49 protein-coding genes (1 of these 49 running past the window's edge) are annotated in these 57,288 nt (G+C 63.9%); 29 read left to right on the top strand and 20 right to left on the bottom strand.

Annotated features, from left to right (window positions below; translation table 11 throughout):
• Positions 1-85: 85 nt before the first annotated feature.
• Genes FQ755_RS07135 through FQ755_RS07145 form a run of 3 tightly spaced genes read left to right on the top strand, consistent with a single transcriptional unit; the run spans position 86 to position 2,791 of the window.
• Positions 86-829 carry a (Fe-S)-binding protein gene (locus FQ755_RS07135; protein ID WP_144152553.1) on the top strand — a complete coding sequence of 248 codons (744 nt, stop codon included), beginning with the start codon at positions 86-88 and terminating at the stop codon, positions 827-829.
• Complete coding sequence (locus FQ755_RS07140) at positions 826-2,217, top strand: lactate utilization protein B (RefSeq protein WP_144152555.1); 1,392 nt, start codon at positions 826-828, stop codon at positions 2,215-2,217. Before FQ755_RS07135 ends, FQ755_RS07140 begins: the two co-directional genes overlap by 4 nt.
• The gene (locus FQ755_RS07145; protein ID WP_144152557.1) at positions 2,204-2,791 is read left to right on the top strand and encodes a lactate utilization protein C; all 588 of its coding nucleotides are present in this window, start codon (positions 2,204-2,206) and stop codon (positions 2,789-2,791) included. Before FQ755_RS07140 ends, FQ755_RS07145 begins: the two co-directional genes overlap by 14 nt.
• 62 nt (positions 2,792-2,853) lie before the next feature.
• Here FQ755_RS07145 and FQ755_RS07150 read toward each other — a convergent pair whose 3' ends face one another.
• Positions 2,854-4,311, bottom strand: a complete 1,458-nt coding sequence (locus tag FQ755_RS07150) for an MFS transporter (RefSeq protein WP_260858375.1) — start codon at positions 4,309-4,311, stop codon at positions 2,854-2,856.
• 316 nt (positions 4,312-4,627) lie between these two features.
• On the opposite strand from FQ755_RS07150, the gene FQ755_RS07155 reads away from it, so the two are divergent.
• From FQ755_RS07155 to FQ755_RS07185, 7 genes are all read left to right on the top strand, one after another.
• Positions 4,628-6,139 carry a sugar ABC transporter ATP-binding protein gene (locus FQ755_RS07155; protein WP_144152558.1) on the top strand — a complete coding sequence of 504 codons (1,512 nt, stop codon included), beginning with the start codon at positions 4,628-4,630 and terminating at the stop codon, positions 6,137-6,139.
• 19 nt (positions 6,140-6,158) lie between these two features.
• Complete coding sequence (locus tag FQ755_RS07160) at positions 6,159-7,184, top strand: ABC transporter permease (protein WP_144152560.1); 1,026 nt, start codon at positions 6,159-6,161, stop codon at positions 7,182-7,184.
• A gap of 126 nt (positions 7,185-7,310) precedes the next feature.
• Positions 7,311-8,252: an ABC transporter substrate-binding protein gene (locus tag FQ755_RS07165; RefSeq protein WP_144152562.1), complete on the top strand. Its 942-nt coding sequence runs from the start codon at positions 7,311-7,313 to the stop codon at positions 8,250-8,252.
• 115 nt (positions 8,253-8,367) lie between these two features.
• Positions 8,368-9,666: an L-fuconate dehydratase gene (locus FQ755_RS07170; protein ID WP_144152564.1), complete on the top strand. Its 1,299-nt coding sequence runs from the start codon at positions 8,368-8,370 to the stop codon at positions 9,664-9,666.
• A gap of 419 nt (positions 9,667-10,085) precedes the next feature.
• Positions 10,086-11,339 carry a porin gene (locus tag FQ755_RS07175; RefSeq protein WP_313957427.1) on the top strand — a complete coding sequence of 418 codons (1,254 nt, stop codon included), beginning with the start codon at positions 10,086-10,088 and terminating at the stop codon, positions 11,337-11,339.
• Positions 11,340-11,573: 234 nt separating this feature from the next.
• Entirely contained in the window at positions 11,574-13,289 is a 1,716-nt protein-coding gene (locus FQ755_RS07180; protein WP_409937227.1) for a VRR-NUC domain-containing protein, read from the top strand.
• A complete protein-coding gene (locus tag FQ755_RS07185) occupies positions 13,286-15,637 on the top strand; it encodes an ATP-dependent DNA helicase (protein ID WP_144152568.1) in 2,352 nt (783 codons plus the stop codon). The genes FQ755_RS07180 and FQ755_RS07185 overlap by 4 nt, the downstream gene beginning before the upstream one ends.
• Here FQ755_RS07185 and FQ755_RS07190 read toward each other — a convergent pair.
• The 3 genes from FQ755_RS07190 to FQ755_RS37210 all read right to left on the bottom strand — a co-directional run bounded on the left by FQ755_RS07190 (position 15,608) and on the right by FQ755_RS37210 (position 20,400).
• Complete coding sequence (locus tag FQ755_RS07190; RefSeq protein WP_144152570.1) at positions 15,608-18,265, bottom strand: mechanosensitive ion channel family protein; 2,658 nt, start codon at positions 18,263-18,265, stop codon at positions 15,608-15,610. The genes FQ755_RS07185 and FQ755_RS07190 overlap by 30 nt on opposite strands.
• Positions 18,266-18,520: 255 nt before the next feature.
• A complete protein-coding gene (locus FQ755_RS07195) occupies positions 18,521-20,191 on the bottom strand; it encodes an MFS transporter (RefSeq protein WP_260858377.1) in 1,671 nt (556 codons plus the stop codon).
• 68 nt (positions 20,192-20,259) lie between these two features.
• Complete coding sequence (locus tag FQ755_RS37210) at positions 20,260-20,400, bottom strand: hypothetical protein (RefSeq protein WP_186308439.1); 141 nt, start codon at positions 20,398-20,400, stop codon at positions 20,260-20,262.
• Positions 20,401-20,458: 58 nt separating this feature from the next.
• On the opposite strand from FQ755_RS37210, the gene FQ755_RS07200 reads away from it, so the two are divergent.
• Entirely contained in the window at positions 20,459-21,628 is a 1,170-nt protein-coding gene (locus tag FQ755_RS07200; protein ID WP_260858378.1) for a patatin-like phospholipase family protein, read from the top strand.
• 30 nt (positions 21,629-21,658) lie between these two features.
• Here the strand turns inward: FQ755_RS07200 and FQ755_RS07205 are convergent, their stop codons facing one another.
• The gene (locus FQ755_RS07205; protein ID WP_144152576.1) at positions 21,659-23,104 is read right to left on the bottom strand and encodes a sigma-54-dependent transcriptional regulator; all 1,446 of its coding nucleotides are present in this window, start codon (positions 23,102-23,104) and stop codon (positions 21,659-21,661) included.
• Between the two features lie 1,061 nt (positions 23,105-24,165).
• A complete protein-coding gene (locus FQ755_RS07210) occupies positions 24,166-24,642 on the bottom strand; it encodes a hypothetical protein (RefSeq protein WP_144152578.1) in 477 nt (158 codons plus the stop codon).
• A gap of 69 nt (positions 24,643-24,711) precedes the next feature.
• Between FQ755_RS07210 and FQ755_RS07215 the strand changes: the two genes are divergently transcribed.
• Both FQ755_RS07215 and FQ755_RS07220 read left to right on the top strand, forming a co-directional pair.
• Complete coding sequence (locus tag FQ755_RS07215; protein WP_144152580.1) at positions 24,712-25,146, top strand: SAF domain-containing protein; 435 nt, start codon at positions 24,712-24,714, stop codon at positions 25,144-25,146.
• Positions 25,147-25,739: 593 nt separating this feature from the next.
• Complete coding sequence (locus tag FQ755_RS07220; protein ID WP_186308440.1) at positions 25,740-26,987, top strand: beta-propeller fold lactonase family protein; 1,248 nt, start codon at positions 25,740-25,742, stop codon at positions 26,985-26,987.
• A 116-nt stretch (positions 26,988-27,103) separates the two neighbouring features.
• On the opposite strand, the gene FQ755_RS07225 is transcribed toward FQ755_RS07220, so the two are convergent.
• The gene (locus FQ755_RS07225) at positions 27,104-28,951 is read right to left on the bottom strand and encodes an ATP-binding cassette domain-containing protein (protein ID WP_144152584.1); all 1,848 of its coding nucleotides are present in this window, start codon (positions 28,949-28,951) and stop codon (positions 27,104-27,106) included.
• Positions 28,952-28,955: 4 nt separating this feature from the next.
• Complete coding sequence (locus FQ755_RS07230) at positions 28,956-29,831, bottom strand: extracellular solute-binding protein (protein ID WP_144152586.1); 876 nt, start codon at positions 29,829-29,831, stop codon at positions 28,956-28,958.
• A 295-nt stretch (positions 29,832-30,126) separates the two neighbouring features.
• On the opposite strand from FQ755_RS07230, the gene FQ755_RS07235 reads away from it, so the two are divergent.
• From FQ755_RS07235 to FQ755_RS07245, 3 genes are all read left to right on the top strand, one after another.
• A complete protein-coding gene (locus tag FQ755_RS07235) occupies positions 30,127-30,660 on the top strand; it encodes a molybdopterin-dependent oxidoreductase (RefSeq protein ID WP_144152713.1) in 534 nt (177 codons plus the stop codon).
• A gap of 102 nt (positions 30,661-30,762) precedes the next feature.
• Positions 30,763-31,392, top strand: coding sequence for a nitrogen fixation protein NifQ (locus FQ755_RS07240; protein WP_313957428.1), 630 nt, complete (start codon positions 30,763-30,765; stop codon positions 31,390-31,392).
• A 327-nt stretch (positions 31,393-31,719) separates the two neighbouring features.
• On the top strand, positions 31,720-32,043 hold the full coding sequence (locus tag FQ755_RS07245; protein WP_144152717.1) for a winged helix-turn-helix domain-containing protein: 324 nt from the start codon (positions 31,720-31,722) through the stop codon (positions 32,041-32,043).
• A gap of 96 nt (positions 32,044-32,139) precedes the next feature.
• Here the strand turns inward: FQ755_RS07245 and FQ755_RS07250 are convergent, their stop codons facing one another.
• The 3 genes from FQ755_RS07250 to FQ755_RS07260 all read right to left on the bottom strand — a co-directional run bounded on the left by FQ755_RS07250 (position 32,140) and on the right by FQ755_RS07260 (position 35,293).
• Positions 32,140-33,495 carry a DUF2325 domain-containing protein gene (locus FQ755_RS07250; RefSeq protein ID WP_144152588.1) on the bottom strand — a complete coding sequence of 452 codons (1,356 nt, stop codon included), beginning with the start codon at positions 33,493-33,495 and terminating at the stop codon, positions 32,140-32,142.
• Between the two features lie 188 nt (positions 33,496-33,683).
• Entirely contained in the window at positions 33,684-34,208 is a 525-nt protein-coding gene (locus tag FQ755_RS07255) for a hypothetical protein (RefSeq protein ID WP_260858381.1), read from the bottom strand.
• Between the two features lie 209 nt (positions 34,209-34,417).
• Positions 34,418-35,293: a LysR family transcriptional regulator gene (locus FQ755_RS07260; protein ID WP_144152590.1), complete on the bottom strand. Its 876-nt coding sequence runs from the start codon at positions 35,291-35,293 to the stop codon at positions 34,418-34,420.
• Positions 35,294-35,414: 121 nt separating this feature from the next.
• On the opposite strand from FQ755_RS07260, the gene FQ755_RS07265 reads away from it, so the two are divergent.
• From FQ755_RS07265 to FQ755_RS07275, 3 genes are all read left to right on the top strand, one after another.
• A complete protein-coding gene (locus FQ755_RS07265) occupies positions 35,415-37,031 on the top strand; it encodes an MFS transporter (RefSeq protein WP_144152592.1) in 1,617 nt (538 codons plus the stop codon).
• A gap of 244 nt (positions 37,032-37,275) precedes the next feature.
• Positions 37,276-37,749 (top strand): nuclear transport factor 2 family protein, encoded by a 474-nt coding sequence (locus tag FQ755_RS07270; protein WP_144152594.1) that lies wholly within the window; start codon positions 37,276-37,278, stop codon positions 37,747-37,749.
• A 231-nt stretch (positions 37,750-37,980) separates the two neighbouring features.
• Positions 37,981-38,892: a 2OG-Fe(II) oxygenase gene (locus tag FQ755_RS07275; protein WP_144152595.1), complete on the top strand. Its 912-nt coding sequence runs from the start codon at positions 37,981-37,983 to the stop codon at positions 38,890-38,892.
• A gap of 179 nt (positions 38,893-39,071) precedes the next feature.
• Here FQ755_RS07275 and leuA read toward each other — a convergent pair whose 3' ends face one another.
• Positions 39,072-40,811 carry a 2-isopropylmalate synthase gene (gene leuA / locus FQ755_RS07280; protein WP_144152597.1) on the bottom strand — a complete coding sequence of 580 codons (1,740 nt, stop codon included), beginning with the start codon at positions 40,809-40,811 and terminating at the stop codon, positions 39,072-39,074.
• On the opposite strand from leuA, the gene FQ755_RS37215 reads away from it, so the two are divergent.
• Positions 40,705-40,989, top strand: a complete 285-nt coding sequence (locus FQ755_RS37215) for a hypothetical protein (protein WP_186308442.1) — start codon at positions 40,705-40,707, stop codon at positions 40,987-40,989. The genes leuA and FQ755_RS37215 overlap by 107 nt on opposite strands.
• Before the next feature lie 344 nt (positions 40,990-41,333).
• On the opposite strand, the gene FQ755_RS07290 is transcribed toward FQ755_RS37215, so the two are convergent.
• Together FQ755_RS07290 and FQ755_RS07295 are read right to left on the bottom strand one after the other, a co-directional pair.
• Positions 41,334-42,011, bottom strand: a complete 678-nt coding sequence (locus FQ755_RS07290; protein WP_144152601.1) for a cation diffusion facilitator family transporter — start codon at positions 42,009-42,011, stop codon at positions 41,334-41,336.
• 73 nt (positions 42,012-42,084) lie between these two features.
• Positions 42,085-43,515 carry an MFS transporter gene (locus FQ755_RS07295; RefSeq protein ID WP_144152603.1) on the bottom strand — a complete coding sequence of 477 codons (1,431 nt, stop codon included), beginning with the start codon at positions 43,513-43,515 and terminating at the stop codon, positions 42,085-42,087.
• Positions 43,516-43,937: 422 nt separating this feature from the next.
• Between FQ755_RS07295 and ahpC the strand changes: the two genes are divergently transcribed.
• Together ahpC and ahpF are read left to right on the top strand one after the other, a co-directional pair.
• The gene (gene ahpC / locus FQ755_RS07300) at positions 43,938-44,501 is read left to right on the top strand and encodes an alkyl hydroperoxide reductase subunit C (RefSeq protein ID WP_144152605.1); all 564 of its coding nucleotides are present in this window, start codon (positions 43,938-43,940) and stop codon (positions 44,499-44,501) included.
• A 169-nt stretch (positions 44,502-44,670) separates the two neighbouring features.
• Positions 44,671-46,269 carry an alkyl hydroperoxide reductase subunit F gene (ahpF, locus tag FQ755_RS07305; protein WP_144152607.1) on the top strand — a complete coding sequence of 533 codons (1,599 nt, stop codon included), beginning with the start codon at positions 44,671-44,673 and terminating at the stop codon, positions 46,267-46,269.
• A 172-nt stretch (positions 46,270-46,441) separates the two neighbouring features.
• Here ahpF and FQ755_RS07310 read toward each other — a convergent pair whose 3' ends face one another.
• Positions 46,442-46,714, bottom strand: coding sequence for a hypothetical protein (locus FQ755_RS07310; protein WP_144152609.1), 273 nt, complete (start codon positions 46,712-46,714; stop codon positions 46,442-46,444).
• Positions 46,715-46,821: 107 nt separating this feature from the next.
• On the opposite strand from FQ755_RS07310, the gene motA reads away from it, so the two are divergent.
• On the top strand, positions 46,822-47,691 hold the full coding sequence (gene motA / locus FQ755_RS07315) for a flagellar motor stator protein MotA (protein ID WP_144152611.1): 870 nt from the start codon (positions 46,822-46,824) through the stop codon (positions 47,689-47,691).
• A gap of 12 nt (positions 47,692-47,703) precedes the next feature.
• Positions 47,704-48,675, top strand: coding sequence for a flagellar motor protein MotB (gene motB / locus FQ755_RS07320; protein ID WP_144152613.1), 972 nt, complete (start codon positions 47,704-47,706; stop codon positions 48,673-48,675).
• 86 nt (positions 48,676-48,761) lie between these two features.
• Here motB and FQ755_RS07325 read toward each other — a convergent pair whose 3' ends face one another.
• Both FQ755_RS07325 and FQ755_RS07330 read right to left on the bottom strand, forming a co-directional pair.
• Positions 48,762-48,941: a hypothetical protein gene (locus FQ755_RS07325; RefSeq protein ID WP_313957432.1), complete on the bottom strand. Its 180-nt coding sequence runs from the start codon at positions 48,939-48,941 to the stop codon at positions 48,762-48,764.
• A gap of 274 nt (positions 48,942-49,215) precedes the next feature.
• Positions 49,216-49,941, bottom strand: coding sequence for a pirin family protein (locus FQ755_RS07330; RefSeq protein ID WP_144152617.1), 726 nt, complete (start codon positions 49,939-49,941; stop codon positions 49,216-49,218).
• A 194-nt stretch (positions 49,942-50,135) separates the two neighbouring features.
• Between FQ755_RS07330 and FQ755_RS07335 the strand changes: the two genes are divergently transcribed.
• Both FQ755_RS07335 and FQ755_RS07340 read left to right on the top strand, forming a co-directional pair.
• Positions 50,136-51,062 (top strand): LysR family transcriptional regulator, encoded by a 927-nt coding sequence (locus FQ755_RS07335; protein WP_144152619.1) that lies wholly within the window; start codon positions 50,136-50,138, stop codon positions 51,060-51,062.
• 322 nt (positions 51,063-51,384) lie between these two features.
• Entirely contained in the window at positions 51,385-52,257 is an 873-nt protein-coding gene (locus FQ755_RS07340; protein ID WP_144152621.1) for a MipA/OmpV family protein, read from the top strand.
• Between the two features lie 168 nt (positions 52,258-52,425).
• Here the strand turns inward: FQ755_RS07340 and FQ755_RS07345 are convergent, their stop codons facing one another.
• The gene (locus FQ755_RS07345) at positions 52,426-52,908 is read right to left on the bottom strand and encodes a hypothetical protein (protein ID WP_144152623.1); all 483 of its coding nucleotides are present in this window, start codon (positions 52,906-52,908) and stop codon (positions 52,426-52,428) included.
• Positions 52,909-53,921: 1,013 nt separating this feature from the next.
• On the opposite strand from FQ755_RS07345, the gene FQ755_RS07350 reads away from it, so the two are divergent.
• Both FQ755_RS07350 and FQ755_RS07355 read left to right on the top strand, forming a co-directional pair.
• Positions 53,922-54,191: a hypothetical protein gene (locus FQ755_RS07350; RefSeq protein WP_144152625.1), complete on the top strand. Its 270-nt coding sequence runs from the start codon at positions 53,922-53,924 to the stop codon at positions 54,189-54,191.
• Positions 54,192-54,457: 266 nt separating this feature from the next.
• Positions 54,458-54,661, top strand: coding sequence for a hypothetical protein (locus FQ755_RS07355; protein WP_144152626.1), 204 nt, complete (start codon positions 54,458-54,460; stop codon positions 54,659-54,661).
• A 248-nt stretch (positions 54,662-54,909) separates the two neighbouring features.
• Here the strand turns inward: FQ755_RS07355 and FQ755_RS07360 are convergent, their stop codons facing one another.
• Together FQ755_RS07360 and FQ755_RS07365 are read right to left on the bottom strand one after the other, a co-directional pair.
• The gene (locus FQ755_RS07360; RefSeq protein ID WP_144152628.1) at positions 54,910-55,110 is read right to left on the bottom strand and encodes a hypothetical protein; all 201 of its coding nucleotides are present in this window, start codon (positions 55,108-55,110) and stop codon (positions 54,910-54,912) included.
• Between the two features lie 83 nt (positions 55,111-55,193).
• Positions 55,194-55,574 (bottom strand): hypothetical protein, encoded by a 381-nt coding sequence (locus tag FQ755_RS07365; RefSeq protein ID WP_144152630.1) that lies wholly within the window; start codon positions 55,572-55,574, stop codon positions 55,194-55,196.
• A gap of 247 nt (positions 55,575-55,821) precedes the next feature.
• On the opposite strand from FQ755_RS07365, the gene katE reads away from it, so the two are divergent.
• Positions 55,822-57,288: the 5' portion of a catalase HPII gene (katE, locus tag FQ755_RS07370; RefSeq protein ID WP_144152632.1), read on the top strand. It continues 654 nt past the right edge of the window; only the first 1,467 of its 2,121 coding nucleotides appear in the window; the start codon lies at positions 55,822-55,824; the stop codon falls past the right edge of the window.

The raw sequence follows: 57,288 nt of genomic DNA on the forward strand, positions 1-57,288 counted from the left end.
CGCAGTAGAGTAGGCAGACGTGTCTGCCGTCGTGCCGCAGCGCGTAGCCCTCGCTTCGCCCCTCAATACGCCGGCCCATGAATCCATGAAAGTCGCACTCTTCATACCCTGCTTTATCGACGCGTTCTATCCGGAAGTAGGGATCGCGACCCTCGAACTGCTCGAACGCTTCGGTATCGAGGTCGACTATCCGCTGGAGCAAACCTGCTGCGGACAGCCCATGGCCAATAGCGGCGCGCAATCGGAAGCGGCTGGCGCGGAGAAGGTGTTCGCGCGCAATTTCGCGGGCTATGACTACATCGTCGGACCGTCGGCCAGTTGCATTCATCACGTGCGCGCGCATCTGAGCGCCATCGAGCAGACCGACGAAGTGAAGCAGGTGCGGGCGCGCGCATACGAACTGGTCGAGTTCCTGCACGACGTAGTGGGCGCACGTGAATTTCCCTGGGCCGAGTTTCCGCATCGGGTAGGACTCCATAACAGTTGCAGCGCGCTGCGGCATCTGAAAGAAGCCTCGGTTTCGGAAATCAGCGCCACGCCGTTCTCGAAGCCGTTGACCTTGCTGCAAGGCGTCAAGGGCATCGAATTCGTCAAGCCGGCGCGTCCCGACGAATGCTGCGGCTTTGGCGGCACCTTCTCGGTGACCGAGGAACCCGTGTCGGTGCGCATGGGGCAGGACAAGGTCCGCGATCATCTGCAGGCGGGCGCGCAATACATCGTATCGGGCGACATGTCGTGCCTGATGCACCAGCAGGGCTGCGCCGAGCGGATGAAAGCGGACGCGCGCTTCATCCACATTGCACAGGTCCTGAACGGAGCACGCGAATGAGCCGGATCGATCACGCGAAAGCGGCGGGTGCTTTCATCGCCAAGACCGAGCACGTGGCGTTTCACGACAAACGCCTGTGGGATCTGCGCGAGAAGCGCGACGCCCAGGCGCACGGCATCGCCGAATGGGAAACCCTGCGGGAGCTGGCGTCGGGTATCAAGGAACACACGCTGTCGCATCTGTCCGAATATCTCGAACAGTTTGCCTCCGCGGCGGAAGCGAACGGCGTGACGGTGCATTGGGCGGCCACCGCCGAAGAGCACAACGAACTCGTCTATCAGATCATGTCCAAGCGCGGCATGACGACGCTCGTCAAGAGCAAGTCGATGCTGACCGACGAATGCGCCATGCGCGAATATCTCGAACCGCGCGGCATCACGGTGATGGAAACGGACCTCGGCGAGCGCATCCAGCAGCTCGATCACCAGGACCCGAGCCATATGGTGGTGCCCGCGGTGCACAAGCTGCGTGGCGACGTCGCGAAGCTGTTCGGCCGCACTATCGGCACGGATCCCGAGAACAGCGATATTCATTACCTCGCCGAAAGCCAGCGCATGAACACGCGGCCGTATTTCGTGCGTGAGAAAACGGCCGGCATGACCGGCTGCAATTTCGCGGTGGCGGAAACCGGTACGGTGGTGGTGTGCACCAACGAAGGCAATGCGGATCTGTCGGCGAACGTGCCGCCTTTGCATATTGCTTCCATCGGCATCGAAAAGCTGATTCCCAGGGTCGCGGATCTGGGCGTGTTTATCCGCATGCTGTCGCGCAGCGCGCTCGGTTCGCCGGTGACGCAATACACCTCGCACTTTCGCGCGCCGCGTCCCAACACCGAGATGCACTTTATCCTCGTGGATCATGGCCGTTCCGAGCGGCTCGCCATGCAGGACTTCTGGTACTCGCTCAAATGCATCCGCTGCGGCGCGTGCATGAATACCTGTCCGGTGTACCGGCGCAGCGGCGGGCTGTCGTATGGCGGCACGTATTCGGGGCCGATCGGCGCAATCATCAACCCGACCTTCGACCTCAAACGCTATAGCGCGCTGCCGTTTGCGTCGACGCTCAACGGCAGCTGCACCAATGTATGTCCGGTGAAGATCAATATCCACGAGCAGATCTACAAGTGGCGCGAAGTGATCACCGCGCGCCACGAGGTGCCGTTCGTCAAGACCGAGGTGTTGAAGATGGCCGGACGCCTGCTGGCGAGCCCGACGCTGTACCGCGCGACGGTTTCGACGATGGGCGGCGCGCTGCGGGGTCTGCCGAATTTCGTGCTGTATAACCCGCTCAATATCTGGGGACGTCAGCGCGAATTGCCTGAAGCGCCCAAGCTGACGTTTCACGCGTGGTACCGCAAGAATCGCGGAGGCGGCGATGGCAACGCGTGAGGCTTTTCTCGCCAAGGTGCGGGCCGCGCAACCGGAAGCGCGCGAGCGTCCTGAGGTGCCGTTATTCGCCTCGGCGGGCGGCGATTTGCGCGCGCGCTTCACGGCGGCTTTGGCCGGGATGGGCGGCACCTGCGTCGAGGCGGCTTCGGCGGCGGATGTGCTCGCGCTCATCCACGAACGCTTCGGGGCGCAGGCGTCGGTGTGTTCGGCGGCGGCCGAGGTACCCGGCACGCGGCCGTTACACGCCGACACGCCGCCGGCTTCGCTGCAGGATGTGGACGTCGGCGTGGTGCGGGCCCGCTTCGGGGTCGCGGAAACCGGTTCGGTGTGGTTCAGCGAGCGCGAATACGTGGTGAACGCGCTTGGCTATATCGTCCAGCATCTGATCGTGCTGCTCGACCCGGCGCAGATGATCGATGGATTGCAGGACCTGTACCGGCGGCCGGATTTCCGCGAGGCCCGCTATGCGGCGCTGGTGACCGGGCCGTCTGCTACGGCGGATATCGAAGGCGTGCTGATTCGTGGCGCGCAGGGGGTGAGGTCGCTGACGGTGGTGTGGCTCGCAGCGGGCTGACCTGGTGAACGAAGCCGTAAGCGAGTGACAATGCGGCCTGCTGTCCAGCAGGCCGGCCGGCTTCAGCGCGCCACCCTCGGTGCACTCCGCAAACTCCTGAGCGTCAACACCGCAAGCGTGCCGGTCACGATCGCCGTGAACAGATACAGACCGCCCGGACCTGCCAGCGCCATCAATGCCGACGCCAGCGTCGGCCCGCCGCTCGCGCCAAGCGAGAAGATCAGCAGCAGACCGGCACTGACGGCGATGCGCTGATCCGCGGGAATGCAGTCGTTGACATACGACGTCACCACGCCGTACAGCGAAAACACCACGCTGACATACACGTAGCCGAGCACTTCCACCACTAACCCGCCGTGCAGCAGGAACAGCAGCGCGCTACAGGCGGTCGCCAGCGCCGTGATCGCCACGACGATGACGCGCCGGTCGAACAGATCGGCCAGCCGCGCCACCGGCCATTGCGGCAGCAGCGCCGCCAGCAGCGCGAAGCCCATGAAGTGCGAGACGTCGCTCACCGAATAGTCGAGCTTGCGCATGAATACCGGCTGCATCGAATAGAAGCCGCTATTGAGCAGACCGGCGGCAAGGCAGCCATAGATGCCAAGCGGCGCCCATCGATACACCGTGCTCAAACCGGAGAGCCCGCGCGCCAGACGCGAGGCGCCGTGTGCGCCGCCTGTTTCGACGGGTGCCGTCGGCATGGGCGCGTGGCCGGCCAGCGCCACCGGAATCAGCGAGGCCGAAAACAGCGCGCTGACGACGCTGAAGAGCGCAAATCCGGACGGATCGGCGAGCCCGATGAGGAACTGGCCGGTGCCCACGCCCAGATAATTGGTGATCATATAGGCGGAAAACACCCGCCCGCGCTGCGCATTGCTCGCCACCTGATGCAGCCAGCTCTCAACCACCGTAAAAATGCCGATGAGGCAAAACCCCATCACGAAGCGCAGCGCGGCCCACACGGCGGCCGAACCCCACGCCGCATAGCCGAGCGCGCAGCACGCCGAGACGGCGGCAAAGGTGACGAAGGCGCGGTGATGGCCGACCCTCCCGATCAACCCGCCGCCCCACAGCGCGCCTATCATGAAGCCGATGTAATACGCCGATTGCACCGCCCCGACCACCAGCGACGGCGCCGCCTGCTGGATCAGCCGCAACGAGATGAGTGTGCCGAGCAGGCCGTTGCCGGTGATGAGGATGGCATAGCCGAGCAGCAGGATTGCGGTGGCCTGCAGGCTGCCTGGCGGCGCGCCGCTACCGGCGGTGGGGTTTGGCGGGACGGGCGGTTGCAGCGTGCCGCCCGGCAGCGGCGCGACCGGCCGGTTGATGGAGTGGTTGAGCGCGGGGGCCGCGAGGGCCGCGGGCGGCGCGGGCTGCGCCTGATCCGCCGGCGCGGGCGGCAGGCCAACCGCGTCGCGGAGCCGGGATTCGTCGGCCGGTGTCATCGTGTGCGTGGGGTGCCGTGCATGGTGCGGTTTCTGGACTGGAGTGGCGGCGCCGCGTCCGCGCCCGGCAGCCATACGGCGCGGCCTGGCGCGGAAACGAACCGCGCTTGCGCGGCCAGCATGGCCGGCGCAACCGGCGACCACACATGTTGGCTTAACTGGGGCTGTCGAAGCAATTACGGCAATGCACAGAATTGACGCGATCGACGCCGATATTAGGGAATGCCTAATTGAGTCGCCGCCGTCCAGCGTCGTAGAATCGTGGCACATCGATTGGGGGGGGGCTCCAAGGCATGTGTCTGGCTTCTCGTTGCGATTTTCCCTGTGCCTGTCGACCCGCTACTCGTGATGAGGCCAGCGGCCGCCGCAGCATTCCCGTCAAAGCCGCGCCGTGACCGCGCTCATTTCCGTCAAGCGGCTCTGCAAGAGCTTTCCCGGCGTGCGGGCGCTGCATGAAGTCCAGTTCGACCTCGTGGCGGGCGAAGTCCATGCGCTGATGGGCGAAAACGGCGCCGGCAAGTCGACCCTCATGAAAATCCTCGCCGGCGTGTACACGCGCGATTCCGGCGAATTCCTCTGCGACGGCCAGCCGGTCGAGTTCACCAGTCCGCGCGATGCGCAGGCGATGGGCGTGTGCATCATTCATCAGGAACTGCAACTGATGAATCATCTGAGCGTCGCGCAGAATATGTTCATTGGCCGCGAACCGCGTGGCCGCCTCGGCGTGTTTCTCGACGAAGACCGGCTCAATGCCCAGGCGGGCGAGATCCTGACGCGCATGCATGTGAATCTCGACCCGCGCGCCATGGTCGGCAACCTGACGGTGGCGAGCCAGCAGATGGTGGAAATCGCCAAAGCCCTGTCGTTCGATTCGCGCGTCCTGATCATGGACGAACCCACCTCGGCGCTCAACGACGCCGAAATCGCCGAGCTGTTTCGCATCATCCGCGAGCTGAAAAGCCACGGCGTGGGGATCGTCTACATTTCCCACAAGATGGACGAGCTCAAGCAGCTCGCCGACCGTGTCACCGTGATGCGCGACGGCGAATATGTGGCCACGGTCGCCGCCAGGGACACCAGCGTCGAAGCGATCATCGGCATGATGGTGGGGCGCACGCTCGCCGATCTCGAACCGTCGCAGAGCGTGGCGGGCGAGGGCGAAGTCGCGCTCGAAGTCAGGCACCTCAACGCCGGGCCGCTGGTGCGCGACGTCAGCTTTACGTTGCGCAAAGGCGAAATCCTCGGTTTTGCCGGGCTGATGGGCGCGGGCCGCACGGAGGTCGCGCGGGCGGTGTTCGGCGCCGATCCGGTGGAGTCGGGCGAAATCGTCGTGAAAGGCGCGAAGGCGGTCATCAAAACACCTGCCGATGCGGTCAGGCGCGGCATCGGCTATCTCTCGGAAGACCGCAAGCGCTTTGGCCTCGCCACCGGCATGGACGTCGAATCGAACATCGTCATGTCGAATCTGCGCAAATTTCTCTCGTTCAATTTTTTCCTGCGCCGCCGGCAGATGCGCCGCACTGCGACGCATTTCATCAAGTTGCTGGCAATTCGCACGCCGAGCGCGACGCAGGAGGTGCGGCTTTTGTCGGGCGGCAATCAGCAGAAGATCGTGATCGCCAAATGGCTGGAGCGCGACTGCGACGTGCTGTTCTTCGACGAGCCGACGCGCGGCATCGACGTCGGCGCCAAAAGCGAAATCTACAGGCTGCTGCGCGCGCTGGCCGCGCAAGGCAAGGCAATTGTGATGATCTCGTCGGAACTGCCGGAAATCCTGCGCATGAGCGACCGTGTGATCGTGATGTGCGAGGGCCGCATCACCGGCGAGCTCACTGCGGCCGAGGCGACCCAGGAGCGCATCATGCATCTCGCGACACAGCGCGAAACCCTACAAGCGGCATGAGCCTAAAGAGGCCAATTTCATGACACAGCCATCGGATACGTCGGCGCTCGGCAGCAAGGACAGAACTTCGGGTCTGCGCGCGAGGTTCTTTGCTCCGGCCACGCTGCAAAAACTGCTGGCCTTCGGCAGCCTGATCCTGCTGCTGGTGTTTTTCAGCTTCGCCTCGCCCTCGTTCATGCAGATGGACAACATGCTGGGCATTCTGCAGGCCACCGCCGTCAACGGCGTGCTGGCCATCGCCTGCACCTTCGTGATCATTACCGGCGGCATCGACCTGTCCGTTGGCACCTTGATGACTTTTACCGCCGTGATCTGCGGCGTATTTCTGACCAACTGGCATCTGCCGATGTGGACCGGCGTGCTCGCTGCCATCGGCACGGGCGCGGCATGCGGCAGCATTTCCGGCACGCTGACGGCGAAAATGAAGATCCCGCCGTTCATCGCCACGCTCGGCATGATGATGCTGTTAAAAGGGCTTTCGCTCGTGGTTTCCGCCGACAAGCCGATCTATTTCACCGACACCGAAAACTTCTACATGATTTCGCAGGACTCGCTGATCGGTTATGTCCTGCCGAGCGTGCCGATTCCGAACGCCGTGCTGATCCTGTTTTTCCTCGCGGTGGCAAGTTCGATCACGCTGAATCGCACGGCGCTCGGCCGCTATACCTTCGCGCTCGGCAGCAACGAAGAGGCGGTGCGGCTGTCCGGCGTCAATGTCGACCGCTGGAAGATTGCCATTTACAGCCTGGGCGGGGCGATTTGCGGCGTCGCCGGCTTGCTGATCGCCTCGCGCCTGAATTCGGCCCAGCCGGCGCTGGGCCAGGGTTATGAACTTGAAGCGATCGCGGCGGTGGTGATCGGCGGCACTTCGTTGAGCGGCGGCTCGGGCACCATTCTCGGCACCATCATCGGCGCTTTCATCATGAGCGTGCTGACCAATGGCCTGCGGATTCTGTCGGTGGCGCAGGAGTGGCAGATCGTGGTGACCGGGCTCATCATCATCCTCGCGGTGTATGCGGATATTTTGCGGCGCAGGAAAAGCTGATCACGCGGTATAGCGCGGCGTAGCGCGTTATAGCTTCAAAGAGCATCAGAAGAGTGTTCGACAAACGGGGCGCCACAGGCTCCCCCAAACGGCTGAAGGTAGGCCTACTTTAGGAGGAGATGGTTCATGTTTAAAAGAAAATTCATCGGCGTCGTGGTCGGGGTCGGCGCGCTCGTTGGCGGCACCAGCGTTTCGTTTGCGGACGAGACCTACATCCCGCTCATTTCCAAAGGCTTCCAGCATCAGTTCTGGCAGGCGGTCAAGGCCGGCGCGGAACAGTCGGCGAAGGAGCACAACGTCAGGATCACCTTCGAAGGTCCGGAAACCGAGGCGATGGTCGACAAGCAGATTGACATGCTGTCTGCGGCGCTCGCCAAGAAGCCGCAGGCGCTCGGCATTGCCGCGCTCGACAGCAAGGCCGCCATTCCGCTCCTGCGCCGCGCCCAGTCGCAGAAGATTCCTGTCATCGCCTTCGACTCGGGCGTCGACAGCACGATTCCGCTGACGACCTGCGCAACCGACAACCTCGCCGCCGCCGCGCTCGCCGCCGACAAGATGGCCGAAGCCATCGGCGATTCGGGCGAGGTCGGTCTGATCGTGCACGATCAGACCAGCCGCACCGGCGTCGACCGTCGCGATGGCTTTCTCAACGAGATGAAGGCCAAGCACCCGAACATCAAGATTGTGTCCGTCCAGTATGGCGGCGGCGACCATCTGAAATCGGCGGAAATCGCCAAGACGATGATCCAGGCCAATCCGAATCTGAAGGGCATCTTCGGTTCGAATGAAGGCTCGGCGGAAGGCGCGGCGATCGGCGTCAAGGAATCGGGCAAGAAGCTCGTCCTGATCGGCTACGACTCGGGCAAGGAGCAAAAGGACGACATCAGCTCCGGCCTGATGTACGGCGCGATTACGCAGAACCCGATCGGCATCGGCAAGTGCGTGGTCGACTCGGCGGTGAAGGCGTTGAAGGGCGAGACGCTGCCGAAGAAAGTCGACACAGGCTTTTACTGGTACGACAAGAGCAACATGACCGATCCGAAGATCGCGGCCGTGCTCTACGATTGAGCGCCGCTGCCGGCGCGATGTGAAAGGTGAAGGGTCGCGGTGCCGCTGGGCGCCACGACCCTCGTTGTTTCAGCCCGTCATTGGAATTGACCGCTATCCGGGAGGAGGGATTCAGATGCCCACGATCACCAGGCTGTCCGTCCGCGACATCCGTTTTCCGACCTCGCGGTCGCTCGACGGCTCCGACGCCATGAACGCCGCGCCGGATTATTCCGCCACCTACGTGACGCTCGAAACCGATGCGCCCGGCGCGCTGAGCGGGCATGGGCTCACCTTCACCATCGGACGCGGCAACGAAATTTGCGTGGCGGCGGTGCAGGCGCTGGCGCCGCTCGTAGTCGGCAAAAAGCTCGAGGACATCGCCGCGGACATGGGCGGCTTCTGGCGCGCGCTGACCTCGGACAGCCAGTTGCGCTGGATTGGCCCGGACAAGGGCGCGATCCATCTGGCCACCGCGGCGGTGGTGAACGCCGCGTGGGATTTGTGGGCCAAGGCCGAGGGCAAGCCGGTGTGGAAGCTGCTGGTCGACATGAGCCCGGAGGAACTCGTGCGTTGCCTCGATTTCCGTTACGTGACCGATGCGATTACGCCGCAGGAAGCGATCGCCATGCTGCACCGTCATGCCGCAACCCGGGCGCAGCGTGAGCAGGAGATGCTGACGCACGGTTTTCCCGCCTATACCACGTCCGCCGGCTGGCTCGGTTACGACGACGAAAAGATCCGCCGCCTCGCGCGGGAAGGCGTCGCGCAGGGCTGGACGCATTTCAAGCAGAAGGTAGGCGGCAATATCGACGAGGACATGCGCCGCGCCCGTATCCTGCGCGAGGAGATCGGCGCGGATCGCAAGCTGATGATGGACGCGAACCAGGTGTGGGAGGTCGACGAGGCGGTCACGAACATGCGGCGTCTCGCGCAATTCGATCCGTGGTGGATCGAGGAGCCCACCAGCCCCGACGACGTGCTCGGTCACGCGGCGATTCGACGGCGGCTGCGGCCAATCGGCGTGGCGACGGGCGAGCACTGCCAGAACCGGGTGATGTTCAAGCAGTTGCTGCAGGCAGAAGCAATCGACTTTTGCCAGATCGATAGCTGCCGTCTGGGCGGTCTGAACGAGGTAATCGTCGTGCTGCTGATGGCGGCGAAGTTCGGCGTGCCGGTGTGTCCGCATGCGGGTGGGGTCGGCTTGTGCGAGTACGTCCAGCATATTTCGCTGTTCGACTACGTCTGCGTGTCGGCGTCGCTGGAGAACCGGGTGCTCGAGTACGTGGATCATCTGCACGAGCATTTCGTCGATCCGGTGGTGATCCGCAATGGCCGTTATATGCCGCCGCAGCGCGCCGGTTACAGCATTGAGGTGCATGCGGCCTCGCTGGATCAATATCACTTTCCCGACGGACCGGCGTGGCGGCCTTAGAAAGGTGTGCCGCGATGGCCGATTATTTAATTCTGTGCATTTTTGAAATGGACGGCGGCTGATTTAAAATTCATGACGCTGCCGCCGTAAATATTAAAATTACATTTCCGATCTCGAAGCAAACTGAAACTGATAATTTCAGTTTGCTGAAGAGACGATCCGGCACGCCGGGAAAACGATTATTTTCACTGTCGCGGATTCGCGACATGCTGGCGGCGGTTGGGCTGCTTCGATGCCTGCTGCGAGCGGCCTTCGCCTGAATTTATCCGTATGCCACCTTCTGTAACACCCGGCACCAGGCGCTGCTTTCAGGTTTATTAAAATTTCGTGAAGGATTTTAATGAAACCTGGAAGTCTGACTTTCTGACTATCTCGTTTAGCGCAATTAAACCCGCTCCTATACTTCGAGCGTTTTTTTCATGGCGATCGCCGATCGCTGGTCGAGAAAAAACGAACTTGAAACGGGGTGTGGATTGATCAAGATGCGATATCTGGCCGCAGCGTCGGCCATGCTGGTAGCGGGAGCGGCACACGCTCAAAGCAGCGTGACGCTTTTTGGGCTCATCGATACGGGCGTGGTGTATCAGAACAACGCCCGCGTGTCGCCCGGTAGCGCGACTTCGCCGGGCGCCAGCGCCTGGTCGATGCAAAGCGGCAACGTGTTCACGTCGCGCTGGGGTCTGCGCGGCTCGGAAGATCTGGGCGGCGGCCTCTCGGCGGTGTTCTGGCTGGAAAACGGTTTCAACGTCGACAGCGGCGCGCTGAAGAACGGTGGCGACCTGTTCGGCCGGCAGGCGTGGGTGGGTCTGCGTTCGAGCGAGTACGGCACGGTTTCGCTCGGCCGTCAGTACGACTTCATGGTCGACTACGTCGCGCCGTTGAGCGCGACCGGTTCGGGCTTCGGCGGCAATCTGGCTGCTCACGTCTACGACAACGACAACCTGAACAACGACCTGCGCCTCGACAATTCGGTCAAGTTCAGCAGCGCGTCGTTCGGTGGCTTCAAGGCCGGCGCGATGTACGCGTTCTCCGGCGAGGCAGGCGGTTTTGCCAACAACAGCGCGTACAGCGTGGGCACGAGCTACACGTATGGGCCGTTCAACGTGGCGGCTGCGTATCTGCAGATCAACCGCACGTCGCAACCGGCGCTGGCGAATGCCTCGGGCGCGGTCAGCACGGGCGACGGCGACCAGCTCACGACAGGCGGCAGCCAGCAGATCTACGGCGCGGGCGCGCAGTACAAGTTCGGCAAGTCGTCGGTGGGCGTGGTCTGGACCCACTCGGTGACGGACAACGTGACGGGCATCTGGCAGGGCGGCAGCACGTCGACGGGCGCGATCGGCGGCAGCTACATCAAGTTCGACAACTTCGAAATCAACGGCCGCTATTTCGTGCGACCGGACTTTAGCCTGGGCGCGGCCTACACGTACACGACGGGCGGTTTCGGCGGCGCATCGAAGGGCTTTACGTCGGCCACGCCGCACTGGAACCAGATCATGGCGCAGGCCGATTATCTGCTTTCGCCGCGCACCGATATCTACCTGGAGGGCGTGTACCAGCGCGTCGGCGGCGGCAATGGCAATGCGGCGTTCGACGCCAGCGTGTACAGCCTCGACCCGTCCGCGGGCAACGAGCAGGTGGTGGTCGCGGTTGGCCTGAAGCACCGGTTCTGATAAGCCGTTATAGGCGTTGATGAAGCCTGTGACCTGCGATGCGCCGCGAGGCACGTTGCAGGGCCACAGGCTTTGTCATGACGGCAGGTGCCGAAGCCACGCGGGGTTTGCTATCATGCACTGTATAAACATACAGGTTTGCTGGGCCTTGCTCCGTGGTGACAGATGCTTTCTGACGCGCTTTCCGTGGCGCCTTCTGAGATTTTGGCTGAGCCTTCGCGCGCGCCTACGCCGGTGCCTACGCCGGAGCGCTCGCGGGTGCTCTATTACCTGCTGAATTTCGAGCGCGCGCTGGCCTGGCTCGCCGAGCGTTACGACGACGTTTTCGGCGTGGAGGAGCGGCGCTTTCTCGAGGCGTTCGCACGTCTGCCGCAGGCGTCGCGGGCGCTGCTCGTGCGCATGCTGATGCGCCAGGGCACGCTGTTCAGGGCGAGCCGCCTGAATTACGACGAGATCGGCTGTCCGCTGCAAGCGGCCGCGCCGCTGGTCGAACTGGGCTGGCTCGATGCCGCGCCCAGGCTGAGCCTCGACGAATTGTTCCACCTTTCCACACGACCCGAACTCACGCGGATGTTCGCCGAAGTCGTCGCCGGCAAAGGCCTCCGCAAAGCGGATCTGCTCGACGTCCTGCGCGCCACTCACGAGGACGTCCGGCCATACGGCGCGTGGAATCCGCACGGCAGTGAGCGCGTCTTTCACGTCGCGATCGCGCCGTTGTGCGAGCGTCTGCGTTTGATGTTCTTCGGCAATCTGCAGCAGGACTGGTCGGAATTCGTGCTCGCCGACCTCGGCGTATTCCAGTACGAGACGGTGGCGTTCGAACCGTCGTCGCGGGCCTTTCAGCGGCGCGCGGATGTGGATGCTTACCTGGCGTTGCACGCCTGCCGTGAAGCGCTCGATGCCCTCGCGGATGGCGAGTCTGTCGAACCGCTGCTGGCCGAAATCGCCGCCATCGAGAGGGGCAACGCGTGGCTCGACATGCGCCGCGCGAAGCTGCTGTTTCGCATCGGCCAGCATTGCGAGCGGCAACAGGACTGGGATGCCGCACTGTCGGTGTACAGCGATTGTGCGTGTCCGGGCGCGCGTCATCGGCGCATTCGGGTGCTCGAACGCAGCGCCCGCTTCGAGCCCGCGCTGACGCTGGCGCTACAGGCCGTCGATGCCCCGGAAAGCGAGGAAGAGTGCCAGCGCGTCGCGCGCATGTTGCCGCGCCTGCGGCGCAGGCTCGGTCAGCCGTTCAGGCGGACGGCGCCCGCGCGGCCCATCGAGCGCAGCATGTTGGTTCTGGCGCGACCCGACGCGCCGTTCGCCGTCGAATACGCCGCACGCGATCATCTGAGCCGTCCGCACGCGCCCGTGCATTACGTCGAGAATGCGCTGATCAACTCGCTTTTCGGTTTGCTGTGCTGGGAACCGGTATTTGCCGCGCTGCCGGGCGCCTTCTTCCACACGTTCCAGCGCGGCCCCGCGGATCTGCATGCGCCCGATTTCCATGCGCGCCGCGCCGCACCGTTCGACGCGTGTCTCGCGCAACTGGACAGCGGGGCGTATCGTGCAACGATTCTTCGGCACATGGAGAGCAAGGCGGGGCTGCAATCGCCATTTGTATTCTGGGGGGCTTTAACGCCTGAACTGCTGACGCAGGCGCTCGACTGCCTGCCCGCGGAACATCTGAAACTTTGCTTCGCACGGCTGCTGCGCGATATCCGCGGCAACCGTTCCGGGCTGCCGGATCTGGTGCGTTTCTGGCCGGCCGAGCGGCGCTACGAACTGATCGAAGTGAAAGGACCCGGCGACCGTCTGCAGGACAACCAGATTCGCTGGCTCGAATACTGCGCGCAGCACGGCATGCCGGTGCGCGTGCTCGACGTGCGTTGGGCCGATGAAACATTTGCGGTCGAGCCGCTTGCCGCAGGCTCGGCAGCCGGCGATACCGGGGGCGCGATATGACTTACGTCGTAGCGGTGCGGGCTTTGTGCGAGTTCAGCGCGCGGCGCGGCGACCTCGACTTGCGCTTTACGCCTGCGCCGAGCGCGTCTGAAGGTATCGCCGGACACGCCACCGTCGCGGCGCGCCGTGGCAGCGGCTACGAAGCCGAAATTACGCTGACCGGCGCGCATCGCAGCCTCAGTGTGCGTGGCCGGGCGGATGGTTACGACGCGAATCTCAATCGCCTGGAAGAGGTCAAGACCTATCGCGGCAATCTTGAGACGATGCCGGGCAATCATCGCGCGCTGCATTGGGCGCAGGCGCTGGTCTACGGCCATCTGTTATGCCAGGCGCGCGGTTTGAGCGAGTTGCAGGTGGCGCTGGTGTATTTCGACATCGCGAGCCAGAAAGAGACCGTGCTGACGCAGTCGCATGACGCGGCTTCGTTGCAGGCGTTTTTTGTCGAGCAGTGCGAACGATTTATCGGCTGGGCGATGCAGGAGGAAGCGCATCGCAACGCGCGCAATGCCGCGCTCGGCGCGCTGGCATTTCCCTATGGCGAGTTTCGCAGCGGCCAGCGCGAACTGGCGGTGTCGGTGTATCGCGCGGCTCGTGACGGGCAGAATTTGATGGCGCAAGCGCCGACGGGAATCGGCAAAACGCTTGCGACGATCTTTCCGTTGCTGAAGGCTTGCGCGGCGGATCAGATCGAGCGGATTTTCTTTCTGACCGCGAAGACACCGGGCCGAGCTCTGGCGCTGGATGCGGTCGAGATGCTGCATGCGAGCGCCAATGCTGATACGCGTGTTGATACCTCCACGAACGCGCTGCCGCTGCGCACACTCGAACTGGTGGCGCGTGACAAAGCCTGCGAGCATCCCGACAAAGCCTGCCACGGCGATTCCTGTCCGCTTGCGCGCGGCTTCTACGACCGCCTCGACGACGCGCGCAGCACGGCATTGTCCGCGCGCCGTCTCGACCGTGCGGCGGTGCGCGAGGCCGCACTGGCGCACGACGTGTGTCCGTACTACCTCTCGCAGGAACTGGCGCGCTGGAGCGACATCGTGGTGGGCGACTACAACTACTACTACGACAGCAGCGCGCTGCTCTACGCGCTTACGCAAGTCAACCAGTGGCGCGTGGCGGTGCTGGTGGACGAAGCGCACAATCTGCTCGACCGGGCGCGACGCATGTACACGGCCTCACTGGAGCAAAGCGCCTTGCGGGCCGCTCGTAAGAGCGCGCCGGCCGTGCTGGGCAGGCCGCTCGAACGCCTGAACCGTGAGTGGAATGCGCTGAATCGCACGCAGACCGAGGCCTACCAGGTCCATACCGACGTGCCTCCGCGATTTCTTGGCGCGTTGCAGAATCTGATCGGCGCGGTGTCGGATCAGCTTGCCGAAGCGCCGCTATCGATCGACGAAGCGCAACTGCGTTTCTACTTCGATGCCATGCACTTCGTGTCGCTTGCCGAGCAGTTCGGCGAACATTCGGTGTTCGATGCAACGTTGACGCCGGATCGTTATCTCACGCGTCAACCTGTGACCGGCCCGGACGTGGACAGCCCGAAAACCGCAGCTGCCACGAGCCGCACCAAAGCGTCATCCACACTGTGCGTGCGCAACGTGATTCCCGCGCCGTTTCTCGCTCCGCGTTATGCCGCTGCGCGCACCACGGTGCTGTTCTCCGGCACGCTCAGCCCGCATCATTTCTATCGCGATACGCTCGGGCTCGCGGAAGCAACGCCCTGGCTGGACGTCGAAGGGCCGTTCCGCGCGGAGCAGTTGCAGGTGCATGTGGCGAGCCATGTGTCGACGCGCTGGCGCGATCGCGAACGCTCGCTCGTGCCGATTGTCGAGCTGATCGCGCAGCAGTATGCCGCGCAGCCCGGCAATTACCTGGGTTTCCTGAGCAGTTTCGATTATCTGCAGCGGGTGCAGACGCTGATGCGCGAGCGTTATCCGCTGGTGCCGGTGTGGGCGCAGGAGCCCGGCATGGACGAAGCCGGGCGCGAGGCTTTTCTGGCGCGCTTCCGGGCGCGGGGATGCGGCGTCGGATTCGCCGTGCTGGGCGGCGCGTTTTCGGAAGGCGTGGATCTCGTGGGCGAGCAGTTGATCGGCGCGTTTATCGCCACGCTCGGCCTGCCGCAGATGAACGACGTCAACGAGCAGATGCGCCGCACCATGGAGGCAAAGTTCGGCAGCGGCTACGACTACATGTATCTCTATCCGGGGCTGCAGAAGGTCGTCCAGGCCGCCGGGCGGGTAATTCGCACCGAACAGGACGTCGGTGTCGTGCATCTGATCGATGACCGCTACCGGCGTCCGGAGGTGCGTCGATTATTGCCGAGATGGTGGCGAGTTCCGTGAGGTGGGGGCGTTAGCCGCATCGGCGGCTTTGGCGTCGGTGGGGGCGGCCGGGGCGGCCGGGTCGGCTTGCGGCCCGTGTGAGGCATCGGGCGAATCGGCTGCGTCAGAAGAAGCGCGGGCTTCGCTTGCGTCCGGCTGGGGGGCGTCCGCTTTCCCGTCTTCAGCTTTAGCATCATCCACTGGCGCGCCCTCACGAACCACCACAGTCCGCTGCGGGTTCGCAATCTGGATCCCGCGTGCCTGGAACAGATCGGCCACGCGCCGGTTGAACTCGCGCTGCACGCCCCAGCGTCCGCTATCGCGGCACTGGATTTGTCCGCTCATCGTGATGGCCGAGCCGTCGACCGAATCGATACCCCAGAAGGCGAAGTCGGACAGGATGCCGTCCTTGAACTGCGGATCTTCGCGCAGGGACGTGCCGATTTCCTTCAGCGTGGCGATCGCGAGGTCGATATCCTGGCCGTAGAGAATGCTGACCTTGACCGCCGCGTTGCCGAGGCCGCGGTTGGTGTTGTTGACCGTCGACACCGAACTGAACGGCACCGTGTACAACGAACCGTCGCCGCCGCGCAGACGCACCGTGCGGATCGACAGATACTCGACGGTGCCCGACACGCCCGCGAGCGTTACCCAGTCGCCCACCTGCATGGCGTTTTCCATTAGCAGGAAAATGCCGGTGATGAAATCCTGCACCAGTTTTTGCGAACCGAAACCGAGCGCCACACCGAAGATGCTGGCGCCCGCCAGCAACGGCCCGATGTTCACACCGAGCTCGCTCAGGCCGGTCAGGACCACTACCAGCGCGATCACGACGAACAGCAGGCTGCGCAGCATCGGCAACAGGGTACGCAAGCGCGCGGCGCGCACGAGGTCGCCCGAGTTGGTCCATTGATGCAGGCGCCGTTCGACGGTCACGTTGGCCGCTTCCCAGACGAACAGCGCGACCGCCGCCGCCACCGCAATCGTGACGAGCGCGGAGGCGAGCCGGTGGCCGATGGTGCCGCTTTCGAACAGCATGCTGACGTTGGCGCCCCATACCTGCAGCAGCACGAGCGCGGTGATCACGCCCACCAGCCAGGAGATGACACGCCGCAGCATGGGGTAATAACGATATGCATGCTGATGGACGAGCGAGTTGTTCGCCTGCGCGTCCTGGCCGTCGAAGAGCCGCGCGAGTGCGCCGAAGATGACGATGGAAACGACGCGCGCGCCCACCAGCACCGCAATCGAAATGCCGCCGAGATGCACGAGCGTGTGATAACCGTTGCGCACGTCGAGCGCCCACACGAACCACAGCGCCATCACGACGAATACGCCGATGGTGGCCCATGAATCGGCAAGCGCATTACCGATTACCGAGAGCGACGGATTCGCGGCGCAGCGCGCGCGGATGCGCGCGGCGACCGGCTTGCGGCATTGCAGAATCAGCAGCGAGATCATCACGTGCGCGACCAGCGCGACCACTTTCATTAGCGCGAGATGAGCGGCTTCGTTCAGACCGAGCACCTCGGCAGTGTCCGCCACGGCCGAGCCGGCGCCGATCACGCTGACGAAAATCACCACCCAGCGCTGCGTGAACGCGGCCCAGGTCGAGCCCATCTGCAATAGACGCAGACGCGGCGCGTCGGGTTGCAGAAAGAAGCCGCTGACGATGACGGCCACGCGGCACAGCACGTAAATATCGATGATCGAATCGAGCGCGCGGTCTTGCGGCGTGCCTTCGTCGGTGAGAATCGACATCAGCAGGCTCGACGCGCCGATAAAGACACCGAGCGGCACGAACCGGACCGCCATGCGCAATGCCGCGCGCGGCAGGCGGCGCAGCAGCGAGTAATGGCGAAAAGCGTGCTGCGCGCCCGAATCGCCCGGCGGCGGACTAACGGCCGCAGGCGGAGAACCGGCGGCGGCCAGGGCGTGATTCGTGGCATCCGCTGCATCCGCTGCGGCGCTGGCTGCGGTTTCGTTGCTGGCTGCGGATGCGCCGCCGTCCGTCGCGGCAGAGGCGGCTTGCGCCTGTGCGGCCAGCGTCGCCTCCGAGGGCTCGTCGAGGAACAGTTCGCGCGGATCGATATTGCGACGCACTGCCAGCGCGGTAATCGCGCGGCGCAGCAGACGGCGCGCGAGCCACTCGAGCGCCAGCGCCGGCAGCAGGGTGCCCAGCAGCGACAGCAGGATGTTGCCCAGCACCGCGCGTTGCTGCGGGCTGTTCATCAGATCGGTCCACCAGCCGCGCACGGACGACACGTCGAGCAGGGCGACCAGCGAGTGGCGCAACGCAACGGCCACCTGGACGGCGCCATGCGCGCCCTGACGGGCCAATTGGGACGCCAGACCGTTCGATTCGAACGCCGCATGCACGGTCGCCGCCGCGCCGCTTGCCGGAGCCGAGGCGGCGGCTGGCGCCGAAGCCGGCGGCGCGCTAAGCGCGCCCGCCGCGGCGATGGCGTGCAGGGTCACTTCGATCTGCGTGCGCCGTTGCGGATCGTTGAGGACCGCCAGCGCCTGGCGAGCCTGATCGGGCGTCAGCGTGACGGCCGGAGTGGCGGAGGCGGCGGCCGACGGGGCGGTTGCGGCGAACGTCGGCGCGGCAAACAGGAGCAGTAAGCAGACGAAAAGTAGTTTGCGCATAGGGAATAGGCGGGACGGCTGCGATGAACGGCGCCGTCCGGATATAGGTCGATTCGACCGAAAAAGTCTGAACTATGAAACGACAGCGGTCTTGCTGTGCAAGTTCCGCACGATGAGGACCGATTTGAGTGCCGATCGGAGATAAACCAGTTTTGCCGGGCGTGCTTCGGGGAGCCGAAAGCACCGGCGCAGCGTAGATTATGCACGCTCGACGCGGATCGACGCCGCGAATCGGGCGTAACGTGGCCTTGACCGTCATCGCTGGCTGTCATCTTGCTTGCGCCGCTGAATCGTTACTGCGGCGACTGCCGCCCCCGCCAGCGCGCACGCCGCCGAGGCCAGCGCAACCGCGCGCAGCGCCGCGCCGAGCGCATCGGCCTGGGCGCTGGCCAGCACCGCTTGCGAGGCCGCCGGGGCCGGCGCCTGAGTTTGCGTTCGAGTTTGCGTTTGCGTGGGCGCCTGCGCTGCCATCCCGGCCGCCTGCGGTTGCAGCAATTGCCCCTTGCGCGCCGCTTCTGCCGACACGTGCAACTGGTCGAGCCGCGCAACCAGGGCCGCGTTATGCGACCACACGAACACAATGCCCAGCACGGCAACGGCGAGCAGACTCGCAATTCTCGCGACCGCGTTGTTGATGCCGGAGGCCACGCCGGTGCGTTCGGCGGTAACGGCAGCCATGACAGTGGTGGTCAGGGGCGCGACGGTGATCGTCAAACCCAGTCCCAGCACGGCCATGGCGGGAAATACCCCACTCCAGTAGACGCCGCCTGCCCAGGGCGCGGCGAGCAGCGCGAAGCCGGCCGCCGCGACCACCGGACCAACCGTCAGCAATGCCCGCGCGCCGAAGCGACGGGTGAGGCCGCCGGTGAAGCGCGACAGCAGCCCGATCGTAACCGGCAACGGCAACACGGCGGCTCCCGCCGCGGTGGCGCTATAGCCATAAGCGCGAATCAATGTGAACGGCAGGAAAAACAGCGCGCCGCCGAGGCCGAAGTAAAGCAGCAAGGTCACCAGATTGGCGCCGACGAAATCGCGCGAATGAAACACGTCGAGCGGCACCATTGGGCTGCGGCTTCTTGCTTCTATGACAACGAAGCCGGCCAGCACGGCCATGCCCGCGCCGATCAGGCCTAGCACCCGCGCATCCGCGAAACCGCGCGTCGAAGCGATCGTCAGACCATAGGTGAGGGCGGCGAGGCCCACGGCGGCTGTTGCTGCGCCGAGCCAGTCGAGTTGCTCCGGCGTGCCGGACTTGCGGCTGTCCGGCACCGAGGCGAGCGCGAGCGCCACGGTCGCGCAGGCAATTGGCACATTGAGAAAGAAGATGGCCCGCCAGGAAAACGTATCGACGAGCCAGCCGCCCGCCACCGGCCCAACGGCGGAGGTAATGGCGCCGACGCCCGCCCAGGTGCCGATCGCCTTGCCGCGCTCCTGTTCGTCGAACACGGCGCCGATGATCGCCAGGCTGCTCGGCACCAGCAGCGCCGCACCGACTCCCTGCGCGGCCCGCGCGGCAATCAGCGCAGCCGCATTCGGCGCTAAACCGCAGCCGATCGACGCCAGCGTGAAGAGGCCGATGCCGCTGACGAAAATCGTGCGCCGCCCGAGCTTGTCGCCGAGCGAGCCGCCTACCAGCACCAGCGCGCCGAGCAGCAGCAGATACGCGTTGACGACCCATTGCATGGCGGCGACGCTGGCGCCGAGTTCGCTCTGGATCGACGGCAGCGCGACGTTGACGACCGAGCCGTCGATAAACGCCATGCTCGAACCGAGGATGGTCGCCGCCAGCGCGAGCCGTTTGTGACGGCAGGCGCGTTCGGACGCGACCGGCTGTGCGCCGATGACGAGTTCGTCGCACGGGCTCGCCTGCGAGGCGACGGCGTGCGACGCCCGTGCGGGTACCTTGGTAAGTTGCGGACCGGCCACACCCACTCCTTGCTCGAACGATCTGTGCGCAGCATAGCAATGCGCCGTGGCAAGCGATAGGCGCCTGGTCATTCGGCCAGGGTGACGCGAAGTGCGAGTGCTGCGATCATCGCTTCTGACAACCGCGGATGAAAACGCGTGCGGCCGTATCCGCCGGAGTCCAGCTTGCCATGCGCGGCGCGTTGCATGTTGGCGCGCACGCATGCCATGATCGACGCGAGACAAGGCGCGCGACGCGCGGCTGCGCGGCACAACCGGAGAAGCATCATGATCAATCAGGCATCGAGCGACACGTCCGGCGGGGCATCTGCGTCGTCCGAACCGGCCCGCGCCGGCATCCCCGGTCAGATTGTGTTTGTCCTGCAGGGCGGCGGCGCGTTGGGGGCCTATCAGGCCGGCGTGTATGAAGCACTGCATGAGACGGCAATCGAACCCGATTGGGTGATCGGCACCTCGATCGGTGCGATCAACGGCGCGATCATCGCGGGCAATCCGCCGGAACAGCGCATCGAGCGGCTCAAGCAGTTCTGGGAACAGGTGGCGTATCAGGGCCGCGCGACCGCAGGTCTTCTGCCGGTACTCGACGACTGGCTGCGTAGCGTTTCCATCATGACGCGCGGCATTCCGGCGTTTTTTGCGCCAAGCCTCGGCAGTTTATTAGGCATGCATAGCGATGGCGGCGTGGCGCCCGCCGCGTTTTATTCGACAGAGCCGCTGCGCCAGACGCTGCTGTCGTTGATCGATTTCGGGTATCTGAACAGCAAGGCGACGCGGCTGACGGTGGGCGCCGTGAACGTCGGCAGCGGGCGCATGCGCTACTTTACGAACCGCGACACGCCGCTCGACGTCGATCACGTGATGGCCTCGGCCGCGTTTCCGCCGGGCTTTCCTGCGGTGCGGCTGGAGGGCGAAGCCTGGTGGGACGGCGGCATCTACTCGAATACGCCGCTCGAAGCGGTGCTCGACGACCATCCGCGGCGCGACTCGGTGATTTTTGCGGTGCAATTGTGGCCGGCGCATGGCCGCGAGCCGAAATCGATCCTGCAGGCCATGAGCCGGCAGCGCGACATTCAGTATTCGAGCCGCGCCGAGAGCCATCTCGAACGGCAGAAGCAGATTCACCGCCTGCGGCACGTGATCCGCGAACTGGAGCAGTACATTCCCGAGGACCGGCGCGATGCCGCCGAGGTACGCGAACTGCTCGGCTGGGGTTGCGGCACGACCATGCAGGTGATCGAACTCGACGCGCCGCGTTTGCCCGGCGACGACCTGCACAAAGATATCGATTTTTCGTCGGGAGGTATCAGGCGGCGCTGGGCGGCGGGCTACGCGGATACCGTGCGCATGCTGAAGAAAGCGCCGTGGCGCGAGCCGCCTGATCCGATGGAGGGGATTGCGGTTTACCGGTCGGACCCGGAGGCGGATCCAACCCCGTAACCCACGCCGTCATCCACCTCGGTGCCGGCGTTAATGCGTCGATACGGAGACCAATGGCGTGTCCCGCTCGCTGTCGTCGTCGTTTTGCGGTGCAGCCGTGTCGGACGCGCGGCCCGCCGCGCCATCCTGATTGACGCGGTTGGCGTGCATCAGCCGGTACAGCGTGGCGCGCGAGACGCCCAGATCCGCCGCTGCCTCGGAGAGTTTGTAGCCGTGGCGTTGCAGCGCCTGCTCGATGGCGTCCTTCTCCGCCTTGCTGCGGATCTCGGCGAGCGTCGCCACCGGCGCGTTGGCCGATTGCGGCAGCCCGAGATCGGTGGCTGTGATGAAGCGGCCTTCGCTCATCACCACCGCGCGCCGCACGCAATTGATCAGTTCGCGGACGTTGCCGGGCCAGCCGTAATTGGACATCGCCTTGACCGCATCGCTGGAAAAGCCGCGGATTTTGCGTGAACCGTCCTGCCGGTACATGCTGAGCGCATAGTTGGCGAGCAGCTTGATGTCGCCGCCGCGCTCGCGCAACGGCGGCTCGACGAGCCGCAACACGCATAGCCGGTGATACAGGTCGGAACGGAAGCGGCCGTCTTCGACCGCCTTTTCCAGATCGACGTGGGTGGCCGAAATCACGCGCACGTCCACCTTGATTTCGCTGGTGCCGCCGAGGCGCTCGATGGTGCCCTCCTGCAAAAAGCGCAGCAGCACGGCCTGGCATTCGTGCGGCATGTCGCCGATCTCGTCGAGAAACAGCGTGCCCTGGTGCGCGCTTTCGATCCGGCCGGTCTTGCGCTGCACGGCGCCGGTGAAGGCCCCGCGTTCGTGGCCGAACAATTCGGCCTGCAGCAGGGTAGGGGGAATCGCCGCGCAATTGATCGCGACGAAGGCCTGCGCCGAGCGCGGTGAGCGCACGTGGATGGCGCGCGCGGTCAGCTCCTTGCCTGTGCCCGATTCGCCGGCGACGAACACCGGCGCATCCGTGACCGCGCATTTATCGATATGACGATAGAGCTGCAGCATTGCCTCGCACTGACCGACCATTTCGTGGCGACCCATCGACGGTTCCGGCGTGACCTGGGTCTTGCGCAGATTCGACAGGCCATGCGCGTGTCCCAAGGCGAAGATCAGCCGCTCGTTCAGGCACGGCCGGGTCACGAAGTCGAAACAGTAGTCGAGGATGAAGCGGCTCACCAGTTCGTTGTCGGACTGGCCCGGCGCGATCTGCGCGACCCAGTTGGTCTCCATGCGGCGCATGCATGCTTCCAGCGCCGACAGATATTGCAGCGTGCAGTCTTCCGGCAATTCGATCAGGCCGACCTTGATGTTGTCGCGCTCGATCATGCGCTCGGCGATGGCGGTCGTCTTGGCGTGCGCCGCCTGCCAGCCGCTCGCGGCCAGGAATTTGCCGAGCAGTTCGTCGGGCCTGGCGGAAACACAGAGCACCGTGCGGTCGATCTCTTGCGGCGTGTCAATCTTGGTCATGTTACCCCCCGGTTCGGTGCTGCGTATGCGCGGGCTCGTGCAGAGCCGCTCACCGCAAAATCAATGGCGCGCCGAATAATTTGTTCATACGAACTCTCGATTTTCATTTTCGTTTCTACCCCGCTGATACGGTGGTTGGCGTGTTTCCGCCGGTTTCTCTATATTGCGCTCTACGTGGCGCATGGCCCAAAGATAGAACAAAATAATAGGCCCTGCCATACGCGCAAATCTGGATGACGAGTGCGCCGCGCGCCGCTGCCTTAGGCCCAGTGCGGGCGGGCACGCGCCGCGCTAAAGGTGGTTCGGACTGACCCGGTACACGGCGTGTATCAATTCTGTCTCAAACCGGGAATGCGTGTAACGATTATTTTTTAATAAATGTTAATTCCCCAACCGGCAGCTTTGACCGGAAGTGGTATTTGATTGGCACTAAAGTGGCTGAATTCGATTGCGGCTTTAATGGCGCAAACCTTTGCGCGAAAAATCCATTTTTTGCCCGCGTAATGTGCGACGGCAGCTGGGGCAGATGGGTTAATTCTGGGCGTTTTGCGGCAATGCCTTGATGCAGGCGGCTTTCGCCGCGCTTTTCAAGCGCGGCGCGGTGCTCGGGTCAACGCCGACGCGGCGTCAAATTCGCGGCCTGATAGCGCCAGGCCCGGCAGGTTCGCAAAGCGCGCAGTATCGGTATGGATTGCTTGCGATACCTAACTGACTTTTCATTTCGCGGTCTTACATGGGCAACTGATGTCTCACAATTGAGACACTTCGGGCCGTGTGCGGTACCCCACATAGTGAAGCGCGGCCAAACTCCCTGCTTGCCGTCGCGCCATGCCGAGGTCTCATCAAGGCTGCTGCGCCCGGCCCTTTGTGTCTCCATCGCGTCGGTCCTCGGAACTACTTGCCGAGCCGATGTTTCGGACCCCGTAAATTTGTCGTCGCTAGCGAGTCGCAGGGCTGCAACAATTTTTGCGCCATCCTCCTCCCAGTGCGCCAGACTGGCATGCCTATGGGCCGCGAAGCCCGTCAGCATAACGCTTTGCGAATAGCTGGCACGGTCGTCGCTATATGTCCTGCACTCGGTAGCAATGCATCGCACCGGAAAGCAGCAGCAGCGCGGGGAAGCAGAAGTCTGAAGAAAAAGACAGGCAAGCGCGAAGACGCCAGGGAAGGAAAAAACAACGAACGATCAAGTCCATACCAAAGGGTGCGACGGGGCCAACAAAAAGCAGGGCGCGGCGGGGCCAACGAGGAAGCAAGCCTTCATCAGAAGGGCTGCAAAAAGCGGTAAAAGGTTTCACAACGGGCGGATCAACAGCCTGATCGGCAGTCACCGGATAGGGGCGGGTGTTCCCCGTCTGGTGCAGACCGATCGCATCGATGCTTCGCGGGGACGGCTTCGGCCGTGCGGCAGATCGGATCAACACGATCACCAGGGGAACGAAGCGGATGATTGCGGCGCATTTCGACGCCGGCGTTGATAAACGCTCTTTTTTATTCGGCCGGCCCGTCTCTCGTGGACGGCGGCAACTTCTCATCATTTGCGCATCACGCCTCGTGTCCAGTCCTTATCTGCGCCATCCCGGCAGCAATAAAGTAAGGAGTACGAGATGAAAAATATAAAGTGGCTTGGGACACAGGCGTTCACGGTCGTGGGAACGCTGGTAGTGGTGCTGTGCGCATTGCGCTGGATACCGGCGCATAGCGTCGGGTCGACGAAGATCGCCGTAGCCGCCGTCGATATCGACGTGGGCCAGCGACTCGCACCGCGTTTAATCAAAGTGATCGATTGGCCCATTGGCACGATGCCGCCCGGTGCGTTTAGCGATCCTGACAAACTCGACGGCCGCGTGGCGAGCGCGAGCATGATCCGAGGCGAGCCGCTCACCGAGCGTGACCTTCAGCCTCTGACGACGGCCGCCGTCAGCCGGCATCGCGCCGATGCGGCTGTTCTTGCCGCCACGCGCGGCGACGATTCCGATGCAATAGCGTGGTTGTCGCTGCTCGGTGAGCCGTGGGGACCCGTTGCATCGAAACCCTCATAATTTCAGCTCGCTTACCAGCGCGCTTTCCGTCATTATTTCGCGCGGCGAAAGTAAAATCCGTATCGGGAACTCTGACATGCCGCTTTCCCCATTCATTGCAAATTATTCCGCTTTATGGCTTTAATTTGAATGGCCGGAGTTGGCCGGCTGCATACTCGCGCCAGTGAAAGTACAAAGGCCGAATAAACGCTGTACAGAGCCGCGCGCGCTCATTTAGAATCCGCTCATCCATGAATATGGGTTGCAGATAATATCGATGCAATTCACATGAATTCGATCGTCGCCAGGCAGTGATGGCGGCGTCGTTGTTCCGCGTCCGATCAAGCTGTGTCAGGCCGTTCCGCGAACCATCCGCGCGTCGTTCGCAGGGAGGCCGTTGTGTCGATACGATGCTGGGGCTTTATGAATCTAATTTGTCCGACATCTCGCCGTATGAATCAGGCCAGATTTTCTTGCGACGCGCGGCGTTTGAGAGATTCCCGCCAATCCGTTGTCGAACTGATTTTCTTCGGCTTTTACGCGTGCGAATGCGGAGCCGGCAACCGTTTAAGCGTGATTCGATTATTTCATTGAGTTTTAAACAAGGAGCAGCGATGGCTTGGCGTAATCGTTTCAATCAGGGTGAAGCCGGGGCGCAGTCGACGCAGCCGCTCGCGCGCCGGTTCGCGGCGGCCCATGTGGCTCAGGTGGCCGCTCAGTTGGCCACTCACGTAGCGGCTCAGATGGCGGTGGTGGCGGCAGCCTGTTTTGCGCTGGCCGCCTGCAGCACCGCCGACGACGCGAGCGCGGACGCCAGGGCGAAAGCCGCTGCCGCCGCCGTCGCGCCGCTGCCGAAGGGCACGGTGATTCCGGTGGGCGACGCGCCGGCCGGGCTGGACATCAGCGCCGACAGCAAGTGGCTCTATGCGACCAGCAACGGCGACAACACCCTGGCGGTGGTCGATCTGTCCGCGCGCAACGTGAGCAAAACCATCGACGGCCACGCGCCCGCCAAGACCTCCGACGATTGCACGGACAACCTCTGCCGCGGCGTAGGCGCAGTGGGCGTCGCGGTCGACGCCAACGGCCACCGCGCCTATGTGACCTCGCTGCGGCAGGATTCCGTGGCGTTCGTCGATCTGGACAAGGGGCGCATCCTGCGCACGATCAAGGCGCAACGCTTCCCGCAAAATATCGTACTGTCGCCGGACGGCCGCCGTGCTTACGTGTTCAATGTCGTGTCCAACACGGTTTCGGTATTCGAGACGGCCAACGGCCGGCCGTCCGGCCGCCTCGCGCTGAAGGGTGGCGATGCCCACGACCAGCCGTTTGGCCGGGCGGTCGGGTTGGCCTTGTCGGCGGACGGCAAGCGCCTGTTCGTGACCAATGGCGTCGCAGGCACGGTCGAGGTGTTCAATACGGCAAACCGTCGCCTCGCCGGCAGCATCGACGCAGCCGGCGCGCTCGACCTGCAGGTGGATCCGCATGGCGGCAATCTGCTGGTGCTCGGGCGCGACGGCATCACCGAATACGACGCGCAAACCCTCAAGCCCGCCAGTACGCTGCATTTTTGCGGCACGCCGACGATTTACCACTTCGCGCTGAGCCCCGACGGCAGCACGCTGGCGTTGACGTTGCCGCAAGACGGCGTGGTGGCGAGCGTCGCACGCGATACGGGCAAGGTGACGGGCGGCTACGCCGCTGGCGACGCCCCGCAGGCGTTGCGTTACACGCCGGACGGCGCGACCCTCGCCGTGGTTTCGAATGGCGGCGTGGTGCTGTTCGACACGTCGGATCGCAGCGGCGCAGCGGCATTGGTGGCGAAGCAGGGACAGTTGTTCTGCCCGGCGGCGGCGAATTGAGCGTCGCCGTGTCGACGCCGCGCTGATCGCGCCGGCTCAATCAGTTGTTTGATCAGGTGATAGAAGCAGAAGCGCCCGCCCGGTTACAAGGAGCGGGCATTCACCCGATTGCCGGATCAGGCGCGAACAGGCTGCGCGGCCCATACCGAAACACCGGCCGCCGCGATAGAAAACCGGTGCTGCGAACCGGGCGTCAGACGGCTGTCCTCGCTGGCAATATCGAAGAACGCGCCGCCGAGGTCCACGCGGATATACCGCTCGCCGCGGCGTAGTTCGATGGCGTCGATGCTGCCGAGATGAGGGCCGTCGGGCGTGGCCACCAGCGCGTGCGACGACACGCGCCACATCACCCGTTGACCCGCCGCAAGCGAAAGCGCGGCGCTCGACGCGGTCCTCACCCGCAGACCGTTGCCGATTTCGAGCACGCCCTCCTCGCGCATCACGCCTTCGCCGACGTTATGCAGTCCGAGCAATTCGGCGACGCGCATCGTCGCGGGCTGCTCGTAGACCGTGTCGATCGGACCCGCCTGCAGCACGCGTCCGGCTTCGATCACCAGCACTTCGTCGGCGAGCAACGCAGCTTCGTCGGGGTCGTGCGTGACGACGATCGTCACCGCGGCGATCTCCCGCTGCAAGGCGCGCAACGACTGCTGCAAACGACGGCGGCGCGGGGTGTCGAGCGCGGCGAACGGCTCGTCGAACAGCAGAAGCTGGCTGTGACGCGTCAAGGCCCGTGCGAGCGCGACGCGCTGGCGCTGGCCGAACGATAGTTGATGGGGCAGGCGTCCGGTCAGCGCGGCAAGGCCGAGATGCTCAAGCCAATAGCGGGCGCTGGCCGCGTCCGCATCCACCGGAAAGGCGAGCTGCTGCGCCACCGTCATGTGCGGAAACAGCCCGTAGTCCTGCGGCATGTAGCCGATCTGACGACGCTCCGGCGGCAAAACGTCAAGCGCCGCTGTGCCTAGTCGCACGGTGCCGTTTTCGTTGTGCTCGAGGCCGGCGATCAAACGCAGCGTCAGCGATTTGCCGGAACCCGACGGCCCGATGATGGCGAGACGGCGGGTAGCTGGCGCCCAGGCCACATCGAGATCGAAGCCGCCGAGATGGCGAGTCAGATGAAACGCAAGCCGCAGCGGTTCGGCGGCGGCCGCCGGCAATGAGCCTGCGGGCAGCACGGCCGCATCTTCGCCGTTTTCCAGCGGCTCGATGCCAGTCTGACGCCGGCTGTATAGCGACAGCGCCGCGCAAACAATGGCGATGGCCAGGGTGGGCAGCAGCAACGGCATCATGGCCGGCAAGCCCTGGCCGCCGAACACCACGTAGGTATAGACCGGCAGCGAATACGGGTGATACGCCACCATGACGGTGGCGCCGAATTCACCGAAGGCCCGCAGCCACGCGAGCGCGAGCCCGGCGCGAATGGCCGGCCACGCCACCGGCAGGACGACACGAAAAAAGCGGCTGCCGGCGTGATGGCCGAGGGTGGCGGCGACGTCGTCGAAGACCGGATCGACGGCGGCAAAGGCGGATTTCGCCGCGATGATGAGGAACGGCGCGGCGACGAAGGTCTCCGCGAGCACGATGCCGGCAAACGAATCGGTCAGCGTGCCGCCCGTCAGACGGCCAATGCCGCTATACGGCCCGAGCAGAAACAGCAGCAGCACGCCGCTCGTGAGCGGCGGCAGCGCGAGCGGCAACTGCACGACAAAGCCGAGCACGGCGACCTTGCGCGAACTGGAGCGCGCCAGAAAATAGCCGAGCGGCACGCCGCCGAGCAGGATCACCAGCGAGGCGACGCTCGCGCTCGCCGCCGAGATGCCCACGGCCGACCAGGTGGCGTGCCAGTCGACATTGGCCCAGTCGGCCGCGCCGAGCTGGGGCACGCTCGCGACGAACGGCGCGCAAAGATACGCGGCAAGCAGCGCGGCCAGCCAGAAAAGCGGCCGGGCCGCGATACGCTTCATGCCGTTACTGTGCCGCGTCGATCACGGCCTGTACCGACGGTGGGACCGCCTGACCGTTGCCGGTGACGGTGGGTTTGATCACATCCACGCCATGCTGTTTGAGCAGCGCGCGGCCTTGCGCGCTCAGCAGGAAATCGACGAAGCGCGCGGCGCCGGGGCCGTTCGGTGCGTCGCTCAGGATCGTCAGGGTGTAGCTGGCCTTGGCGGCCAGTTCAGGCGCCGGCTGAAACGCGGGGATTTTCAGGTCGGAGGTTTCGGTGGAATAAAAGAAACCGGCGTCGAGCTGGCCCGATTGCAGACGGCCGACGAGCGTTTCTTCCGGCAATACCTGAGCGGGATTTTCGGCGTCGCCGAGCGTCTTTTCGACCAGATCCGGCTGATGGTAGAGATCAGCCGCCTTGGTCATCATCTCCATGGTGAACGCGCCCTTCGGATCCAGCTTCGGGTCGGTACGGCCGATGCGGATGCCCGGCTCCTGCAGCACCTGGTCCCAGCGCTTCGACTTGAAGTCGGCGGCGAATTGGCTCTTCGGGTTGTAGCCGATCATCAGCGGCGATTCGGCGAAGTTGACGTACCAGCTCACGTGGTCGCCGTTGTCCGCGCCCATCAGGCTCTGGTTGACCTTCGGACTGGCGCTGATGAACACGTCACCGCGACGTAGCTTGCCCTTGATTTCGTTGGCGATCTTGTTCGAGCCCGCCGCGTAGCCGCGGAACTGCAGGCCGGTGGCTTTTTCGAAAGCGGGTCCGACGCTGCGCTCCATCAGGTTGACGAGCGACCCGGCGTACAGCACGTTGACGGTATTGTCCTGGGCGAAGCCGGGAGTGGCGGCCACCATGCCGGCGACTACCGTGAAAGATGCAAGCAGCTTGCGAATCATGCCGTTTCCCGTAGCGTTATAAAGATCGCTATATTACGACGCCACCGCGGAATGTGGGTTGAATTGCCCACCGCCGCCTATGGGCCGGACGATATATCCGGTATGCCGCACGGCCTTCTGCCAAGGCGGCCGGGGCGCGGCGTAATATATGCGAAGATATAGCGTTGCGAGGCGTGTGACGGGCGGGCGCGAGGGATTGCGCCGGTGCTTGCTACGCGTCCTTTCTGCGTCGATTTGACGCGCCTTGCGGGCGCGAAGCGCCGCACCCGCCGGAGGAATTGCAAGCATGGAACTGATGAATCTGGGCGTCGAACCGGCGCATGAGGCGCATGAGGCCCATGAGGCGCACGAGGCCCATGAGGCGCACGAGCAGACAGCAAGCGATTTTCGCCTGACCGGCCACGTGCTGCGGCCGTTGTCGCTCTCCGTCGAGCAGTTGCGGCGCTACGACAGCATGCTCGGTACGCCGTTCGACCTGCGCTGTTTTACGACTAACCGCTTTATTCGCCGGGTGGGCCGTTATCGCGGCGTGGGTCTGACGGATCTGATCGCCGACGCCGGTCTGCGCAACGATGCGCCGGGCGACTTCAAACGGATGGTCTTCGTCGCGGCCGCGCACGATGGCTACTCGGTGGCTTTTTCGTGGCACGAACTGTTCAATACGCCGGTGGGCGAGAGCGTGCTGATCGCCTACGAGTGCGACGGCGAGCCTTTAAGCGCGGCAGACGGCGCGCCGATCCTGTATTCCGGCGCGGACATCATGGCGGCGCCCCGGCATGTAAAGCGCCTCGTGCGGGTCGACGTGCAGGTGCTGCGGCCGTTGTCGTGATCCGGGCGGGTTTGCACGTCAAGGGATGCGTCGTCGTACCATAGGCCACTTATCCTCGGCCTGACTATTATGTCTGACGACGCGCCTCCCGGCTTACCTTCCATGACCTCCGTTGCGGCGGCGCCGGCGCGGGGCTTCGACCAGGCTTGCGCCGCCCGGGTCAGCCAATGGATGGCTACGGCAGTCGACGCCGGTTCCTTCGATACCCTCCTGTTTGCGAAGCTCGTCGCTGCGCGCGAAGTGCGGGGCGAATGGGCTTTGCTCGGATTATCGGCGGTTCAGTGGGCCGGGCTCATGAGCCGGCATTTTGCGAGGGTGTCGGCATTGCCGGGCTCGACTGGCGGCCTGACATATGGCGCCGGCGTCGCGTCCAAGCTGACGTTGACCCCACCTCAGCACGTCGACTTTGTGTCGTCCCTGCGAGCCTTACTGCTGCATTACGCGGATCCGGCCGTTTGCCCCGACGACGCCCAATGTCTCGCGACGATCGTCGCCTACGCGTGCCTGCGGCCGGACCACTTATGGCGCGATCTGGGACTGAAGGGACGCGACGAAGTCTCGGCCATGCTCGAGCGGTATTTTCCGTCGCTGATTAGGCTGAACGTCGAAAATCTGCGCTGGAAGAAGTTTCTGGCCCGCCAGCTTGCCGTGTCGCTCGGCGAGGAGCCGGGTCCCGCGCCGGGTTGTCCCGGTTGCGAGGACTACGGCTTTTGCTTTCCATCCGCGTCCTGAGTCGTCCGCTGTGGCGTCGTCCGGGGCTTCATCAGAGGTGTAATCAGAGCCAAGTGCGTGCCAACGCCCTGGTGCGGTTTTTCGACTGTTGCCTCATAAGCCGCTTCGTGTATGCTTTCGCGCATGGCTGAAACCGCAAAAACCCGATCCGTCCCGGCGAAAAAAACTGCCGCCGGGACAGGCAAACGAGCCGGCACACGAGCCGGCATCGCCGCCCCTCGAACTGCCACGAAAGCCGACGTTGAAACCGCCGGTGACGCGTCCAATCCGGCTCCGGCGGCGCCCCCCGCGGCCCGCACGAAAACGCGGCCCGAGGTGCGCTTCCGCATGCGCATTCGCAAGGGCGAGGTGGTGGCGCTCGGCCCCGGCAAGGTGGAATTACTCGAAGCGGTGCATGAGCACGGCTCTATTTCGGCAGCCGCGCGCAGCCTCGACATGTCGTACCGCCGCGCCTGGCTGCTGATCGACGAACTGAATCAGTCGCTCAGATCGCCCGCGACGGTCTCTGAGCAGGGTGGGCAAAGCGGCGGCGGCTGCGTGCTCACGCCGGTCGGCGAGAATATCGTGCGGCTCTATCGTGGCGTCGAGGCACAAGCCGCGGCGGCCTGCGCAAAACAGATCGACGAACTGATCCGGCTGATCCGGGCCTGAAAGCCCGACATCCTTACGGATGTCAGACGAAGCGCCGGCGTCCATTCACGACGTGACGAGGCGCCTTTACGCGAGGCGCTTTTACGCCAGGTGTCTTTACCCGTGCCGCAGACAAAACGCCGAAGCCGGCCGCGCGCCTGCCGCGACGTTTCGCGCCGTGGCGGGGTCGGCCTGTAGACGTCCGACCAGATCGATGAAACTGGCCACGCTCGCCGTGCGCAGCGGGTAATACTCCACCTGATGACGCTCGCATACGCGCTTTAGCGTGTTCATCGAATCGTGGTCGATGCAGTCCACCGGGAACACCACGAGGTCGGCGCCCGGCAGCGCGGCCGCCAGCAGGCCTTTGCGATCTTCCACCCCGCCGTCGTGCACCACGAGTTCGCCGCCGGCCGACGCCACCAGCGCCTTGAGCGCCGCATTCGAGCCGGGCCGTCCGCCCACATACACAATCCGCTTGCCCGCCATACCATCCAGCCCGGCGCGGCGCGTGTCCGGCTGATCCAGTGCATCGAGCGTGGCGCGTTCGAGCGCGTAGCATTCCGACTGCACCGCCTTCAGCAAGGCCAAGGTCTGGTCGCGGCTTTCGCGCAGCGCTTCGGCCGCCGCCTGTTCCTGCAAGGCGCGCTGCTCGGCGGCTTCGCGGCGGCTCGTGTGCAGCGCGAGGCGCTGGTCGGCTTCCGCGAGTTTTTCCTGCAGCGCCTTGACTTCGTCCGCGAGGCTCGCGCCGTCCGTCGACGTCTGGCGGCTCGCCTGCGCCGTCAGCTTGACGATCTGCTCGCTGAGTTGCGCGATGGCCGCGTCGCGCTGCGTGCTGAGTTCGTGCAGGCGGCTCTGTTGCCGCTCGATCTTGTCGCGCAGCTCGGCGTTTTCCTCTTCGAGCGCAACGAGACGGCGAATGTCCGCGCGATTCGCCGCGCCCACCAGATGCGACAGCATGTGCAGCTCACCGAACGCCGCCTGGCGAACCGGCATGGTGGCAAACGGATGGGTCATCAGCGCCCAGTAGGACGGCGGGATGTCGCCGTTCTTCAGCGCTTCGTTCCACAGCGCCAGCACGCTTTCTTCGTCGCGCGCCTGCTCGAAGCGGCGGATCGCGCCGGCGTAGCGTTCGTCGAGCGCCTTCTGCAGCGCCTTGCCGCCCGCGCCGCCCGCGATGGCGAGTTCGACCGCCGCGTGGTGGATTTCCAGGTCGGTGGCTTTCTGGCGATCGAGGTCGGTGAATTTGGGTACCAGCTTGCGCAGTTCGTGCGTGGTGAGGCACGTTCCGATCACCGAGCAGTGCAGATGAGGATCGAGTTCGACGAGCCGGGTGCGCCGCTTCGAACTGGCGGCGAGTTGCGTGGACGTGGGCGCGCAACAGGCGTCGGCGGCGCGCAGACGAGCGCCGGCGTTATCGTCGGTGTGGCTCGCGTCTGCGGTTCGGGCGAGGCGAAACGGGGGAGCTTGCATGATGACCTCGAATCCGGTTCCGGTGTCTGCGTCGCCGGCTATCCGCACCGGATGATGTCGACGCAACCACCCTCAATCTCAGTACCGCAATATATCATCGAATATAACGACGGGTTTTCGACTGGCCCGCGCCTGGTCCGCGTCTGACCTATGACCGGCGGGCGCCTGCCATGCCTCGTACCGCGCCGCTAGTTCTCCGGCGACAGCGCCAGCGGCGCTCGCGCATGCTGTTCCAGCACATGCTCGACACACAGACCCACGAAGGTCGCGTCGAGCCGCGCCAGTTCGGCGGCGGCCTTGCGCAGCGCGGCGGGGTCGTTACTGTGTGCGTCGGAAAAAATGGCGTCGCGCAGATGTTCCGCCGAGCGGGCTTCCTCGATTGCCGCGCGCAACTCCTGAAAGCGGCCGAAGCCGGCCGTTTTACCGTGCTCCGCGAGCAGGGACAGCAACTGATTGAACGAATGCGAGCCCATGCCGCCGGACAAAATGGCGCTGTCCTGGCCGTTATCCTGGCCGTTCGCGAACATCTGCACGAAACGCAGCACGCTGCCATACAGACGCCTGAAAGCATCGACGACGTCGCGGATCAGTTCCGCGCGCCCGCGATCGGGCGCGGCCTTCAACGCCGTGATGCTCGTCGAAAAGTTCTTCGCGGGCCGCTCGCGGTGTTCGCGGTGTTCCGGTGATTCGGGCAGAGGGGATCGACTGCGCACCAATCTGGGCTCCAGGGGATGGGTTAAGTACGGGTCAAGCGGGTGAAGTGCTTTCTTGCCGGGTCCGCAGGAAGTGTGCGGACCCGGCGTGCAACGCCGGCCAAGCCGGCGTGTGGCGGCATTTGCTGGTGCCGTCCACCGTAATATTCCGTAGGATATAACGAATGATGCCGCCAATGCTAGACAGCGCGGCATGACAGGAGACGCCGCTAACGCCGTTTCGCGTAGTCGACGAAGGTGCGCACCGCGGCTGCGCGTTCGAACTGCCGATAGGCGAGGGCGATTTCCGAGGCGATCGGCTTGCCGCTCACCGGCCGGTAGACCACCCCGGGCAACGCGATGCAATCGGCCAGCGAGTTCGGCACCAGCGCCACGTTGCCGCCCAGCGACACGCACGCCAGCACGGCAGCCAGCGTGCCGGGCTGCGAACCGAGCTTGGGCGTAAAGCGGCCGCGCCGGGCGACTTCGTAAGTGGCGGCGTCCTGCTCCGGCAGCACGAAAACCTGCTCGCGCAACTGCGCCGGGGTGGGCGCCGCCAGCGCCGCCAGTTCGGAGTGTTGCGGCAGCGCCAGCACGAAGGTGTCGCGATACACCGTAGTGGTGCGGATGCCTTCGCTAAATTGCATGGGCGGGCGGATGTAGGCGACGTCGAGTTGGCCCTCGCTGAGCATCGCGGGCACGCGGTCCATCAGCACCTCGCGGATGGTGATGTCGATGCCCGGATGAGCCTCGCGAAAGCCGCCGATCGTGCGCTGTAGCACGCCGGCATACGCCGCCGACGCGATGTAGCCGATTTCGACGCGCCCCAGTTCGCCCCGTTCCGCCAGCGCAGCCCGCTCGGCACCGCGCGCGATGTGTTCGAGCGCGAGGGTGATATCCGCGAGATAGGCCTCGCCGGCCGCGGTCAGCGCCACCGACCGTTTGGTGCGGTGAAACAGCCGCACGCCGAGTAATCGTTCGGCTTCCTGAATATTTCTCGTCAGCGACGGCGCGGCTATCTCCAGTTCCTCGGCCGCCCGCGAGAAATGCAGATGGCGGGCGACGCAGGCAATACAGCGCAGGTGGTGAAGTTCGAGCTGCCGCATGGTGTCGGTTAAATAATTTGTATTGTCAAACGGGTCAATTATTTCACCATTCTATGTCAATGACAGGCAATTGAGGCGCCGGTAGACTGATTCCATTTTCTTCTCCGTCCCGGTTAGCCCCATGCCTCAGATTCACGACACGCGCAGCGCTGCCAGCGCAGACATCTCCGAGCCGCCGGTTTCCGCGGCGCGCCCCACGGCGAATCCTGGCTTCGTGCTGGCCACCGCCTCGGCGACCTGCGCGTTGATCGTGCTCGACACCAACGTGGTGGCGGTTTCGCTGCCGTCGATTGCACGTTCGTTTCACGCGAGCTTTGCGGACATCGAGTGGGTCGTCAGCGCGTATATGGTTGCGTTCGCGTCCTGCCTGCTGCCGGCCGGCGGTCTCGCGGACCGCTTTGGCCGCAAGCGCATGCTGCTGCTCGGCCTCGCGGTGTTCTCCCTGGCGTCGCTAGGTTGCGGTCTCGCGCCCTCGGCGATGCTGCTCAATCTGGCGCGCGCGGTGAAGGGTGTCGGCGCGGCGATGTTGCTGACCGCGGCGCTTGCCGTGATCGCCAATACCTTCCACGAGGGACCGGAGCGCACGCGTGCGTGGGCGGTATGGGGCACCTGCATGGGGCTGGCGACGACCGTGGCGCCGCTGGTGGGCGGGGTGATCACGCAATGGCTCGGCTGGCGCTGGATTTTTCTGCTGAATCTGCCGGTTTGCGCGGCGCTCGCCTGGTGCGTGCTGCGCGCGATCCGCGAGTCGCGCAACCCGGAGGCGGGACCGGTGGATGTGGCCGGCAGCGCCTTGTTCGGCCTGGCGCTGGCCGTCGGCATCTGGGCTTTGATCGAAGCACCCTCGGCGGGGGGGGCGAGCGGCGCGACGGGCGTCAAGCTGTCGGCTGCGGCGCTGCTGCTGGCGGCCTTCGTCCAGGTGCAGCGCGTGCGCCAGCATGCCATGGTCGACCTCGCGCTGTTCCGCCAGCCGCGCTTTGTCGCCGCTGTGCTTGCCATGTTCGGTTACGCCGCCTGCGCGCAAGTGATGATGACCTTCTTGCCGCTGTATCTGCAGAATGCCTTCGGCCTGTCGGCGATCATGGCCGCCCTGGGGATGCTGCCGTTTGCGCTCGCCATGGTGGTGGGGCCACGCATCGGCGCGGCGCTGTCGGCGCAGGTGTCGGGCATGACGGTGCTGAGCATCGGGCTGTTGCTGATCGGCGCGGGAAATCTGTTGACGGGCTGGGTCGCCGGCGCTGGACACTATGGCCTCGTCGCCTGCGGCATGGTGATCACGGGACTCGGTGCAGGCGTGCTGAACGGCGACACGCAAAAGGCCATCGTGGCCTGCGTGCCAACCAACCGCACCGGCATGGCCTCGGGTATCAGCACGACGACGCGCTTTACCGCCATCGTGACCTCGGTTGGCGTGCTCGGCGCGGTGCTGGCGGCGCGAACCCAGACGGCGTTTTACGCGCGGCCCGAATTGACCGCGACGGTGCGGCACGATCTCGACGCGGGCTTCATGTCGAGCGTGCTGGCCGGCGATACCGGCCAGGCCATCTCGCATCTGCCGCCGGCCATTGGCGCCGTGCTGGCCACGGCGGCGCATGCCAGCTTTGCCAGTGGCTTTGCCGCGGCGCTTTATCTGGCGGCTGCCACGGCCGCAGCGATTGCCTTGGCGGTGCGCCTGCTGGCGGCGCGGGCTGCGGCGAATTCCGCGAGCGCGGCGCGGGCCGGGCAGGCGGGTGCCTGACAGCGTCATCCGGAAACTGGATGGGTCCGCCTCAACAGAACGTGACCGTCAGGCTTCCATGACCCGCGGATTTGAATGGCACAATGCGAACCACGCAGCGAGGTCGCAGGTGATGTCCAGTCGCGCTGGGGCATGAGGAGAAAGCGGGTGGCGTTTTCCGCCCCCGGCTCATGTTTGCGCTGGCTCGGGGTGTCGCGGCGGTATCGCAGACTCCAAACCGTTTCAAACGGGAACAATACGAACGATGAGTCATCCCAACCGCGAGTTGATCGAACGCTTCTATGAGGCTTTTCAGAAGCGCGATGCCGAAGCCATGGGCGCATGCTATGCCGACGACGTCGTGTTCAGCGACCCTGTATTCGGTGAACTGCGCGGCGAAGAAGCGTGCGACATGTGGCGCATGCTGGTGCAGCGGGCGCAGGATTTTTCGCTGACATTCGACGCCGTCGAAGCCGACGAACGTACCGGCGGCGCGCATTGGGTGGCGCGTTATCTGTTTAGTCAGACCGGGCGCAGCGTGGTGAACCGGATTCAGGCGCGCTTCGTGTTCCGCGACGGGCGCATTGCCGAGCATCGCGACACCTTCGATCTGTGGCGCTGGTCGCGGCAGGCGTTGGGCTTCAAGGGCGTTTTGCTCGGCTGGACGCCGTTTGTACGGCAGGCGATTCGGGCCCAGGCGAGGAAGGGGCTGGATGCTTATCGGGCCAAGCGGGGCTAATAGGGCCGGCCCAGAGCAACCCTGAGCTAACCCGGAGTCAGCCGGGCTAATCAGGTCTGCTGATCCGTGGCCTGAGATGCCACTAAACCGCTGTGCGCTAGCTATCTGGCCTACTTGCACGAGGTCGGGCGGATGATGCAGTATTTCGTCAGCAGGCGCGCCGGGCGTCAGGAGCGACTCACCGTCATCGACCCGCGCGCCGGACCACCAAAATCAACGGGACGAATACTTATGCCAGTCGTGGATGCGGCCTGGGAGGATTGGCTAGCCACCAATGCGAAGCGCGGCTGTACGGTGGATTCGATGATCGACTCCATGGTGGGAGCGGGGTTCGACTCGCTATCGGCTAGCGCGGCGGTGCGACGCGCAGTAAGCGCCACCTTGGGACATCCGGCGACAGCGGGTGGCGCGACCCAAACCCAAGCCCAGGCACAGGCCGGCCCCGGCAGCGAGGCACGCCTCGTCAAAGCGGCGCCCACTGATTACCAGTACGACGCCCCGCCGGTCGCAAGCGGTAACCTGATCCGCGCATACGACCGCGACGTGAAAGTGCTGATGCGCTCCGAGCGGCCGCAAGTCATCGTATTCGGCGACGTGCTGTCGCCCGAAGAGTGCGCCGAGTTGATCGAACGCTCGCGGCACCGCCTCAAACGCTCCACCACCGTCAATCCGGAGACGGGGCAGGAAGACGTGATCCGTAACCGCACCAGCGAGGGCATCTTTTTTCAGCGCGGCGAGGATGCCTTTATCGAACGGATCGATCAGCGCATCGCCAGCCTGATGAACTGGCCGGTGGAGAACGGCGAAGGCTTGCAGATCCTGCACTACAACACCAGCGGCGAATATCGCCCGCACTTCGATTATTTTCCGCCGGATCAGCCGGGCAGCGCGGTGCACACGGCACGGGGCGGTCAGCGGGTGGCGACGCTCGTGGTCTATCTCAACGACGTCGAGGCAGGCGGTGAGACGATCTTTCCGGAGGTGGGGTTGTCGGTTGCCGGCAGACAGGGTGGCGCGGTGTATTTCCGCTACCTGAACGGCTTGCGGCAACTGGATCCGCTCACGCTGCACGGCGGCGCGCCGGTGCTGGCCGGCGACAAGTGGATCATGACGAAGTGGATGCGGGAAGGGCCATACAGTTGAGGCGCAGCGCTCGGGCCGCGCGCGTCTGCCCGGTTAAAAACCGACCTGGTTGATCACGTGAACGTGGCGGCCGGCCTCCCGCCACCACGTTCACGCTCAGGCTGATACTTACGCCAACACGCGTATGCGTGTCGGCAAGTCTATCCATTGGGCCGTCGGTCAGCCCGTCGGTCAGCCGGTCATCCAGCCTGCAACGCCTTGCTGCGCTCGGCGTCGTGATCGACTTCGCGCAGCACCGCATCGAAGAAATGCGCTTGCGCTGCAGCATCGGAGCGCGTGTACGCCCGATTGATGCCGCTAATCACGGCGCGGATCGAGGCGGTGATCAGATTGGCGTCGATGCCCACGCCGAACGCGCTGCCCACCACACTCGTTCCGGCCATTTCGGCGATCGCGATGGCTTTCGCATCGGCGCCTTGCGTAAGCGCGCGTTCCTCGTAGTGCTGGACCCGCACCGGCGTGCGCAAGGCGTGCACCAGCGCGTCGAGCGGGCCGTTGCCTTCGCCGCTCAGCACCGTGCGCTCGCCGCGGATGTCCACCGTCAGCTTGATGCGCTCGCGGCCGCCGTCTTCCGACAGCGAATGACCGATATAGCGAACCGGCGCCTCGCTACGGACGTACTCGTCCTGGAACACTTCCCAGATTTTTTGGGCGCTGACTTCCTGGCCGGTGTCGTCGGTGACTCGCTGCACCGCCGAACTGAGGTCCACTTGCAGACGGCGCGGCAGTACCACGCCATGCGTCTGTTCGAGCAGGTAGGCGATGCCGCCTTTGCCCGACTGGCTGTTGACGCGGATGATCGAATCGTAGGTGCGGCCCAGATCGCGCGGGTCGACTGGCAGATAGGGCATCTCCCACACCGCATCGTCCTTCTGCACGGCGAAGCCTTTCTTGATGGCGTCCTGGTGCGATCCTGAGAAGGCCGTGAACACGAGGTCGCCGACGTATGGATGGCGCGGGTGCACCGGCAATTGCGTGCATTCCTCGGCAGTGCGGGCGACTTCGTTGATGTTCGAGAAGTCGAGGCCCGGATCGACGCCCTGCGTGTACAGATTGAGCGCGAGCGTGACGAGGTCGACGTTGCCGGTGCGCTCGCCATTGCCGAACAGGCAGCCTTCGACACGATCCGCGCCCGCCATCACGGCCAGTTCGGCTGCCGCGACCGCCGTGCCGCGATCGTTGTGCGGGTGCACCGAGACGATGAGCGAGTCACGCCGTGCGAGGTTGCGGTGCATCCATTCGATCTGGTCCGCGTAGACGTTCGGCGTGGCCATTTCGACCGTGGCAGGCAGATTGACGATGGCCTTGCGCTCGGGCGTCGGCTGCCAGACATCGAACACGGCGTCGCACACTTCCTTGGCGAATTCGAGTTCGGTGCCACTGAATACTTCGGGGCTGTATTGCAGCGTGAAGGCGGTTTCAGGCGTGGCGTCCACCAGACGCTTCATGGTGCGCGCCGCATTCACGGCCAGTTGCTTGACGCCGTCGCGCTCGAGCCCGAAGACGATCTTGCGGAATTCCGGCGCCGTGGCGTTGTACAGATGCACGATCGCACGCGGCACGCCGCGCAGCGATTCGAAGGTGCGTTCGATCAGGTCGTCGCGCGCCTGGGTGAGCACCTCGATCGTCACGTCGTCGGGAATATGGCCGCCTTCGATCAGTTCGCGCACGAAATTGAAGTCGGTTTCCGAGGCGGACGGGAAAGCGACTTCAATCTCCTTGAAGCCAATCTGCACCAGCGTCTTGAACATGCGCATCTTGCGTTGCGCGTTCATCGGCTCGAACAGCGCCTGATTGCCATCGCGCAAATCGGTGCTCATCCAGATCGGCGGATGCGTGATGGTGCGAGACGGCCAGGTGCGATCGGGCAAGTTGATCGGAGGGAAGGCGCGGTATTTGGTAGCGGGATTTTTCAACATGATGGACTCTCAGGTTCAGAAAAGACGTGAAGGGATCGAAACGAAGACGTGCAAAGGCATCCGGCGCGGCGCGGTGAAACGCAGCCGGCGCAACAACGGCCGCAATACCGGCGGCAACAGCGGGAACGACGGCGCCGGTGTCGCGGCCGCCTGGAAAAACAAACGAGGAATTCTGTAGTGGTTCATCAGCCCGTTGCCCGGTGAGCAATCCATGGAGCGTAAAAGGAACGAGACGAAGCACGGCCGCCGGTTGGCAACCGGGGCAAGGTCAGCAAAGCTGGGGAATTAGTGACGCTTCAGATGCGTTAGATGCAGGAAGCGCGTAGCAGCAGACCTAGCCCGGTAGAGCGGGCTAGTAGTAGGAGGGATAGCAGGGTCTGTGCGCGGAACATGGGCGTAATAGAATCACAAACGCGAATGCGAGTCAAGCAATGCGTGCGCGATGCGCGCCGAAGCTCGGGCCAACGTATGACCGAAACGACCGGAAAAGGCCTCGCATCAAGGCCCCATATTGCGCGGCCATCATTGTCCCGCGGTGTTGCCGAGCGGGCGCGCCGCCAGGTCTTTCAGCGCGCTCCAGCAGTTGCTATAGCCCATGCGCAGGATCATCAGGCCAATGACCCCGGCCGCCACGTGATCCAGCATCGGCAGGCCCGCCATGCTGCCGAGAATCCCCAGCGTGGCGACCAGCGCGGATAGCGCGTCCAGACGCGCGTGCCAGGCGCTCGCAAGCAGGATGCCGGAATGGGAGCGCTCGGCCTCGCTGCGCATATAGCGGAACAGCGCTTCCTTGGCGGCCATCACGAAGATCGCGACGCCCAAGGCGCTCACGCGCACCGACGTGCTGACGGTGAGAATGGCGGCGGGTCCGATGCAATGCCACAGCATCTCGCCGGCGGTGCCGATCAGCAGCATGCCGATAAAGAGGGTGGCGAGCGAGGCAGGAAAGCCGCCGTCAGCGTTCGCGGCGCGGCGGCCGGAGGCGGCGGCTGCGCCCAGGTACAGCACGGCGATGACAATGCCGTCCGCGGCGAGATCGCTGAGGGTGTGGATGCCGTCCGCCACCAGTCCGTCCGAATGAGCGAACCGGCCGATCACGATCTGCATGGCCATGAGCGCCGCATTCAGCAGGGCGCTCACATAGGCAGCCTTGAAGACATTGACGCGCGACTGGCGGGGACGCTCTGACGGCGATGGCATTGGGCGGACGCATTCGAGTAATGCCAGCAAGTTAGCGGTCCAACGTTGCGGGGATGTGACAACCCCGCCGCTCTCACGACGCGTCCTGGCGCCGCGATCCGCCGCCCACGCTCTGACCGGCGTCGTGCGCCAGCTGCCAGTAGCCCCACATCGACGCGAGCGTCAGCAGTCCGGCGCCGAGGAAGGCGAGGCGGAAGTCGTCGAGCGTGAAGACATGGCCGGAAGCCTCGCCGTTGAACACCGCCGCGCCGCGCAAGGCTACCGCGCCGAAGGCGATACCGAGGCCGATCGTCATTTGCGCGGCCGCGCTCCAGAGTGTGCTGGCGGCGCTCATCTGCGGCTGGGCGACGTCTGCGTAGGCGAGGGTGGCGAGCGTCGAGAATTGCATCGAGCGCGCCACGCCGTAGACGAACACCACGATCAGCACCCACGCCAGCGGCGACTCCGGCGTCAGCAGGCCGCAGGCGATGGTGAAGACGCCGGCCACCGCGACGTCGACGATCGACACCATGCGAAAGCCGAAGCGCTGCAGGATGCGCGTGGTCAGCGCCTTCATGCCGAGGTTGCCGAGCGCGCTCGCGAGCAGCAACAGCCCCGACTTGAATGCGGACAGCCCGAAGCCGATCTGGAACAGCAGCGGCATCAGATACGGCACCGCGCCGATACCGATGCGGGTGAACGAGCCGGTCACGACCGTCACCGAAAAAGTCGGAATTCTGAGCGTCGACACGTCGATCAGCGGATGCGGATGATGCTGCGCGTGCCGGAACGCGACATAGCCGATCACGAGACCCGCCGCCACGAATGCGCCTGCGATCCACGGATTCTCGCCGGGCTGGCTGGCGAGTTCGGCGCCGTACAGGATCGAGGTGAGGGTGGCGCCGCTTAGCAACAGGCCGAGCAGATCGAGCGGGCGGCGTTCGCTGCCGCGCAGGTTCGGCACCAGCGCGACTACCGCGGCCATCACCGCGATGCCGAACGGCACGTTCAGCAGAAAGATCCAGCGCCAGTTAGCATAGGTCGTGATGAAGCCGCCCACCGGCGGCCCGACCACCGGCGCGATGATCGCCGGCCAGGTGATGGTGGAAATGGCCTGCATCAGGCGGCTCTTTTCAGTGCTGCGCACGACGATCAGGCGGCCGACCGGCACCATCATCGCGCCGCCGATGCCCTGCAACAGTCGCGCGGCGGTGAATTCGGCGACGTTTTGCGACATCCCGCACAGCACCGAGGCGACCGTAAAAACACCGATCGCGCTGAAAAACACCGTGCGCGAACCGCAGCGGTCGGCCACCCAGCCGCTCACCGGAATGAAAATCGCCAGCGCCAGCATGTAGGCCGTCATGCCGAGGCTCAGGCTGTTCGGACCCACATGGAACGAGCGCGCCATTTGCGGCAGGGCGGTGGCGATCACCGTGGTGTCGAGGTACTCCATGAAGAACGTGGCCGCGACGATGTAGGGCAGCCAGCCGATAAAGGGCGGCCGCGCGGGCGTGCCGGTCATTGCTCCTCCCCGGCGAGGCGTCCCAGGGAGTCTTCTGCGTCCTGAAGCGGGCGTCGATTCATGGTGTTGCGGCATCCTTTCAAAAGCGTGTCTCCATCGATCCCGGCGCCGTGGGTGTGAATCGTCAGTGGAACACTGCGTGGAACAGCGCGGCGGACGTCCGGGGAAAACGTAGAAGTATTGCCCAGGAAGGGCAAATCCTGCGACAGCGCCCGGCGATTTTTTGCGGCAAACACACCGAAGCCGGCCGCCCGCCCGACGTCGGCCCGCCGCCGGCCGGACGCAGAGCCTTGCCAGCCGGGCGTTTGCTGTTATATAGTTAAACCCAATGAGGGGGATTTAAACAATCAACTTTCTCTATTAAGTGTCTTTAGAGATACTCTCATCACTTTCTCAACCACGAACCAAAGAGGACGCAGCAAATGCCGATCATCAACAGCCAAGTCAAACCCTTCAAGGCAACCGCTTTCCACAATGGCGACTTCCAGACCGTGACGGAAGAAAGCCTCAAGGGCAAGTGGTCCGTGCTCGTGTTTTACCCGGCTGACTTCACGTTCGTTTGCCCGACCGAACTGGGCGACCTGGCCGACCGCTACGCCGAATTCAAGAAGCTCGGCGTGGAAATCTACAGCGTGTCGACCGATACGCACTTCACCCACAAGGCATGGCACGACACGTCGGACACGATCCAGAAGATCCAGTACCCGATGATCGCCGATCCGACGCTGGCTATCTCGCGCAACTTCGACGTGCTGATCGAAGAAGAAGGCATGGCCCTGCGCGGCACCTTCGTGATCAACCCGGAAGGCGAGATCAAGCTGTGCGAAATTCACGACAACGGCATTGGCCGTGACGCCGGCGAACTGCTGCGCAAGGTTCAGGCAGCGCAATACATCGCGGCTCACCCGGGTGAAGTTTGCCCCGCCAAGTGGACGCCGGGCGCAGAAACGCTGACGCCGTCGCTGGACCTGGTCGGCAAGATCTAAGCACGCGCTTAGCAGAGCTTTACCACGCTGTATCGCATGACGCGCCTTTCGCGGGCGCTTTCTACGTGCGGACCGCCTCCTGCGCTTCACGCATGCGGTCCGCACGCCTCCCCGCCACGCCTCGCGGTGGCGCCCGGAGCCCAACACTCGTCACGGAATTCGAATAGCCATGCTGGACGCCAATCTCAAGACTCAGTTGAAATCGTACCTGGAAAAGGTCAGCCGGCCGATCGAGATCGTTGCTTCGCTCGACGACAGCGCCAAGTCGCACGAACTGATCGCGCTGCTGAACGATATCGCGACGCTGTCGGAGCGCGTTACGGTGATCGAGCGCCGCGGCGACGACCAGCGCAAGCCGTCGTTTTCGATCGGCGAGCCGGGCAAGGACACGGGTATCCGCTTTGCCGGCATCCCGATGGGGCATGAATTTACCTCGCTGGTACTCGCGCTGCTGCAGGTCGGCGGCCATCCGGTCAAGCTCGACGACGCGGTGATCCAGCAGATCCGCGAGCTCGACGGCGATTATCAGTTTGAAACCTATTTCTCGCTGACGTGCCAGAACTGCCCGGAAGTCGTGCAGGCACTGAACGTCATGGCGTTGATCAACCCGCGCATCCGCCACGTGGCGATTGATGGCGGAGTGTTCCCGAACGAAGTCGAAGCACGCCAGATCATGGCCGTGCCGACGATGTTCCTGAATGGCGAAGTGTTCGGCCAGGGCCGCAGCGGCGTGAAGGAAATTCTCGCCAAGCTCGATACTGGCGCTGGCGCACGTGCCGCCAAGGAACTGGCGAACAAGCCGGTGTTCGACATGCTGATCGTCGGCGGCGGCCCCGCAGCGGCGGCCGCGGCGATCTATTCGGCGCGCAAGGGCATTTCGACGGGTGTGGTGGCCGAACGCTTCGGCGGTCAGGTGCTCGACACGCTGGCGATTGAAAATTTCGTCTCCGTTCAGGAGACCGAAGGACCGAAGTTCGCGACTGCGCTCGAACAGCACGTGAAGAGCTACGAAGTGGACATCATGGATGTGCAGCGCGCTGAAGCGCTGATCCCGGGCCGTATCAACGAAGTGCATCTGGCCAACGGCGCGGTGCTGAAGGCGAAGACCATCGTGCTCGCGACCGGCGCGCGCTGGCGCGAAATCAACGTGCCGGGTGAGCGCGAGTATCGCAACCACGGCGTGGCCTACTGCCCGCATTGCGACGGTCCGCTGTTCAAGGGTAAGCGCGTGGCGGTGATCGGTGGCGGCAATTCGGGCGTCGAAGCGGCCATCGACCTGGCGGGCATCGTCAGCGAAGTCACGCTGTTCGAATTCGGCGCGCAACTGCGTGCCGACGAAGTGCTGCAACGCAAGCTGCGCAGCCTCGCCAACGTCACCATCGTGACGCAGGCGCAGACCACCGAAATCACCGGCGACGGCAAGAAGGTCAACGGCCTCGTGTACAAGGATCTGCGTTCGGGCGAAAGCAAAAAGGTCGAGCTGGAAGGCGTATTCGTGCAGATCGGCCTGGTGCCGAACACCGAATGGCTGAAGGGCACGGTCGAATTGTCGAAGCATGGCGAGATTGTCGTGGATGCACGCGGCGCGACTTCGGTGCCGGGCGTGTTCGCCGCCGGCGACGTGACGACGGTGCCGTTCAAGCAGATCGTCATCGCCGTGGGCGAGGGCGCGAAAGCATCGCTTGCGGCTTTCGATCATCTGATCCGCACCAGCGCGGACGACGAAGTGGAAGTCAAAACGGAAGAAGCCGCGCTCGCCGAGAGCTAAGTTCTTCTCGCAGATGGCAGGCGGTCGAAGCCCGACCGCCGCCACTGCTTGCTGCCTTGCAATTGAGCCCGCCTTTGAGCGGGCTTTTTGTTTTCAGCCGGCGCGATGTTCGCAAGAGTTCGCAAGGTGCGCAATCCACGCCCGCTTAGGCAAACAGCCCCCTTTTATTGCCTCACCATTTCTTCACGCAATCCGCGTTTCGCGAAGCTAAAACAGCCAAACGTTTGCGCAAAAACGCGCAGAACTTACCGCTTAAGAAATCCTCTGCCAGGCCGACAATAGAGCTATTAACCGGCCCGAGCCTTTGACCGACATTCGACCGCGCATCGGGCAAAACCTGGTTCAGGTCGAACGGGACCGCGCCGTAAACACGCACGTGACAGGCATCGATGGATGTCTGCCCGCTTGCGAACATCGAGTCTCTCCGGACAGGCGTCGCGATCATGGCGTCTTCCGGTGCGGATGGTTGAAGGGGAGCGCGCCTCGCGCCGAAACAAAAACACCCAGCGTGAAGGTGCAGAAGTTTAAATCCGCGTTTGAAACGGAGATGCCATGTTTGTTGCGATTGGTTGGGTACTGGTACTGGGTTCGGTGATCGGGAGTTTCGTGGGCGTGGGCGGGCATCTGCCCGCGCTGGTCCAGCCGTTCGAACTCCTATGTATTTTTGGCGCAGCGATTGGGGCCTTCGTGGTCAGCAATCCCGTCACCACCCTGAAGAAAACCATCAAGGCGCTGCCGACCTGTTTCAAAGGCGGCGGCTACACCAAAGAGAAATATCTCGAGCTGATCGCACTGCTCTACGAGCTGCTGCAAAAGGCTCGCAAGGAAGGCGTGATGTCGCTCGAAGCCGATGTCGAGGCGCCCGAGCAGAGCGTGCTGTTCCAGAAGTATTCGCACGTTCTCCTGGATCATCATCTGCTCGATTTTATCGTCGACTATCTGCGCATGATGTCGAGCGGCAATGTGAACGCGCTCGAAATGCAGGACCTGATGGACGAGGAGCTGGAAACGCATCATGCGGAGGCGTCTGTCGCCGCCAATGCAATCCAGAAAATGGCCGATGGCTTGCCGGCGTTCGGCATTGTCGCCGCGGTGATGGGCGTGGTGCATACGATGGGTTCGGTCGGCGCCGCACCCGCCGTGCTCGGCGAGATGATCGCCGGCGCGCTGGTGGGTACCTTCCTCGGCATTCTGCTGGCGTATGGCTTTGTGGGTCCGCTGGCGGATCTGCTCAACGCGAAGGGGCGCACCGCCGCCAAACCGTTTCAGTGTGTGAAGGCCGTATTGCTTGCGTCGATGAGCGGCTATGCGCCGCCCGTTTCGGTGGAATTCGGCCGCAAGGTGCTCTTCACTGCCGACCGGCCGAGCTTCAAGGAACTCGACGACGCGGTGCGCGCCACCAAATCGCCGAAGCCGGCCTGACGGAGAACCAGCATGGCTGAGAACCGCTCGCGTAACACCGCAGGGGAAGCCTCCGCGCCGATCGTCGTGCGTCGTCTGCGCAAGGGCGCGGCCCATGAGGCGCATCATGGCGGCGCCTGGAAAATTGCCTACGCCGACTTCGTCACCGCGATGATGGCGTTTTTCCTGCTGATGTGGCTGCTCGGCTCGACCTCGCAATACGACAAGGAAGGCATCGAGGATTATTTCAACACGCCGCTTTCGACCCTGCTAGGCGGCAAGGAAGGCACCGGCTCGGCGCGGCCGAGCGTGGTGCAGGGCGGCGGCCGCGACGTGTCGGACAGCCGGCCGGGCGTGGCGCACAAGAGCCAGGCCGAACCGGCTCAGGCGTCGGTCAATCCGCCGCCCATGGACACGCAGCGGCTGGCGCAGCTCAAGGCGAAGATCGGCGCGCTGATCGAGCAGAGCCCCACGTTACGGGCCTATAAGCAACAGATCCGGGTCGCGATCACCGACGAGGGTTTGCGCATTGAGATCGTCGATTCGCTGAAGCGGCCGATGTTCGCCTCGGGCAGCTCGAAACTGGAAGACTACGCGGTGACGATCCTGCAGGAAATCGGCGCGTCGCTAAACGACGTCGACAATCGCGTTTCGATTGCCGGGCATACGGATGCCGTGCCTTATTCGGGCGGCACCGCGGGCTATTCGAACTGGGAGCTTTCCAGCGATCGCGCCAATGCCGCGCGCCGCGCGCTGGTGGCAGGCGGTCTTCGCGAAGACAAGCTATTGCAGGTGCGCGGACTTGCCGATGTACTGCCGCTCGACAAAAATGTCGCGGACGAACCGACCAACCGCCGCATCAGCATTCTCGTGTTGAACAACGCGGCGGTGCAGGCATTTTTCCGCGATGGCGGACGTACTTCGGTGGACGATACGGCGGCGGCAAGCGGCGCGTTGCCGGATGCGATCAGGCTCGCGCCGGTGGAGAAACTCAACGCGCATTGAGGGTGGCGCGGCGACCGGGCCGCGCGTGTCCGCTTACGGGCGCACGCGGCCGCCTGAACGCGGTGGCCGCCGCTACTCACACATGACTACGCTTCGTGCCGCCCGGATTCCTCAGCACGGGTGGCACCTTCATCGGCCCGCGCGGCGCATACCGCGTCGGCAAAACGCTGCAATGACAGGAGCGAGCCGCTCACGCTGTGATAGGTTTCGCGGCCAATCTGGGCATCGAGCAGAATCTGCAAGCCTGCCGTTCTGGCAATTTCCATAATATCCACGGCCGTCCTTCGGGTTATGCGGCGTGCACACTGCATGCCCGTTTCCTGCACGCGTCATTGATCACGAGTCGTGCTGGACAAACGGGGCTACGTATTGGAGGTGGCTTGATCGAAAGCCACGGAACCATCGTAGTGGAGCAAAATCCGTCGCGATGATGCGAACAGCAGCCAATAACCGAGGCAATTCAGGTGTTCGCCGCGACCCGCCGCGGCGAACCCCATTCAGGCCTGATCGTATCGTGGTCGGGCCGCGATCAAGCCATGATCATGCCCACAGTTCCGACGTCTCGATGTTGCGCAGGTCGAACACAAGCACTTCGGCGTCGTGGCCCTGCGTGAACGTCAACACCTGTTCGTCGCGCACCCGCGCGCCGTCGCCTTCGCCGAGCGCCACCCCGTTCACCGTGACGTTGCCGCGCGCCACGTGAACATAGGCGTAGCGGTCAGCCGCCAGTTCTACCCGCGCGGTTTCGTCGCCATCCAGCAGCCCTGCGTAGACGCGCGTGTCCTGCTGCACGACCAGCGACTCGTCCGCACCATCCGGTGAAATCACGAGGCGCAGCTTGCCGCGCTTTTCCGCCGCGCCGAAGTGGCTCTGCTGATAACGCGGCTGCGTGCCCTTGGCGGCGGGCGCAATCCATATCTGCAGGAAATGCACGGGCTCGGCCTCGGAGTGGTTGTATTCGCTGTGGGCGACGCCGGTGCCTGCACTCATCAACTGGATGTCGCCAGGCACGATCACCGAACCCGTCCCCATCGTGTCCTTGTGTTCCAGCGCGCCTTCCAGCACATACGAGAAAATTTCCATGTCGCGGTGCGGGTGCTTGCCGAAACCCTGTGCCGGGGCGACGCGGTCGTCGTTGATCACCAGCAGATCGGAAAAGCCGTTCTGCTTCGGGTCGTGATAGTTCGCGAAGGAAAACGTATGACGCGAACTGAGCCAGCCGTGCTCCGCGCGGCCGCGTTGAGTGGCGTGTCTGATATCGAGCATGGTGTTTCTCCTTGGTTGTGCGATCCGGCGAGGGGTTGTCGTCCGCGATCCATGAACAGGAGTTTAGGTCAATCAATGTGATTATAATCAATGCGAAATCGGAAACACTGTCACTATGAGGTGGACAATGCAGCGCAAAGGCACAGGGGTAGACGATCTGGCGACGAGGCGGCCGCGCCGCAGGGAGGCTCGCCATGCAACTCGATGACATGCGGATCTTCGTCGCCACCGTCGACGCACACAATTTCACCGCCGCGGCGAGCCGTCTGTCGCTGTCGAAGCAGTTCGTCAGCCGACGCGTCATGGCGCTGGAGGAGGCGCTTGGCGTGCGGCTTTTGATTCGCAATACGCGCAAGCTGGCTGTTACCGAACTCGGCCAGGAGTTCTACGAGCGGGCGCGGCGCATTCTCGGCGAGGTGGCGGAGGCGGAGCAGGCCATGTCGCTGCGCCGCGCGTCGCCGCATGGCCTGCTGCGGGTGAGCGCGCCGATGTCGTTCGGCATGGCGCATCTGTCGCCGCTGGTGGCGATGTTCCTGAAAAAGCACCCAGACGTGCGCTTCGATATGGAGCTAAGCGATCGCATCGTCGACGTGGTCGGCGAAGGTTTCGACATGGCGATCCGTATCGGCACCCTGGCCGATTCGACGCTGATCGCGCAAAAGCTCGCCGAGGTGCGGATGGTGGCCTGCTGCAGCCCGCACTATCTGCGGCGGCGCGGCACGCCCACGGCGCCGGCCGATCTGAAGCGTCACGCCTGTCTGCCGTATGGCCACGGCGGCCCGGCCAATTGGGACTTCGTGGTGGACGGCGCGCATCAGGCCGTGGAGGTTCACGGACCGCTGCGCGCGAACAATGGCGAGCTGATTCGCGATGCCGCTATCGCCGGGCTCGGCATTGCGCGGTTGCCGGATTTCATCGTCTCCGCCGCGCTCGAGGCGGGGACGCTCGTCACCGTGCTCGAGCCTTTTCTGCCAGGAGCGGCGGCGCTCTATGCCGTCTATCCGCAGCACCGTCAAAGCTCGACCACAATCCAGACGCTCACCGCGTTCCTGCGCGAACACCTTGCGGCCGCCTCCGCGCGCTGGTCGACGCCACGCGCCGCGCCGAAAAAAGCGCGATGATCGTCACGGCCGGAATGGCTGTGCGTCCCCGAGGATGCCGACCAGCGATCAGGCCCGGATATTGCGATTGTCGAGCCTGCTACGGATCAGTCGTATGGAGAATAGGATCGCCGCCGACCGCGCTTCAGACGGAAGCGACACAAAAGCGACTCACGAATCCAGCCAGCGACTGACCAGCACGAAGAACCGCTGAAGAAATTACATGCCCAGGCATGTCTGCGTGGCAGCCTTTACAGCCTCGTGGCGATTCGGAAGACGGGCAATCAGCTTATTCGCGGCTAACGCGATCGGAGGATGGGTGTCGAACAGACGTATAAAGCAAATGGTCCGTCGCCGTGACCGAAAAACAGCAGCCGTGACGCCTTGGCTGGCCGCCGCGGCGATCGCGGGTACCGCTTTCATGCCGGCTCCGGCCCGCGCGCAAACGCCGGCGCCGCTACAGGAGTGGCAGTATTCCGCGGGGGTGCCGCTCGAAAAAATGATGGCGCCGAATATTCCCACCTGGCAGGTTGCGGTGGGCGCAGCCGCGGCCTTCCAGCCGCGCTACGACGGCGCGGACCGCTACCACTTCGAAGGCGGTCCGAGCATCGACATCCGCTATAGCGATCTGTACTTCGCTTCGACGGGCGAAGGCTTCGGCGCCAATGTGGCGCAGGGGCAAAACTGGCGCATCAGTCTGGCGGTTGCGTATGACTTGGGACGTCGCGGCCAGGACGACGACGAGCATCTGCACGGCCTCGGCGACATCAATCCCGCGCCCGAGCTCAAGCTGGCGGCCGACTACGTCGTGTCGCAAAGTTTTCCGCTGGTGCTGCGCGCCGATATCCGGCGCAGTTTTGGCGGCTCCAATGGCTGGATCGGCGACGTCGGCGCGTATCTGCCGCTGCCGGGCAGCTCGAAGACCTTCTTCTGGTTTGCCGGGCCGAGCCTGACCTTCGCGGATTCGAAGTATATGAATAGCTGGTTCGGTGTGAATGACACCCAGGCGGCCAATTCCCAGTATTCGTACTATCACGCGAGCGCGGGGCTCAAGTCGGCGGGCTTTGGCGTCAGCGCGATCTGGTTTTTTCAGAAGCACTGGTTTGCCGCGTGTGATTTCGCGCTCGAACAGCTGGTTGGCAGTGCGGCGCGCAGTCCGATTACGCAGCGCTCGTCGAACGGCGTGCTGGATCTGTCGATCAACTACGAGTTTTGAGGGCGCACGTGTAATTCGGCTTGTCTGAAACTCGTTTGCCTGAATCACGCGGGTCCCTGTGTGCGGGCATGGTAGCGAGTGGTCTGTACACGGTGAGGGCGCGAGCATCGTGCGGTGCCCGCGCCCGAGCGCGCCACGAACGTTACGCTACGTCACGTCTTGTGGAATCTAGCAGACCGTGGTTGGTGCTTCGGCGACAGCCTGTTTGTGTCCCGCGCGCAGCAGGCCTTCCACCATGCGGGTTTCTGCCCGGGCGATCATTTCGAGCGATGCAGCAGACAGCTGCGCATCCAGAATCGAAAGCGCGGCGCACAGACGCAGATAGGCGTCCTCGCCGATGGTCCAGCCGCCGGCGTCATGCTCGGCGGCGTCCAACTCGACCATCGCGGCGTGCGCGCTTTCCACGTAATCTAGTCCGTCCGGTTCGAGTCCGAGACGGCAGAGTTCCTCCGACACCAGGAAATGCCGTCCCAGAGTCATGAACAGATCCCGCGAGCCGTGGCCGCGGCTAAACGCGTCGAGCGCCGTGTAGCATTGCAGGAGCATGGCCTGCGTCACGGGTTCGTGTGCGGCCCGGCTGAAAGTGAGGGCGCGCAGCAGGGGCGACATGGCCGGCTGGTTGCGCTTGCGGCTTGGCGATTTATTGGGCATGACGGTTTCAACCTCGTTCTGTAACGCTCGGCCCGCCAGCGACGCTCCTGGTATGCGGGGCATCGGCGGGATAAAAGCAAGCTCTCATATGCGTCCTGTGCTTATCATCGCAAGCGACAATTAAGATAGGCTTAAATTTCGGGGCGCTGAAAGAGTCTGTTACGAAAAGATGGCTGAGAGCCCGAAAAAAAGCCCCGTCCCGCTAGGGACAGGGCCTGACAGGACGGAAGAGTCGCACAGGCGCGTGGAGCATGCCGACCTGTTCCCATCACAACAACGCTGTTGCACTTCAAACTACCTGAAACTTTAAACTGCCTGAAACGTGGTCCTTCACCTTCGCTTTGCTGCAAACCCCTGTTGCTTTTATTGCATGTGATGCTATGGCGCTTCGGTATTGCGGTATTGCAACTGCATGTTGCGGACTGCTGTGCTGATTACCATTTGCTGCTTGCTGCATAACGCTTGAATGGACTGCATCTCCTACGGCGGCTACCGGTACTGCTCTACGGACTGCTGGTGGTACGGTCAAACAACGCGGGGGAAGACCGCGTATGGGCTCGGTGCTGCGTCGTGCCCATGGAAACCAGTGTAGGGATAAACCGGCGAAACCGATCCGGCGAAACGAGGGGATTTGGCCGTGCAGTTCGGCGAATTGCGTGCAGCGAGGGCATTGCCCGCGCGGCTGCGCGTGCGGGATTCTCCTGATATATACGTCCATATTTTCGCAATCGAGCCGTTCGAAATTTCTAGTTTCCGCTGGCTCGCTATTTAGTTAGGAAAACATATTAAATGGTGATGTGCTTGCGGAAATTCAGTAAAAGCTGCATGCGCACCGAACCGGTGCCGCAGCGCTCGATTTGGCGCATGACACAGGTGAGTTCGCCGCACAAGCATGCAGCCCTAAAACCGGTGATTGAGCAAAAGCCCGTAGTCAGGGCAGTTGACCGATTCGGCATAAAACTTGCCTTGTTATGCGCGAAGGTCAGGGAGAGGTGAAAAAACGGGAGGACATCATGTTTGAGTCCGCACCTATTACGGCCAGCAAAGTGGTGGATGGGGAAACGGTTCGCGCCGAGTATCTGTGCGACACCGGGCGTCTGCGCATTATCGGCGGGCGCACCGTGCACGCCGAATGGTTTCCGCCGCATTCGTGGTTTGCGATTGCGTCGATTTCCGGTCACAGTCGCTGGGGCACGCGTCCCGGCGAGGCCGACCTGTTGCTGTTGATCGATAACTTCATGGGCTATTCGGGCAAAGATGCGTTCGCACTGATACGGCGCTAACGCTGTGTCTCATTCGTGCCTAAAATCGGAAAGGACTGCAGCGGATAGACCCGCGAAATTCAGCGACAGCACATCAACAGCAACGACAGCAACCATTCGAAGTGCAGGGTGACGCATGCCGCCATCCTGAGTGGGCGATGGACGCAATGGCCTCGGGCGAGACGCGGCTTTCGGATGCTCGCCATTGCCAGGCGGTGGACCGGAATGTTCGGCGAGAAGTTCTTCGCGGGCATCCCCCAACCCTGGAAATCGGGAGGCTGGCAGCCATGTTTACTTTTGTCGTGGTCGTTGCCGTCGCAGCATTCATCCCCTATGTCGCCGCGCCTGGAATCGAAAACGGCGTAAAGGCGGTTACTTCGCATCCGTCGGCGGATTCTGGCGTGGTCGATCCACTCCCTGCAAGCGAGAGAACCTTGGATGCTGCGAACCGGACCCGATCGTCGCGGATCGGCGGCTCAATCATTGGCTGATTGGGTTTCGAAAAGATGGGCTATGCGTGATCCCGCGTGCCGTCTCGCGTGGTATGTCTCGGTGGTGCGCCTCTCGCAGATTCATAGTCAGGAGGCTGCCGCGATGCACTTCGGCCCCGGCGGCGATGGGCGCCTGGATGTTCGCCACGAGAGCATCGCTGGCGGTATGAAGGGGAGCCTGCTGAACCGCCAGGCGCTACGATCAGCGCTTGACGAAGCCCTGATACGACGCGCTGATGAACCAGCCGCTACCCGTGGCTATCGACCCAGGCCCGCGCCCAGGCGAGGCCGACCAAACGTGCTTCCTCGTCGGTCTCGAAGATGCCGAGCACACCCGAGCCTTCCACGAGCTTGTTGCCGCGGGTGATGGTGCCGCTCGCCGCGTATCCGTCGCCCTGCACGATGGCGTGGCCCCAGATCGCGTAGCCCTGGTAAATTTCAGCTTCCATGTTTGTCTGCATGCCGGCCACAAAGCCATGAACCGCGCCACTGTCCCCTGACGGCGCCGCTGAGGGGCCGTCTGCTATTCGTATCATCGCACCACATGGACAGACGCGCGACCACCGGTGCTCACCTGCAGCACATTGCCTTCCGGCGTGAGAATGCGCGGAATGTCGATAAAACGCGGGCTCGTTACTTTCTTCGCCGCATCCCCCGCACCATGTTTGGCCGCCGAGGTCTTGGTCAGCGCATTAGCCAGAGAACCAGCCGGCAGATCAGCGACCCGGCGCGTCCCAACCTTGCTCATACCATGCGCCGGCAGTGCCGTTTTGCGCATCTTGGGCTTGCACGGACGGGCGGGATGCCCGATGCGCGCTTCGGGCGGATTCCAGACTTCCACGTAATGCTCACCCGCAGCGGCGGTGGATGTCACCGCGAGCAGCAGCGCGCCCACGCTCAGAAATCGCAGCATGTGTTCTCCAGGAAAGAGGATCAAAAACACTGTACATCCATACAGGTATTTGTACAATCCGAGAATTACCCTGGCAGGCGGCTACGGGGGCAGGCCACGGGCGGGCGACGGAACAGCCTACGAAGCTGGCTACAAAGCGGGCCGCAGACCCGGCCACCGCAGTCCCCGTGGGAACAACCCTTGCTGCTTTCCGGCTGGCGTCGAGCCGGCGTTTTGCCCGGCGGCGCTGAACGTAAGGGAGTCTTCCATGGCAGGTAAATCGAACCACCGGCAAGCCGCGGCCAGCGCCGCAGCGCCCGCTCATACCGACGCGAAGTCCAACGATCTCGAACAGTTCCGCTTGCGCCCCGACGGCGAAGCGCTCAGGACCAATCAGGGCGTGAAGATCGCCGATAACCAGAACAGCTTGCGCGCCGGCGCGCGCGGCCCGTCGCTGCTCGAAGATTTCATCATGCGTGAAAAGATCACGCACTTCGACCACGAACGGATTCCCGAGCGCATCGTGCATGCGCGCGGCTCGGCCGCTCACGGCGTGTTCCAGGTCTACAAACCGCTTGGCGAATACACCAAGGCCGCCTTCCTGCAGGACCCGGCTGTGCAGACGCCGGTCTACGTGCGGTTTTCGACGGTGCAGGGGCCGCGCGGATCGGCCGACACCGTGCGCGACGTGCGTGGTTTTGCCGTCAAGTTCTACACACAGGAAGGCAATTACGACCTGGTGGGCAATAACATGCCGGTGTTCTTCATCCAGGACGCCATCAAGTTTCCGGACTTCGTCCACGCCGTCAAACCGGAAGCGCCGAACGAAATGCCCACCGGCGGCTCGGCCCACGACACCTTCTGGGATTTCGTCTCGCTCGTGCCGGAATCCGCGCACATGGTGCTATGGACCATGTCGGACCGCGCGATTCCGCGCAGCCTGCGCACCATGGAAGGCTTCGGCATCCACACGTTCCGCTTCGTCAACGCGGCGGGCAAGGGGCGTTTCGTCAAGTTTCACTGGCGCCCCGTGCTGGGCTCGTATTCGCTGCTGTGGGACGAAGCGCAGAAACTCGCCGGCAAAGATCCGGACTTCCACCGGCGCGACCTGTGGGAAGCCATCGAGCGCGGCGATTTTCCGGAATTCGAACTCGGCGTGCAGATCATCGAAGAGCAGGACGAACACAGCTTCCCCTTCGACCTGCTCGATCCCACCAAGCTGATTCCCGAGGAAATGGTGCCGGTGCAGATCATCGGGAAGATGACGCTCAACCGCAATCCGGACAACTTCTTCGCCGAGACGGAACAGGTGGCGTTCCATCCGGGGCATGTCGTGCCCGGCATCGACTTCAGCAACGATCCGTTGTTGCAGGGGCGGCTTTTCTCCTACACCGACACGCAGATCAGCCGTCTGGGCGGCCCGAATTTCCATGAGATTCCGATCAACCGTCCGGTGTGCGCGTTTCAGAATAACCAGCGCGACGCGATGCATCGTCAGGCGATCAACGTCGGACAGGCATCGTATGAACCGAATTCGCTGAACGGCGGCTGGCCGAAGGAAACCGAACCGGCCGCGGCCGACGGCGGCTTCGAGAGCTATCACGAGCGCGTCGACGGCGAGAAGATTCGCGTGCGCAGCGACTCGTTCGCCGATCATTTCTCGCAGGCGGCGCTGTTCTATCGCAGCATGTCCGTGGTCGAAAAGGCGCATATCAGCGCGGCGTATCAGTTTGAA

Source organism: Paraburkholderia sp. BCC1885, assembly GCF_900996235.1.
In the GTDB taxonomy this organism is placed as follows: Bacteria; Pseudomonadota; Gammaproteobacteria; order Burkholderiales; family Burkholderiaceae; genus Paraburkholderia.

Bases quoted from the DNA above. Each gene is read 5' to 3' on its own strand.
- FQ755_RS37210 (WP_186308439.1), bottom strand. From the start codon at position 20,400: ATGGCATGCGTGCGCGCCAACATGCAACGCGCCGCGCATGGCAAGCTG.
- FQ755_RS07135 (WP_144152553.1), top strand. From the start codon at position 86: ATGAAAGTCGCACTCTTCATACCCTGCTTTATCGACGCGTTCTATCCG.
- FQ755_RS07235 (WP_144152713.1), top strand. From the start codon at position 30,127: ATGAATCTGGGCGTCGAACCGGCGCATGAGGCGCATGAGGCCCATGAG.
- FQ755_RS07360 (WP_144152628.1), bottom strand. From the start codon at position 55,110: ATGGAAGCTGAAATTTACCAGGGCTACGCGATCTGGGGCCACGCCATC.
- FQ755_RS07170 (WP_144152564.1), top strand. From the start codon at position 8,368: ATGCCCACGATCACCAGGCTGTCCGTCCGCGACATCCGTTTTCCGACC.
- leuA (WP_144152597.1), bottom strand. From the start codon at position 40,811: ATGTTGAAAAATCCCGCTACCAAATACCGCGCCTTCCCTCCGATCAAC.
- FQ755_RS07250 (WP_144152588.1), bottom strand. From the start codon at position 33,495: ATGCAAGCTCCCCCGTTTCGCCTCGCCCGAACCGCAGACGCGAGCCAC.
- FQ755_RS07345 (WP_144152623.1), bottom strand. From the start codon at position 52,908: ATGCCCAATAAATCGCCAAGCCGCAAGCGCAACCAGCCGGCCATGTCG.
- FQ755_RS07150 (WP_260858375.1), bottom strand. From the start codon at position 4,311: ATGGCTGCCGGGCGCGGACGCGGCGCCGCCACTCCAGTCCAGAAACCG.
- FQ755_RS07185 (WP_144152568.1), top strand. From the start codon at position 13,286: ATGACTTACGTCGTAGCGGTGCGGGCTTTGTGCGAGTTCAGCGCGCGG.
- FQ755_RS07275 (WP_144152595.1), top strand. From the start codon at position 37,981: ATGCCAGTCGTGGATGCGGCCTGGGAGGATTGGCTAGCCACCAATGCG.
- FQ755_RS07190 (WP_144152570.1), bottom strand. From the start codon at position 18,265: ATGCGCAAACTACTTTTCGTCTGCTTACTGCTCCTGTTTGCCGCGCCG.
- FQ755_RS07350 (WP_144152625.1), top strand. From the start codon at position 53,922: ATGTTTGAGTCCGCACCTATTACGGCCAGCAAAGTGGTGGATGGGGAA.
- FQ755_RS07335 (WP_144152619.1), top strand. From the start codon at position 50,136: ATGCAACTCGATGACATGCGGATCTTCGTCGCCACCGTCGACGCACAC.
- FQ755_RS07365 (WP_144152630.1), bottom strand. From the start codon at position 55,574: ATGCTGCGATTTCTGAGCGTGGGCGCGCTGCTGCTCGCGGTGACATCC.
- FQ755_RS07220 (WP_186308440.1), top strand. From the start codon at position 25,740: ATGGCTTGGCGTAATCGTTTCAATCAGGGTGAAGCCGGGGCGCAGTCG.
- FQ755_RS07230 (WP_144152586.1), bottom strand. From the start codon at position 29,831: ATGATTCGCAAGCTGCTTGCATCTTTCACGGTAGTCGCCGGCATGGTG.
- FQ755_RS07240 (WP_313957428.1), top strand. From the start codon at position 30,763: ATGACCTCCGTTGCGGCGGCGCCGGCGCGGGGCTTCGACCAGGCTTGC.
- FQ755_RS07295 (WP_144152603.1), bottom strand. From the start codon at position 43,515: ATGACCGGCACGCCCGCGCGGCCGCCCTTTATCGGCTGGCTGCCCTAC.
- FQ755_RS07325 (WP_313957432.1), bottom strand. From the start codon at position 48,941: ATGGAAATTGCCAGAACGGCAGGCTTGCAGATTCTGCTCGATGCCCAG.
- FQ755_RS07200 (WP_260858378.1), top strand. From the start codon at position 20,459: ATGATCAATCAGGCATCGAGCGACACGTCCGGCGGGGCATCTGCGTCG.
- FQ755_RS07145 (WP_144152557.1), top strand. From the start codon at position 2,204: ATGGCAACGCGTGAGGCTTTTCTCGCCAAGGTGCGGGCCGCGCAACCG.
- ahpF (WP_144152607.1), top strand. From the start codon at position 44,671: ATGCTGGACGCCAATCTCAAGACTCAGTTGAAATCGTACCTGGAAAAG.
- FQ755_RS07290 (WP_144152601.1), bottom strand. From the start codon at position 42,011: ATGCCATCGCCGTCAGAGCGTCCCCGCCAGTCGCGCGTCAATGTCTTC.
- ahpC (WP_144152605.1), top strand. From the start codon at position 43,938: ATGCCGATCATCAACAGCCAAGTCAAACCCTTCAAGGCAACCGCTTTC.
- FQ755_RS07330 (WP_144152617.1), bottom strand. From the start codon at position 49,941: ATGCTCGATATCAGACACGCCACTCAACGCGGCCGCGCGGAGCACGGC.
- FQ755_RS07175 (WP_313957427.1), top strand. From the start codon at position 10,086: ATGGCGATCGCCGATCGCTGGTCGAGAAAAAACGAACTTGAAACGGGG.
- motA (WP_144152611.1), top strand. From the start codon at position 46,822: ATGTTTGTTGCGATTGGTTGGGTACTGGTACTGGGTTCGGTGATCGGG.
- FQ755_RS07140 (WP_144152555.1), top strand. From the start codon at position 826: ATGAGCCGGATCGATCACGCGAAAGCGGCGGGTGCTTTCATCGCCAAG.
- FQ755_RS07165 (WP_144152562.1), top strand. From the start codon at position 7,311: ATGTTTAAAAGAAAATTCATCGGCGTCGTGGTCGGGGTCGGCGCGCTC.
- FQ755_RS07270 (WP_144152594.1), top strand. From the start codon at position 37,276: ATGAGTCATCCCAACCGCGAGTTGATCGAACGCTTCTATGAGGCTTTT.
- FQ755_RS07355 (WP_144152626.1), top strand. From the start codon at position 54,458: ATGTTTACTTTTGTCGTGGTCGTTGCCGTCGCAGCATTCATCCCCTAT.
- FQ755_RS07215 (WP_144152580.1), top strand. From the start codon at position 24,712: ATGAAAAATATAAAGTGGCTTGGGACACAGGCGTTCACGGTCGTGGGA.
- motB (WP_144152613.1), top strand. From the start codon at position 47,704: ATGGCTGAGAACCGCTCGCGTAACACCGCAGGGGAAGCCTCCGCGCCG.
- FQ755_RS07205 (WP_144152576.1), bottom strand. From the start codon at position 23,104: ATGACCAAGATTGACACGCCGCAAGAGATCGACCGCACGGTGCTCTGT.
- FQ755_RS07225 (WP_144152584.1), bottom strand. From the start codon at position 28,951: ATGAAGCGTATCGCGGCCCGGCCGCTTTTCTGGCTGGCCGCGCTGCTT.
- FQ755_RS07210 (WP_144152578.1), bottom strand. From the start codon at position 24,642: ATGATGAGAAGTTGCCGCCGTCCACGAGAGACGGGCCGGCCGAATAAA.
- FQ755_RS07340 (WP_144152621.1), top strand. From the start codon at position 51,385: ATGGTCCGTCGCCGTGACCGAAAAACAGCAGCCGTGACGCCTTGGCTG.
- FQ755_RS07310 (WP_144152609.1), bottom strand. From the start codon at position 46,714: ATGATCGCGACGCCTGTCCGGAGAGACTCGATGTTCGCAAGCGGGCAG.
- FQ755_RS07245 (WP_144152717.1), top strand. From the start codon at position 31,720: ATGCGCATTCGCAAGGGCGAGGTGGTGGCGCTCGGCCCCGGCAAGGTG.
- FQ755_RS07160 (WP_144152560.1), top strand. From the start codon at position 6,159: ATGACACAGCCATCGGATACGTCGGCGCTCGGCAGCAAGGACAGAACT.
- FQ755_RS07265 (WP_144152592.1), top strand. From the start codon at position 35,415: ATGCCTCAGATTCACGACACGCGCAGCGCTGCCAGCGCAGACATCTCC.
- FQ755_RS07260 (WP_144152590.1), bottom strand. From the start codon at position 35,293: ATGCGGCAGCTCGAACTTCACCACCTGCGCTGTATTGCCTGCGTCGCC.